The organism is Klebsiella sp. JN_Kp126 (assembly GCF_033843325.1).
Taxonomy (GTDB): domain Bacteria; phylum Pseudomonadota; class Gammaproteobacteria; order Enterobacterales; family Enterobacteriaceae; genus Klebsiella; species Klebsiella michiganensis.
The window spans coordinates 113,563-155,032 of sequence record NZ_JAWXQV010000045.1; the positions used below are offsets into that span (position 1 = coordinate 113,563).

General features: G+C 58.8%; 37 protein-coding genes (1 of these 37 cut by a window edge). 17 read left to right on the forward strand and 20 right to left on the reverse strand.

Annotation, left to right across the window (positions count from 1 at the left end; all coding sequences use genetic code 11):
* The 3 genes from pntA to SIK97_RS05685 form a co-directional block, all read left to right on the forward strand.
* Positions 1–955: the 3' portion of a Re/Si-specific NAD(P)(+) transhydrogenase subunit alpha gene (gene pntA, locus SIK97_RS05675; protein ID WP_004851372.1), read on the forward strand. It extends 575 nt beyond the left edge of the window; the window shows 955 of its 1,530 coding nt (coding positions 576–1,530); its start codon lies beyond the left edge, outside the window; the stop codon is at positions 953–955.
* A gap of 10 nt (positions 956–965) precedes the next feature.
* Positions 966–2,354, forward strand: a complete 1,389-nt coding sequence (gene pntB, locus SIK97_RS05680; RefSeq protein WP_014229565.1) for a Re/Si-specific NAD(P)(+) transhydrogenase subunit beta — start codon at positions 966–968, stop codon at positions 2,352–2,354.
* Between the two features lie 144 nt (positions 2,355–2,498).
* A complete protein-coding gene (locus SIK97_RS05685; protein ID WP_004102581.1) occupies positions 2,499–2,687 on the forward strand; it encodes a YdiH family protein in 189 nt (62 codons plus the stop codon).
* Positions 2,688–2,815: 128 nt separating this feature from the next.
* Here the strand turns inward: SIK97_RS05685 and uspE are convergent, their stop codons facing one another.
* From uspE to SIK97_RS05715, 6 genes are all read right to left on the reverse strand, one after another.
* Positions 2,816–3,766: a universal stress protein UspE gene (gene uspE / locus SIK97_RS05690; RefSeq protein WP_004851366.1), complete on the reverse strand. Its 951-nt coding sequence runs from the start codon at positions 3,764–3,766 to the stop codon at positions 2,816–2,818.
* Positions 3,767–3,903: 137 nt separating this feature from the next.
* A complete protein-coding gene (gene fnr / locus SIK97_RS05695; RefSeq protein WP_004851364.1) occupies positions 3,904–4,656 on the reverse strand; it encodes a fumarate/nitrate reduction transcriptional regulator Fnr in 753 nt (250 codons plus the stop codon).
* A gap of 194 nt (positions 4,657–4,850) precedes the next feature.
* Positions 4,851–5,366 carry a methylated-DNA--[protein]-cysteine S-methyltransferase gene (gene ogt, locus SIK97_RS05700; RefSeq protein ID WP_014229564.1) on the reverse strand — a complete coding sequence of 172 codons (516 nt, stop codon included), beginning with the start codon at positions 5,364–5,366 and terminating at the stop codon, positions 4,851–4,853.
* A 454-nt stretch (positions 5,367–5,820) separates the two neighbouring features.
* Entirely contained in the window at positions 5,821–7,347 is a 1,527-nt protein-coding gene (gene abgT / locus SIK97_RS05705) for a p-aminobenzoyl-glutamate transporter (protein ID WP_032748952.1), read from the reverse strand.
* Positions 7,348–7,459: 112 nt separating this feature from the next.
* Positions 7,460–8,905, reverse strand: coding sequence for a M20 family metallopeptidase (locus SIK97_RS05710; RefSeq protein WP_032748956.1), 1,446 nt, complete (start codon positions 8,903–8,905; stop codon positions 7,460–7,462).
* Entirely contained in the window at positions 8,905–10,215 is a 1,311-nt protein-coding gene (locus SIK97_RS05715) for a M20 family metallo-hydrolase (RefSeq protein ID WP_057173414.1), read from the reverse strand. Before SIK97_RS05715 ends, SIK97_RS05710 begins: the two co-directional genes overlap by 1 nt.
* Positions 10,216–10,381: 166 nt before the next feature.
* On the opposite strand from SIK97_RS05715, the gene SIK97_RS05720 reads away from it, so the two are divergent.
* Both SIK97_RS05720 and smrA read left to right on the forward strand, forming a co-directional pair.
* Positions 10,382–11,290, forward strand: a complete 909-nt coding sequence (locus tag SIK97_RS05720; protein ID WP_014229560.1) for a LysR family transcriptional regulator — start codon at positions 10,382–10,384, stop codon at positions 11,288–11,290.
* Between the two features lie 82 nt (positions 11,291–11,372).
* Positions 11,373–11,936: a DNA endonuclease SmrA gene (smrA, locus tag SIK97_RS05725; RefSeq protein ID WP_004851345.1), complete on the forward strand. Its 564-nt coding sequence runs from the start codon at positions 11,373–11,375 to the stop codon at positions 11,934–11,936.
* Here smrA and SIK97_RS05730 read toward each other — a convergent pair.
* Positions 11,933–12,739, reverse strand: a complete 807-nt coding sequence (locus SIK97_RS05730; RefSeq protein WP_004851343.1) for an IclR family transcriptional regulator C-terminal domain-containing protein — start codon at positions 12,737–12,739, stop codon at positions 11,933–11,935. The genes smrA and SIK97_RS05730 overlap by 4 nt on opposite strands.
* Before the next feature lie 167 nt (positions 12,740–12,906).
* Here SIK97_RS05730 and SIK97_RS05735 point away from each other — a divergent pair, with 167 nt between their 5' ends.
* Genes SIK97_RS05735 through pcaC form a run of 6 tightly spaced genes read left to right on the forward strand, consistent with a single transcriptional unit; the run spans position 12,907 to position 17,965 of the window.
* Positions 12,907–13,593: a 3-oxoacid CoA-transferase subunit A gene (locus tag SIK97_RS05735; RefSeq protein ID WP_032748962.1), complete on the forward strand. Its 687-nt coding sequence runs from the start codon at positions 12,907–12,909 to the stop codon at positions 13,591–13,593.
* A 10-nt stretch (positions 13,594–13,603) separates the two neighbouring features.
* Positions 13,604–14,260: a 3-oxoacid CoA-transferase subunit B gene (locus SIK97_RS05740; RefSeq protein ID WP_032748963.1), complete on the forward strand. Its 657-nt coding sequence runs from the start codon at positions 13,604–13,606 to the stop codon at positions 14,258–14,260.
* Between the two features lie 10 nt (positions 14,261–14,270).
* A complete protein-coding gene (gene pcaF, locus SIK97_RS05745; protein WP_004851337.1) occupies positions 14,271–15,473 on the forward strand; it encodes a 3-oxoadipyl-CoA thiolase in 1,203 nt (400 codons plus the stop codon).
* A 9-nt stretch (positions 15,474–15,482) separates the two neighbouring features.
* Positions 15,483–16,835, forward strand: a complete 1,353-nt coding sequence (locus tag SIK97_RS05750) for a 3-carboxy-cis,cis-muconate cycloisomerase (protein WP_048252281.1) — start codon at positions 15,483–15,485, stop codon at positions 16,833–16,835.
* Positions 16,825–17,592 carry a 3-oxoadipate enol-lactonase gene (gene pcaD / locus SIK97_RS05755; protein WP_047723729.1) on the forward strand — a complete coding sequence of 256 codons (768 nt, stop codon included), beginning with the start codon at positions 16,825–16,827 and terminating at the stop codon, positions 17,590–17,592. The genes SIK97_RS05750 and pcaD overlap by 11 nt, the downstream gene beginning before the upstream one ends.
* Positions 17,582–17,965: a 4-carboxymuconolactone decarboxylase gene (gene pcaC / locus SIK97_RS05760; protein WP_047723730.1), complete on the forward strand. Its 384-nt coding sequence runs from the start codon at positions 17,582–17,584 to the stop codon at positions 17,963–17,965. The genes pcaD and pcaC overlap by 11 nt, the downstream gene beginning before the upstream one ends.
* Positions 17,966–18,045: 80 nt before the next feature.
* Here the strand turns inward: pcaC and fumA are convergent, their stop codons facing one another.
* Together fumA and SIK97_RS05770 are read right to left on the reverse strand one after the other, a co-directional pair.
* Positions 18,046–19,701, reverse strand: a complete 1,656-nt coding sequence (gene fumA, locus SIK97_RS05765; RefSeq protein ID WP_032748969.1) for a class I fumarate hydratase FumA — start codon at positions 19,699–19,701, stop codon at positions 18,046–18,048.
* 52 nt (positions 19,702–19,753) lie between these two features.
* Positions 19,754–21,259, reverse strand: a complete 1,506-nt coding sequence (locus tag SIK97_RS05770) for an anion permease (RefSeq protein WP_004851326.1) — start codon at positions 21,257–21,259, stop codon at positions 19,754–19,756.
* 627 nt (positions 21,260–21,886) lie between these two features.
* Here SIK97_RS05770 and SIK97_RS05775 point away from each other — a divergent pair.
* Together SIK97_RS05775 and SIK97_RS05780 are read left to right on the forward strand one after the other, a co-directional pair.
* A complete protein-coding gene (locus tag SIK97_RS05775) occupies positions 21,887–24,664 on the forward strand; it encodes a flavocytochrome c (protein WP_025105802.1) in 2,778 nt (925 codons plus the stop codon).
* 67 nt (positions 24,665–24,731) lie between these two features.
* Positions 24,732–25,682 (forward strand): FAD:protein FMN transferase, encoded by a 951-nt coding sequence (locus SIK97_RS05780; RefSeq protein ID WP_014838638.1) that lies wholly within the window; start codon positions 24,732–24,734, stop codon positions 25,680–25,682.
* Here the strand turns inward: SIK97_RS05780 and dcuR are convergent.
* The 3 genes from dcuR to SIK97_RS05795 all read right to left on the reverse strand — a co-directional run bounded on the left by dcuR (position 25,663) and on the right by SIK97_RS05795 (position 28,996).
* Positions 25,663–26,382 carry a two-component system response regulator DcuR gene (dcuR, locus tag SIK97_RS05785; protein WP_004851320.1) on the reverse strand — a complete coding sequence of 240 codons (720 nt, stop codon included), beginning with the start codon at positions 26,380–26,382 and terminating at the stop codon, positions 25,663–25,665. The genes SIK97_RS05780 and dcuR overlap by 20 nt on opposite strands.
* Positions 26,379–27,992 (reverse strand): sensor histidine kinase, encoded by a 1,614-nt coding sequence (locus SIK97_RS05790; protein ID WP_032750118.1) that lies wholly within the window; start codon positions 27,990–27,992, stop codon positions 26,379–26,381. Before SIK97_RS05790 ends, dcuR begins: the two co-directional genes overlap by 4 nt.
* An 80-nt stretch (positions 27,993–28,072) precedes the next feature.
* Complete coding sequence (locus SIK97_RS05795; protein WP_057173485.1) at positions 28,073–28,996, reverse strand: LysR family transcriptional regulator; 924 nt, start codon at positions 28,994–28,996, stop codon at positions 28,073–28,075.
* A 107-nt stretch (positions 28,997–29,103) separates the two neighbouring features.
* Here SIK97_RS05795 and SIK97_RS05800 point away from each other — a divergent pair, with 107 nt between their 5' ends.
* From SIK97_RS05800 to SIK97_RS05815, 4 genes are all read left to right on the forward strand, one after another.
* Complete coding sequence (locus tag SIK97_RS05800; protein ID WP_049071517.1) at positions 29,104–29,844, forward strand: SDR family oxidoreductase; 741 nt, start codon at positions 29,104–29,106, stop codon at positions 29,842–29,844.
* Between the two features lie 231 nt (positions 29,845–30,075).
* Positions 30,076–30,981, forward strand: coding sequence for an N-acetylmuramic acid 6-phosphate etherase (locus SIK97_RS05805; protein WP_032748975.1), 906 nt, complete (start codon positions 30,076–30,078; stop codon positions 30,979–30,981).
* 299 nt (positions 30,982–31,280) lie between these two features.
* Positions 31,281–32,936, forward strand: coding sequence for a malate dehydrogenase (quinone) (gene mqo, locus SIK97_RS05810; protein ID WP_057173486.1), 1,656 nt, complete (start codon positions 31,281–31,283; stop codon positions 32,934–32,936).
* Between the two features lie 215 nt (positions 32,937–33,151).
* Positions 33,152–34,078: a LysR substrate-binding domain-containing protein gene (locus SIK97_RS05815; protein ID WP_014838635.1), complete on the forward strand. Its 927-nt coding sequence runs from the start codon at positions 33,152–33,154 to the stop codon at positions 34,076–34,078.
* Here SIK97_RS05815 and mdcH read toward each other — a convergent pair.
* The 8 genes from mdcH to mdcA form a co-directional block, all read right to left on the reverse strand.
* Positions 34,068–34,970, reverse strand: coding sequence for a malonate decarboxylase subunit epsilon (mdcH, locus tag SIK97_RS05820; RefSeq protein WP_032748979.1), 903 nt, complete (start codon positions 34,968–34,970; stop codon positions 34,068–34,070). The genes SIK97_RS05815 and mdcH overlap by 11 nt on opposite strands.
* Entirely contained in the window at positions 34,967–35,587 is a 621-nt protein-coding gene (locus SIK97_RS05825) for a malonate decarboxylase holo-ACP synthase (protein ID WP_032748980.1), read from the reverse strand. Before SIK97_RS05825 ends, mdcH begins: the two co-directional genes overlap by 4 nt.
* 2 nt (positions 35,588–35,589) lie before the next feature.
* Positions 35,590–36,549, reverse strand: a complete 960-nt coding sequence (locus SIK97_RS05830; RefSeq protein WP_004851304.1) for an AEC family transporter — start codon at positions 36,547–36,549, stop codon at positions 35,590–35,592.
* Positions 36,550–36,678: 129 nt separating this feature from the next.
* Positions 36,679–37,479 (reverse strand): biotin-independent malonate decarboxylase subunit gamma, encoded by an 801-nt coding sequence (mdcE, locus tag SIK97_RS05835; protein ID WP_032748982.1) that lies wholly within the window; start codon positions 37,477–37,479, stop codon positions 36,679–36,681.
* The gene (locus SIK97_RS05840; RefSeq protein ID WP_032748983.1) at positions 37,479–38,312 is read right to left on the reverse strand and encodes a biotin-independent malonate decarboxylase subunit beta; all 834 of its coding nucleotides are present in this window, start codon (positions 38,310–38,312) and stop codon (positions 37,479–37,481) included. Before SIK97_RS05840 ends, mdcE begins: the two co-directional genes overlap by 1 nt.
* Positions 38,305–38,604, reverse strand: a complete 300-nt coding sequence (gene mdcC / locus SIK97_RS05845; RefSeq protein WP_004102520.1) for a malonate decarboxylase acyl carrier protein — start codon at positions 38,602–38,604, stop codon at positions 38,305–38,307. The genes SIK97_RS05840 and mdcC overlap by 8 nt, the downstream gene beginning before the upstream one ends.
* Positions 38,605–38,621: 17 nt before the next feature.
* Positions 38,622–39,464: a triphosphoribosyl-dephospho-CoA synthase gene (locus SIK97_RS05850; RefSeq protein WP_014838630.1), complete on the reverse strand. Its 843-nt coding sequence runs from the start codon at positions 39,462–39,464 to the stop codon at positions 38,622–38,624.
* Entirely contained in the window at positions 39,464–41,119 is a 1,656-nt protein-coding gene (mdcA, locus tag SIK97_RS05855) for a malonate decarboxylase subunit alpha (protein ID WP_004851289.1), read from the reverse strand. The genes SIK97_RS05850 and mdcA overlap by 1 nt, the downstream gene beginning before the upstream one ends.
* Between the last annotated feature and the right edge of the window lie 351 nt (positions 41,120–41,470).

The window sequence follows — 41,470 nt, forward strand, 5'->3', positions numbered from 1 at the left end:
CGCGTTTGATACCCGTCCGGAAGTGAAAGAACAGGTGCAGAGTATGGGCGCCGAGTTCCTTGAGCTGGATTTTAAAGAGGAAGCGGGCAGCGGCGACGGCTATGCCAAAGTCATGTCTGAAGCCTTTATCAAAGCCGAGATGGCGCTCTTTGCCGCGCAGGCCAAAGATGTCGACATCATCGTTACCACCGCGCTGATTCCGGGTAAACCGGCGCCGAAGCTGATTACCCGCGAGATGGTTGACTCCATGAAGTCCGGCAGCGTGGTGGTTGACCTGGCGTCGCAAAACGGCGGCAACTGTGAATACACCGTGCCGGGCCAGGTGGTTACCACCGCCAACGGCGTGAAGATTATCGGTTATACCGATCTCCCTGGTCGTCTGCCGACGCAGTCCTCACAGCTGTATGGCACCAACCTGGTTAACCTGCTTAAGCTGCTGTGCAAAGAGAAAGACGGCAATGTCGTTATCGATTTTGATGATGTCGTTATCCGCGGCGTTACCGTGGTTCGCGAGGGTGAAATCACCTGGCCCGCTCCACCCATTCAGGTATCTGCTCAGCCGCAGGCGGCAGCGAAAAAGGTTGAAGCGCCAAAAGCAGAGGCGAAACCGAGCTCGCCGCTGCGCAAGTATGCGCTGATGGCGCTGGCGATTATTCTGTTTGGCTGGCTGGCAAGCGTGGCGCCGAAAGAGTTCCTCGGCCACTTTACCGTTTTCGCGCTCTCCTGCGTGGTCGGTTACTACGTCGTATGGAACGTCTCCCATGCGCTGCATACGCCGCTGATGTCGGTCACTAACGCGATTTCTGGCATTATCGTGGTAGGGGCATTGTTACAGATAGGCCACGGCGGCTGGGTCAGCTTCCTGAGCTTTATCGCGGTGCTGATCGCCAGCATTAATATTTTTGGTGGTTTCACCGTCACTCAGCGCATGCTGAAAATGTTCCGCAAAGGATAAGGGGTAACAAATGTCTGGTGGATTAGTTACAGCTGCATACATTGTTGCCGCGATTCTGTTTATTTTTAGCCTGGCGGGGCTTTCCAAACACGAAACCTCCCAGCAGGGGAACTACTACGGCATTGCCGGGATGGCGATTGCTCTGGTGGCGACCATTCTGGGGCCGGATAGCAGCAACGTCGCGTGGATCCTGCTGGCGATGGTTATCGGCGGCGCGATCGGTATTCGTCTGGCGAAGAAAGTTGAAATGACCGAGATGCCGGAGCTGGTGGCGATTCTGCACAGCTTCGTGGGCCTGGCGGCGGTACTGGTTGGCTTTAACAGCTATCTGCAGCATGAAACCGGTATGGAACAGATTCTGGTCAATATTCATTTGACCGAAGTGTTCCTCGGTATCTTCATCGGCGCGGTGACCTTTACGGGTTCCGTTGTGGCGTTTGGCAAGCTGTGCGGCAAGATGTCTTCTAAGCCGCTGATGCTGCCGAACCGTCATAAGCTAAACCTGGCGGCGCTGGTCGTTTCTTTCCTGCTGCTGATCGTTTTCGTGCGTACCGACAGCATCGGCATGCAGGTACTGTGCCTGCTGGTGATGACCGTGATTGCCCTGGCGTTTGGCTGGCACCTGGTGGCCTCCATCGGCGGCGCGGATATGCCGGTCGTGGTATCAATGCTGAACTCCTACTCCGGCTGGGCGGCAGCGGCGGCGGGCTTTATGCTCAGCAACGACCTGCTGATCGTAACCGGTGCGCTGGTAGGTTCTTCCGGTGCAATTCTGTCCTACATCATGTGTAAGGCGATGAACCGTTCGTTCTTCAGCGTGATTGCTGGCGGTTTTGGTTCTGACGGCACGGCGTCCACAGGTGATGAAGAAGTGGGCGAGCACCGTGAAATCAGCGCCGAAGAAACCGCTGAGATGCTGAAAGGTTCTCAGTCGGTCATCATCACCCCGGGCTACGGCATGGCGGTTGCGCAGGCCCAGTATCCGGTCGCGGAAATCACTGAAAGACTGCGCGCGCGCGGAATCAAAGTGCGTTTCGGTATTCATCCGGTTGCCGGGCGTCTGCCGGGCCATATGAACGTCCTGCTGGCGGAAGCTAAAGTCCCGTATGACATCGTGCTGGAAATGGATGAGATCAACGATGATTTCTCCGATACCGACACCGTACTGGTCATCGGCGCTAACGACACGGTGAACCCGGCCGCGCAGGACGATCCGGGCAGCCCGATCGCCGGTATGCCGGTGCTGGAAGTGTGGAAAGCGCAGAACGTCATTGTATTTAAACGTTCAATGAACACCGGCTACGCTGGCGTACAAAACCCGCTGTTCTTTAAAGAGAACACCCACATGCTGTTTGGCGATGCCAAAGCCAGCGTCGATGCGATTCTGAAAGCGTTGTAAGGCCTGGTCGTTTAAAACCAGTGCTTCTTAAGCCGTCTCTTCTGAGACGGCTTTTTTATATAGGCAACGAAGGGGTTATTTGCTCATAAAATAATCAGGCGAAGGTGTTACAATAGGCTGTTTTTCACCCAAACTGAGGATATTATGGATACCGAGTTAACCCCCACGCAACTGGCCATCGAATTTCTGCGCCGTGACCCCGCTGCTTTAACCCCCGCGCAGTATCTGAAAAAGCTGAAATTGCTGGAACTTGAGTTCGCCGATTTAATGGCGCTTTCGTCCATGGAGCTTAAAGAAGAGATCGATCACGCCTGGCGCTTAGGTATCCACTAACGTTTTCGTTACCCACAAAGCTGTTGAAATCGGGGCCAAATGGCCCTTTATTTTTGTTAATGGGATGCAAAAAAATCCCCCGCGCTGGCGGGGGATGACGTCTTATTACCACGAATGAAGTCAACGGACTAATCGTCTTCTTCGTCGTCCAGCTCAACCGGCGTCTGGTACTGGTCCGGCTTCAGCGCCAGCAGGTCGCAGCGCAGGTGGTCAATAACCTGTTCAGCGGTATTGCCGAGGAAGGCTGCCGAGAGTCCGGTTCGACCAATCGTACCCAGTACCACGATCCCCGCCTGAAGATGCTCTGACAGGTCGGGAATGACCTCCTCAGGTAACCCTTTTTCAACGTGGGTGCGGCCTTCATCGATGCCGAATTTTTGCCGCAGCGCTTTCATGGCCAGCAGATGCTGACCGCGAATGGCGTCGTTATAGACGCTGGGGTCAAAATCAGGGAGCTCAATCGCGATATTGATGGGCGTGACGGGATAGGCGCCCACCAGGTGAACCTCTGTATGGTTAACCTGTTCCGCCAGCTCAATGGTTTCTCTGACCAGTTTTTCATTGAGCGCGTTGTGGTAGTTCTCTTCACTGGCGAGATTGACCGCCACCAGCGCTTTACCGCCTTCCGGCCACGGCTGATCTTTGACCATCCAGACCGGGCATGGGCATTTACGCAGCAGGTGCCAGTCCGTTGGGGTGAAAATCACCGCTTCCAGCTTGTCGTGCTGGTGCGCCATCTTCAGCACTAAATCATGCTTGTCGCTGATGATTTCCTGAATAATGGCTTCGAAGGGACGATTGTGCCACACCACTTTAATATCAATGGGCACGCCGGACTCTATATAGAATTTTGCCTGCTCGCGGATCCAGGCGGTACGCTGCCCGATGACGCCCTGGCGCATGGCCGTGCGTTCGTCGGGGGAGAGCAGGGTGGTCATTTCATAAGAAAAATCATAGATCGGCAAAAAGGCTTTGATGCGGCCACCAATCCGTTGGTGCAGATACACCGCGCGCCGCAATGCAGGCTGGTCGTCCTGATTGGGGTCGATTACTACCAGCATGTTCTGATACTTCGCCATACAGGGTCTCCTTACAACTGTAACTACAGTCTGTATTAAAAAGATAACCTATATGGATGAAATGAAACAGGGGATGAGCCTGGCCAGATCAACAAATTAGAAAAAAATTCGCGATCCGGCCGGATACGGGAGGACTATCAGGCGACATTGCGGGCCTGGCCAGCAAGCTGCGCCAGCAGGTCGCTGTTTTCGATGGTGATATATTTGCCTTTAACCGCCAGCATACCGCTTTTCTGGAAACGTCCCAGCAGGCGGCTGATGGTTTCTACCGTCAGGCCCAGATAGTTGCCGATATCGCCACGGGTCATGGTGAGGCGGAACTCACGCGGTGAGAAGCCGCGCTGCGCGAAACGGCGGGACAGATTGTAGATAAAGGCCGCCAGGCGCTCCTCTGCGTTCTTTTTAGAAAGCAGCAGGATCATATCCTGATCGCCTTTGATCTCGCCGCTCATCAGACGCATCATCTGCTGACGCAGGTTCGGCATCTTACCGGAGAGGTCGTCCAGCGTTTCAAACGGAATCTCGCAGACCATTGAGGTTTCCAGCGCCTGGGCAAAGCTCGGGTGGTGGGCGGTGCCGATAGCGTCAAAGCCGACCAAATCGCCGGCCAGATGAAAACCGGTGATCTGCTCATCGCCCTGTTCGGTGATGGTGTAGCTTTTAATGGTGCCAGAACGAATTGCATACAGCGATTTCAGCTCATCACCGGCTTTGAACAAGGTCTGTCCTTTCTGGATAGGCTTTTTCCGCTCGATGATGTTATCAAGCTGGTCAAGCTCATGCTCGTTCAGAGTAAAAGGGATGCAAAGCTGGCTAATGCTGCAATCCTGGCAATGGATTGCACAACCGCCAGACTGAATGCGTCGTATAATTCGCTTTTCCGGGATCATAAGTCTGCTCAGGCTTTAATTGATATTGGTCAATTTTAACATCTTTTTGGTGAGCAGGTAAGTCTCGAACCCCTGAAACACGTAATATTAAAAGGGTAAATCAGTTACCCATTTTATCTCATTGATTATGAATAAGTTATCTGGCGATATTGGATTGTAAAATTACCGGAAGATTCCAGAAAAGGCACTTACGGTCAAAGGAGCAGATAGCCTTCGTGACGCAATAGCCACTCTTTTCGCTGCACGCCGCCGGCGTAACCCGTCATGGTGCCGTTACGCCCGATCACCCGGTGGCAGGGCACCACAATACTGACAGGATTTGAACCGTTGGCGGCACCCACGGCGCGCGCCGCGCCCGGACGTCCCAGCGCCTCCGCGAGCTGACCGTAGTGCATGACCTGGCCGCAGGGGATGGTGCGCAGCGTTTGCCAGACTTCCCGCTGAAACGGCGTCCCGCCGGTGGCGGTAGGTAAGGTGTCGATAACGGCGAGATCGCCCGCGAAGTAATCGCTAAGCTTACGGCTCAGGTTACCGGGATTACGCGAATCAACGCGTTGGTAGCCTTCACGGCGATAATGCACATCCAGCAGTTGTTCCATGCGGTCGCGGTGCTGATCCCACTCAACGGCCCGCAGGTTAAACTGCTCATCGCAAATCACCCACAGCGGCCCCAGCGGGGTGTCAATTTTATCTTGCAACAGCGTGAGCATCGGTCCTCCTTCAGCGAGGTTATTTTGGCAGGGCATCACCATAGCACGACGCGATGCGGGCAAACCATACTCCGAAAAGGTCAACAAACAGGGTCAGCATGGACTATTAATTATGAGGTGAGGAAAGCGATGTTTATTTTTACATTCACTCGCAGACGCGTTGGCAAGGCGATTTTGCTACCTTTATCCGGCGGCGAATTCACCGGCAACCATCCGGCGCGGCAGATAAACAGACAGGCTTTCCTAGAGTCCATGATTTCCCGGCGTTTCTGCGCGGGTTTTTACCAACAAAGGTGGTGATATGCAATATATGATGACTGGCGTTGTAATTGTGATTATCAGCGGCTTAGTAATTCATCTGATCGCTTTGGCGATTGAAGGACTGTATAAAGTCATCAGTAACCGCACGACCTGGCGTTAACGTTTTTGTGGCCTTCCCTGGCCTGTCGCGACGTTAAGGTAATCGCGGATAAATACCCGGTCCGATGGGCAGCCCCACGAGGTACCAGCCAACCAGCAGCAGTAGCCAGACGGCAAGGAATATTAATGGATAAGGCAAGACCAGCGAGTAGTAGGTTCCAAGCTTAGCGTCGGGCCGGTAGCGCTGTAAGAAGCCGAGAAATAGCGGCACAAACGGCGATACCGGCGCCAGCGGCAGCACCGATGAGTCGGCGATGCGAAACAGAATCTGCGCGAATGCCGGGTGAAAGCCCAGCAGCATAAACATTGGCACGAAAATCGGCGCCAGAATCGACCAGATTGCCGAACCGCTGGCGATAAACATACACAAAAAGGCGGATAGCAGCGCCAGGCCGACAAACGCCGGTACGCCGTTCATTCCCGCGCTCTCTAGCAGATCCGTCAAGCCGACGGCCATAAATTTCCCCATATTGCTCCAGTTGAACATGGCGACGAACTGGGCCAGCGGGAAGACCATCACGATAAAACCTGCCATCTCTTTCATCGGCTCAATCATCAGCTGAGGCAGATCGGCCTGGCGGCGAATTTTGCCGGTGGCGATGCCGTAGGCCAGTGAAACGACGAAGAAGAAAAAGATAATGAGCGGGACGATCCCTTTTATAAACGGCGAAGGCATCACGGTATGCTTGATGGGATCGCGCAGGATACCGTTTTCCGGCACGACCATCAGCGCGATCGCCGCCACGAATAACAGCGCGGCCACGCCGGCCACGCGCAGGCCGAAGCGCTGTTCCGCCGTCAACGTCTGCAGCGTTTCATCGCTGTTGCCTTGCCATTGCCCTAACCGCGGTTCCACCAGTTTATCGGTAATCAATCCGCCAACCAGCGTGAGAACGATCACTGAGGTTGCCATAAAATACCAGTTATCAATCACGCTGACGTGGAGCGAGGCGTCAAGGGTTTTTGCCGCTTCGGTGCTGATGCCAGAGAGCAGGACATCGGTGGTGACGATGAGCAGATTGGCCGTGAAGCCGCAGCCGACGCCGGCGATGGCCGCCAGCAGCCCGGCAACCGGGTGGCGGCCGACGGCGAGGAACATCAGGGCGCCCAGCGGCGGCATAATCACCAGCGCGGCATCGGAAGAGATGTGGCTAAAGAAGGCGATAAACAGCACCATATAGCTGGCGTAACGGGCGCTAACGTGGGATGACATTTTCACCATCAGCGAAGGCAGCAGGCCCACTCGTTCCGCAAAACCGGCCCCCAGCACCAGAGCCAGAATGGCCCCCAGCGGCGCGAAACCGCTAAAGTTTTTAATGACGTTCGGCAAAAACCAGTGCAATCCTTCAACGCTAAGCAAATTTTTCACCACCACTCGCGAGCCGTCGGTGGGGTTCTGTACCCCGACGTTCAGCGCCGACAGGATGGCGGTGGCGGCCATTAACGCCACAATCAGATAGATAAACAGTAAAAACGGATGCGGGACCTTGTTACCTATTTTTTCAACCCAGCCATAAAGCTTACCGGTGGGGGAAGGCGACGGTATGGATGACATACTCATGGGCGTTCCTCAGTTGTCGTTGTTGTGTTGGTTGTCTCTTTACCCCTGGGCGTGTCAGCCGTTGTTTTTTTGGCGATTACCGCGTTGCCGTACTCCATCCACGGGGCTTTTATTATTTTAAAATCGACGGCTTGACCTCCTGTGGAATGGGGCACCGGTAGGGCCTTTCGGCTAAGACCTGCGCCAGTTCCTGCTGGCTGGCGGTCAGTAACGCCCTGTCGCTGAACAGACGAATGGCCGTCGCGCCCAGCACTTTCCCCGCCAGCAGCATCCCTTTGTGGGCGATGGAGGTTCTGCCCTGGCTCACCAGTTGCCAGGAGTGCAGCGGCGTCCCGACGGCAAAACAGGGGCTGAAGCACTGGGCCACGGGGGCCTTCCAGCTCACGTCGCCGACGTCGGTAGAGCCCGCAAGGATGTTGTCCGTTGCCGCCCACGGCGCCACTTCATCGATCAGGCGCGTTTCGCGGTGGCGGCGGGCGAACGCTTTCCCGTCCTCGCCGCCGGTGTCGGCAATGTTTTTCAGGCTGTTATTGATATCGTTCGCGCTCAAGGTTGCGCGAATTTCGGCGGCGAATGCGCGCTCTTCCGCGCTCCAGGGCGGCGTGCCGTAATGGCAAACCGCCTGATACATCGCCGCTTCCAGCGTGCGGTTGGGCAGATAGCTGGAACAGGCTTTTTCGAAGCGACAGCTGACGCGGGTCTCGGTCATCAACGCCGCGCCCTGGGCGATTTTCTCGATCCGGGCGAAGATTTGCTGCGCGTCGGCCATTTCCGGCGCGCGAATGAGATACAGCACCTCCGCCTGCGCCTGGACAACGTTGGGCGAGACGCCGCCGGTATCGGTGATGGCGTAGTGCACCCGCGCCTTTTCGATAATATGTTCGTTAAGGAAGTTGCTGCCGGTGGTCATCAGCGTCACGGCATCCAGCGCGCTGCGGCCCAAATGCGGCGAGTTTGCCGCGTGCGCCGCGGTGCCGGTAAACCGCCACGCCGCCTGAATGTTGGCAAGGGTGCGGGTGCTGAACATCCCGGCCCAGGCTTCCGGATGCCAGGTCAGGGCGGCATCGATGTCATCGAATAACCCCTCGCGGACCATGAAGGTTTTCCCCGAGCCGCCTTCCTCGCCGGGGCAGCCATAGAAGCGAAGCGTGCCGGCGCCGCCCTGTTGCTGCAGCCAGTTCCTGGCGGCGAGCGCGGCGGCGAACGCCGCCGTACCAAGCAGATTATGCCCGCACCCGTGGCCGTTTTCTCCCGGCGTCGAAGACGCGGGTTCCGCGCAGTGGGCCTGCTGGCTGAGCCCCGCCAGGGCGTCAAATTCGCCGAGGAGGGCAATCACCGGTTGGCCTGCGCCGAAGCTGGCGATAAAGGCGTTGGGGATCCCGCCGGCATTGCGGGTCAATTGAAAGCCTTCCGCTTCCAGCGCATCGGCCAAACGCGCAGCGGACCAGAACTCCTGAAAGCGGGTTTCCGGATGGTCCCAGATATCATCGGCAATGGCGCAAAAATCGTTGCGCCGCCCCTCAATAACGTCATCGACAAATTGATAAACGTGTTCCATTACACACCTCGCTGCCAGGGAAAGTTCAGGGCGACGCGTGCTAACGTTTCGACGGCCAGGGTCATCACGTTCTCGTCGAAATCGAATTTTTCATTGTGGTGACCGGCGCTCAGTTCCGTGCCGAATATCATGTATGAGGCGAGACCGCCGCGCTCCTGGACCCGGGCCATCATCAGGGTGGCATCCTCGGAACCCGCCGGGGCAGCGATACGATCGACAGCCTGTTTAACGCCGGGGACCTGGGCCGTCTGCTGGCGCAGATAGTCCACCCACGCCGGCGACGGGGCGCTGGAGGTGGCCGCGCCCATCAGCTGCAGCTGGTAACTGGCTTCATACATCGTCGCCGCACCGGCGATCGCCTGTTTAGCCCGCTCAAAGACGTACTGGTTAATGGCATCGGTTTCGCCACGGGTTTCGACTTTTAATAGCGCGGAGGAGGGAACCACGTTACGCCCGGTACCGGCCTGCATGACGCCGACGTTAACCCTTGATGCCCCGGCGCTGTGCGGCGCGATGGCGTGCAGGGCAAGGGCGGCCTGGGCCGCCGCCAGTAGCGCGTTACGGCCATCTTCCGGTTTACCACCAGCGTGGGCGGCGACGCCGCTGAACTGCACATCGAATTTGGTGGTGGCCATAAAGTTATCACCGCCGCAGACGACGGTGCCGGCAGGGACGCCGGTACCGATGTGAATGGCGGTAAAGTAATCCACCTCATCAAGTACGCCCGCCGCGACCATGGCGCGCGCGCCGCGGGTACCTTCTTCCGCCGGCTGGAAAATCAGCACCATCGTCCCGTTGAGCTGCGCGGCATACTCCTTCAGCACGTGCGCCAGACCCAGCCCGATTGCGGTGTGACCGTCGTGGCCGCAGGCATGCATCATGCCGTCGTTGCAGGAGGCAAAACGATCGCGATGCGGACGGTGACTATCGTCATGCTGCTCGTTGAGATCGAGCGCATCCATGTCGACGCGAAACGCCAGCGTCGGCCCCGGCCGCCCGGTATCGAGGGTCGCCACCACTCCGGCGAAACCGCCTTCAAACGCCGGTAGCCAGCGTTCAGGCGCACCCTGCGCGCGGGCGCGCTGGAACGCCTGTGCCAGGGTCTCTTCATCAGGCAGGCCCATACGGCTATCGGCATCGATAACGTCGCGCCCCAGCGCCAGCTGATAACCCAGACCGTCTAATACTTCCGCCACTTTGCTGGCGGTGTGGAACTCCAGCCAGCCGGATTCCGCATGCAGGTGAAAATCGCGACGCCATTCGGTCATTTTTGGCGCCAGCTGGTTGATGAAATCATAAAGTTGCGGCATAACCTTTCCCGTTATAAGCAAAAACTGTGATGGTGTTCACGAAGTGATAGTCTTTACTTATCACTCATCACTTTCATGCACTCTCATCCTTAACCTGCCACAGCGCGATCGATTACAGTAGATGTCATTTTCTTCTGTCTGATAAACAATGGTTATCACTCACAACATGTCATTTCAGATTAAATTTCACCACATTCGCGCCTTCGTTGAGGTCGCGCGCGAAGGAAGTATTCGCGGCGCCAGCCGGGCGTTGGCGATTTCGCAGCCGGCGTTGACCAAAGCGATTAAAGAGCTGGAAGAGGGACTCTCCGCGCAGCTGTTTGTGCGCCGTAGCCAGGGGGTGGCGCTGACCGAAAATGGCGAAAGCTTTTATCAACATGCGAGCCTGATCCTGGAAGAGCTGCGGGTGGCGCAGGATGAATTGCTGCAACGTCAGGGCGAGCAGGCCGGGCAGATTAATATCGGCCTTGGCGCCAGCGTAGCGCGTTCGCTGATGCCTTCGGTTATTTGCCGCTTTCATCAGCAGCATCCGCTGGTGAAGGTGCGGATTATGGAAGGACAGCTGCTGGCGATGATTAATGAACTGCGTCAGGGTGAGCTGGATTTCACCATCAATACTTACTATCCCGGCCCCTACGATCATGAATTCAGCTTTGAGAAGCTATTTGAGAAACCCTTCGCGGTATTCGCCCGCGCCGGTCACCCGGCGGCACACGTCACTTCACTTACCGAACTGCTCGATCACCACTGGACGATGCCGACGCCGCGCGGCAGCTACTTCAAACAGCTGCAGGAGATGTTTAACCAGGCCGGACTGGCGCCAAAGGTGGATATCGTTTGTGAGACCTTCTCTTCGTGCATTAGCCTGGTGGTGAAAAGCGATTTTCTCAGCATTCTGCCGGTCGAACTTGGCAACGACCCGATGATGGCGGATAAGCTGGTGATGATCCCCATTCGAGAAGCGTTACCCAAAGCCACCTATTTTCTGATTCAGCGCCGCGATACGCGGCAAACGCCCTTAACCGCGTCATTAATCACGCTGTTTCGTCGTCAGAGCCGACAACTATTTCCATAATCGCGCAGAGGTGGCTAAACGCGTTGAGGAGGCGCCGCGAGACGGCTATAGTAACCACCCGGTAGTAGCTGGAGGAGCGCGCATGAACCTTGACGACAAATCCCTATTTCTTGGCGCCATGGAGGACGTTCAGCCTCTGAAACATAATCACGACGTTCACTGGCACCCCGCGCGCAATACTCGCGCCGCGCAGCGGATTGATCCCCTGCAGCTGGATAACTTTCTGACCACCGGCTATCTCGATATTGTGCCGCTGGCAACCGCCCTTGAGTTTAAGCGGGAAGGTCTGCAAAGCGGCGTACTGGAGAAGCTCCGGCGCGGCAAATACGGCCAGCAGGCAAGCCTCAATCTGCTGCGCCAGCCGGTGGAGAAGTGCCGACAGAATCTGTTTGCTTTTGTGGTCCAGGCGCAAAAAGAGGGGCTGCGTAATGTGCTGATCGTGCATGGCAAAGGGCGCGACGATAACGCGCACGCCAATATTATTCGCAGCTACCTGGCGCGCTGGCTGGTGGAACTCCCGGAAGTCCAGGCGTTCTGCGCGGCGTTACCGCACCACGGCGGCAGCGGCGCCTGCTACGTGGCCCTGCGGAAATCGGCGGAGGCAAAGCAGGAAAACTGGGAGCGCCACGCCAAGCATAGCCGCTAGCGCATCAACAGCGTCAGTTCCCGGGCTGCTTTCTGTAGCTCGGGTAACACCCGCTCCAGCATCTCGTGCGTGGAGACCTGCCCGGCGTGTACGCCGACGTTCAGCGCCGCCTGAATCTGCCCCTGAGGGTTAAAGAGCGGCACCGCCAGCGAGCGCAGCCCCATCTCGAGCTCCTGATCGTTAAGCGCGTAGCCCTGCTGGTGCACGCGCTTAAGTTCGGTACGCAGCTTTGCAACCGAATCAACGGTTTGCGGGGTATAGCGAATCATCGTGACCCGGCCCAGCATATCGTTCAGCTTCTCCTCCGGCTGATAGCTCAGCAGCACGCGTCCCATGGAGGTCGCCCAGGCGGGCAGGCGGCTGCCGATGTCGAGATCGATGGTCATAATGCGCGAACTCGACGCGCGAGCGATATAAAGAATGTCGTCGCCGTCGAGAGTGGCGATGGAGCATGACTCATTGAGCATTTCGCTTAAATGCTTCAGCACCGGCTGCGCCGAACGCGCCAGCGGCGTGGAGGCAAGCCAGGCGTGGCCCAGCGCCAGAATTTTCGGTCGCAGCTGGAAATTTTTACCATCTTCGGCGTAAACAAAGCCCAGTTTGCTCAGCGTATACAGGCAGCGGCGCACCGCCGCGCGCGGAATACCGGTCTTTTGGCTGATCTGCGAAATTGAGAGCAGCGGGCGCTGCGGAGTAAACGCCTGGATCACCTCCAGCCCGCGCGCCAGCGAAGCCATAAAGTTCGGATCGCCCTTAAACGGATCGCTATCGCCCGTCAGTAAATCATCTGGATGCTTCTCCATTTTCTTCTCCGTATTTGCCGTCGATCACATTCTTTCGCTAAACATACACGATGTTCGATTATCGCACCATATTTCGATTATCGCCCTTGACCAGCATCGTTAAGCGGGTCACATTTTGTGCGAACAACGAATAAAAGTGCGATTACCGCACATACAGGAGCGACCTGATGATTGATAAAAGCGTGTCGACGCTACGTGATGCCATCGCCGGGATCCACGACGGGGCGACCATAATGATTGGCGGTTTTGGCCCTGCCGGGCAGCCGACGTACCTGATAGATGCTCTGATAGAACAGGGGGCCCGTGATTTAACCATTATCAATAACAATGCGGGCAACGGCGAAGTCGGCCTGGCGGCGCTGCTGAAGGCCGGTCGGGTGCGAAAAATGATCTGTTCGTTCCCACGTCAGGTTGATTCGCAGATTTTCGATGACCTTTATCGCCGCGGCAAAATTGAGCTGGAGCTGGTACCGCAGGGCAACCTCGCGGCGCGGATCCAGGCGGCAGGCGCTGGCCTCGGCGCGGTGTTTACCCCCACCGGCTACGGTACGCCGCTGGCGGAGGGGAAAGAGACCCGCGAAATCGACGGGCGTCATTACGTGCTCGAATACCCCATCAGGGCCGACTTCGCGTTGATCAAAGCCCACCAGGGCGACCGCTGGGGAAACCTGGTTTATCGCAAAGCGGCGCGCAATTTTGGCCCGATTATGGCGACCGCCGCGAAAACCACCATTGTAGAAGTTTCGCAGCTGGTGCCCTTGGGCGATCTCGACCCGGAAAGCATCATTACCCCGGGCATTTTTATTCAGCGCGTCTTCTCCCTGGAAAACCTGATTGCCGCTAAAAGCGCCTGAGGACCCCGTTATGCAAAAACTGACTCGCGATGAGATGGCCCAGCGCGTGGCTCGCGATATACCTGAAGGCGCTTATGTCAATCTGGGGATCGGCTTGCCTACCCGCATTGCTAACTATCTTCCCGCTGATAAAGAAATCTTTCTGCACAGCGAAAATGGCCTGCTGGGGATGGGGCCGAAACCGCTGCCGGGGGAAGAGGACCCGGAGCTGATTAACGCCGGAAAAGAGTATGTGACTTTGCTTGAGGGGGGCTGCTATTTCCATCACGGCGACTCCTTCGCCATGATGCGCGGCGGTCATCTCGATATCTGCGTACTCGGCGCTTACCAGGTTTCCGCCAGCGGCGATCTGGCGAACTGGAGTACCGGCGCGCCCGACGCCATTCCTGCCGTCGGCGGAGCGATGGATCTGGCCATTGGCGCTCGTCAGGTCTTCGTGATGATGGATCACCTGACCCGCGACGGGGAGTGCAAGCTGGTAGAGCACTGCACCTATCCGCTGACCGGCGTCGGCTGCGTCAGCCGTATCTACACCGACCTGGCGGTCATCGATATCAGCGAAAGCGGCCCGGTGGTGCGGGAAATCTTTAACGGCCTCTCTTTTGAGGAACTGCAGCGCATCACGCCGGTGGCGCTGACTTTTGCACAACTGGCGGAAAGCGCGTAAGGAACCTATGATGAATCAGGCATTTATCTGTGATGCGGTGCGGACGCCGTTCGGCCGCTTTGGCGGTACCCTGGCCACCCTGCGCGCCGACGATCTGGCGGCGCTGCCGCTGAAAGCGCTGCTGGAGCGCAACCCGGGACTCGATCCGGCGCGTATTGACGATGTGATTTACGGCTGCGCTAACCAGGCGGGGGAAGATAACCGCAACGTCGCGCGCATGGCGCTGCTGCTGGCCGGTCTGCCGGAAAGCGTACCGGGCAGTACCGTAAACCGCCTGTGCGGTTCCAGCCTTGATGCGATCGGTATCGCAGCGCGCGCGATTAAAAGCGGCGAAACTCAGCTGATGATCGCCGGCGGCGTGGAGAGCATGTCGCGCGCGCCGTTTGTGATGGGCAAGGCCGAAAGCGCCTTTAGCCGCACGATGCGGATGGAAGATACCACCATCGGCTGGCGCTTCATTAACCCGCAGATGAAAGCGCTGTACGGCGTGGATTCGATGCCGGAAACGGCGGAAAACGTGGCGGACGATTTCGCCATTTCGCGGGAGGACCAGGATGCATTTGCGCTGCGTAGCCAGCTGCGTACGGCGGCGGCGCAGGAGGCCGGACGCTTTGCCGACGAGCTGATTGCCGTCTCGGTGCCGCAGCGTAAGGGCGAACCGCTACTCTTTAGCCGCGATGAGCACCCGCGCAGCACCACGGCGGAGGCGCTGGCCAGGCTGCGCGGCGTGGTGCGCGCCGACGGTACGGTGACGGCAGGTAACGCTTCCGGAGTCAACGACGGCGCCTGCGCGCTGCTGCTTGCCAGCGAGCAGGCGCTGGCCGCCAATGATTTACAGCCGCTCGCCCGCGTGGTGGGCGTCGCGACGGCAGGGGTGGCGCCGCGTATTATGGGATTTGGCCCGGCGCCGGCGGTACGTAAGGTGCTGGCGCAAACCGGGCTAACGCTTGGGCAGATGGACGTCATTGAACTGAATGAGGCCTTTGCCGCTCAGGCGCTGGCGGTCACGCGCGATCTGGGTCTGCCCGACGATGCGGCGCACGTCAACCCTAACGGCGGCGCGATAGCCCTCGGACATCCGCTTGGCGCCTCCGGCGGCCGTCTGGCAATGACCGCGGCGTACCAGCTGCGCCGTACCGGCGGGCGCTATGCGCTGTGCACCATGTGTATCGGCGTCGGTCAGGGGATCGCGCTGATTATAGAACGCGTTTAAGGAGCCATAATGAGTTTGTTGACCCCGATGATGCGCACCAGTCCGCTGACCGCCTGGTTCAGCGATGCGCAGCGGGTACAGGGGATGCTGGATTTTGAAGCCGCGCTGGCTCGCGCTCAGGTCGAATGCGGCCTCGTGCCGCAGGCGGCGCTTAATCCCATTATTGAGAGTTGCCGGTACGAAAACATCGACTTCTCCGCGCTGGGGCAGGCCGCCGCCAGCGCCGGGAATCTGGCGATCCCGCTGGTCAAACAGCTGACCGCGCGGGTTAAACAACGGGATGACGCGGCGGCGCGCTACGTACACTGGGGGGCGACCAGCCAGGATGCTATCGACACCGGCTTTATCCTGCAACTGCGCGGCGCGCTGGCGGAAACGGACTCCCTGCTGCAGCAACTGCTCGACGCGTTAGCCCATCAGGCGGCGCGCTATCAGGATACGGTGATGCCCGGGCGTACCTGGATGCAGCATGCGCTGCCGGTCACCTTCGGTCTGAAACTGGCCGGGACGCTGGATGCGCTGCTGCGCTGGCAGGTGCGTCTGCGAGAGATGCGCTCAAGGGTGCTGGCGCTGCAGTTTGGCGGCGCGGCGGGCACCCTCGATTCCCTTAAAACGCAGGCGCCGCGGATCGCCGGCGCGCTGGCGAAAACCCTCGACCTGCAGCTTCCGGACGCGCCGTGGCACAGCCAGCGCGACCGGCTGCTGGAGGTGGGGGCATGGTACGCGGGCGTCTGCGGCACGCTGGGTAAATTCGCCAATGATTTTTCTCTGCTGATGCAAACCGAGGTTGCAGAGGTGGGTGAACCGGTCGCCGAAGGACGCGGCGGATCGTCTACCATGCCGCACAAACGCAATCCCATCTCCTGCGCCGCTATTTTGACCGCCGCCCAGCGTACGCCCGGACTGGTGGCAACGCTCTATGCCGGGCAGATCCAGCAGCACGAGCGGGCGCTGGGCGGCTGGCAGGCGGAGTGGGAAACGCTGCCGGAGCTGATAACCCTCGTCGGCGGCGCGCTGGCGCAGAGCGAAGCGCTGGTCCGCGACATGCAGGTCTTCCCGCATAAGATGCGCGCCGACCTCGATATCACCCATGGCCTGATTATGGCCGAGGCCGTCACCCTGGCGCTGGCGGAGTTTGTCGGCAAAGCCGAGGCTCATCACCGGGTTGAGGCGCTGTGTCGCCAGGCGCTGGATGCGTCACGTTCGCTGTTAAGCGTGCTGGAAACCGATCCGCTGGTGAGCGAGCATCTCTCCGCCAGCCGCTTAACCCAACTGCTGGACCCGACAACGGCGACCGGCAGCTCAGCACTCTTCGTGCGCCAGGTTGTGGCGCGCTATAAGGAGCAACGTTATGAATGTTGATTATCAGATAGATGGGCCGCAAGACGCGCCGGTCATCGTTCTCTCTAACTCGCTGGGCACTACCCGGGCGATGTGGCAGCCGCAGCTTGAGGCGTTAACGCAGCATTTTCGCGTGCTGCGCTACGATACCCACGGCCATGGCGCCACCCGTAAAAACGGTAAAGTGACGCTGGCGCAGCTCGGCGAAGATGTGATTGCGCTGCTCGATCATCTTAATATCGCTAAAGCCTGGTTCTGCGGGATTTCAATGGGCGGCCTGACCGGCCTGTGGCTGGGGCGCTTTGCCCCTGAACGTTTTCACGGGCTGGTCGTTGCCAACACCGCTGCGCGTATTGGCGACCAGGCCGGCTGGCTGTCGCGTGCCCGCACGGTGCGTCAGGAAGGGATGGAAGTAGTCGCCGCAGGCGCCGCGGACCGCTGGTTTACCCACGCATTTCGCCAGAAGACGCCGGAAGTGGTGGAAGCATTGTGTCACCAGCTGACCCATATCGATGCTGAAGGCTATGCGGCCTGCTGCGAAGCGCTGGCCGCCGCCGATCTGCGTGGAGAGGTCGCGCAGATCGCGATTCCGGTGCTGATCGTCGCCGGAGAAAGTGACCCTGTCACAACGGTGGCGGACGCCAACTTCCTGCATCAGCAGATCCCGGTCTCTGAAGTCGTCGTGCTGGCGGCTTCGCATTTATCGAATATCGAAGCGCCGCAGGCGTTCAGCTCGGCGCTGCTGGGTTTTGTTCAGGGGGAAAAGCATGGACGATAAACAGCGGTATCAGCGGGGAATGGAGGTCCGGCGGAAGGTGCTCGGCGATGCTCACGTCGATAAGACGCTGGAAAAGCTGACGCCGCTGAATGAAGCGTTCCAGGATTTTATTACCCGCTACGCCTGGGGAGAGACCTGGACCCGGCCGGGGCTCGATCATCATACCCGCAGCATGATCACTATCGCCATGCTGATTGCGCTGAACCGCGAAGCAGAGCTGAAAATGCATCTGCGCGCGGCGTTTAATAACGGCGTCACCCGCGATGAGCTGAAAGAGCTGATTATGCACTCCGCGCTCTACTGCGGTCTGCCCGCCGCCAACGCCACGATGCATCTGGCGCAGCAGGTATTTGAAGAGATGGATGCCGTATAGCCGCCAGGCAGGTTTGTCGCTCATCTCAGGCCGTCATGCGACGGCCTTCGACGGTTACCCGCCGCCAGGGGCGGGTAATATCATCCTCTTTGCTGCGAACAGCCTGCGCACTGCTTATTCTGGATCTGCTGGAAGAAGTCATTGCCTTTGTCATCCACCAGAATAAACGCCGGGAAGTTTTCCACTTCGATTTTCCAGATGGCTTCCATCCCCAGTTCAGGATAGGCCACGCACTCCAGGCTCTTGATGCTCTGCTGCGCCAGCACCGCCGCCGGACCGCCGATGCTGCCGAGGTAAAAACCGCCGTGCTTGTGACAGGCATCGGTGACCTGCTGGCTGCGGTTGCCTTTGGCCAGCATCACCATGCTTGCGCCGTGGGATTGCAGCAGGTCGACGTAAGAGTCCATGCGGCCTGCGGTGGTGGGGCCAAGGGAGCCGGACGCATAGCCTTCCGGGGTTTTCGCCGGGCCGGCGTAGTAGATCGGGTGATCTTTGACGTACTGCGGCAGTTCCTCACCGTTATCGATAAGCTCTTTCAGCTTCGCGTGGGCGATATCGCGGGCCACAATAATGGTGCCGTTGAGCGTCAGACGCGTCGAGACCGGATGGGCGGAAAGCTGGGCCAGAATCTCGCTCATCGGCTGATTAAGATCGATGCTGACGACCTTGCCTTCGCCCTGCTGGCGCAGATGTTCGGGAATATACTGACCCGGGTTGCTCTCCAGTTTCTCAATCCAGATACCGTGGCGGTTGATTTTGGCTTTGATATTGCGATCAGCCGAACAGGAGACGCCCATGCCCACCGGGCAGGAGGCGCCGTGGCGCGGCAGGCGGATGACGCGGATATCGTGGGCGAAGTATTTGCCGCCGAACTGCGCGCCGAGACCGAGGTTTTGCGCCTCCACCAGCAGTTCCTGCTCCAGCTGAATATCGCGGAAGGCCTGGCCGTGTTCGTTGCCTTCGGTCGGCAGTTCGTCGTAATAGTGGGTAGAGGCCAGCTTCACCGTTTTTAGCGTCGCTTCTGCCGAGGTACCGCCAATCACAAAGGCGATATGGTACGGCGGGCAGGCGGCGGTACCGAGCGTGCGCATCTTCTCAACGAGATAGTTTTTCAGCTTCGCCGGAGTGATTAACGCTTTGGTTTCCTGATACAGATAGGTTTTGTTGGCCGAGCCGCCCCCTTTGGCCATACAGAGGAATTTATATTCATCGCCGTCGACGCTGTAGAGGTCGATTTGCGCAGGCAGGTTAGTCCCGGTATTGACCTCTTTGTACATATCCAGCGCGGCGTTCTGCGAATAGCGCAGGTTATCCTCGGTATAGGTGTTATAGACGCCGCGGGCGAGGGCCGCTTCATCACCGCCGCCGGTCCACACGCGCTGGCCTTTCTTACCCATAATAATCGCCGTGCCGGTATCCTGGCAGGTGGGCAGCACGCCTTTAGCCGCGATTTCAGAGTTGCGCAGGAACTGCAGCGCCACGTACTTATCGTTATCGCTGGCTTCAGGGTCGAGAAGGATCTGCGCGACCTGTTTTTGGTGGGAAACGCGCAGCATAAACGCCGCATCGTGGAGGGCCTGCTGTGCCAGAAGGGTGAGGGCCTGAGGGTCTACTTTGAGGATCTCCTGGCCTTCAAATTCGGCCACGGACACGTGCTCTTTGCTCAGCAGATAGTATTCAGTCTTATCTTTTGCTAGCGGAAAGGCTTCCTGATAGACAAATGGTTTAGTCGACATTGCTTTGCTCCCTAAGAGTAAAACCGCCGGGGTTCGGCCCGACGGTTATGAATCAGAACATCATGGACATCCACGGATAGCCAATCAGCAGCAGGGCGGCCAGGAAGATGGCGCCGAAAATGGTGCCGAGACGCCAGTAGTCTTTGGTCGGCAGATAGCCGCTGCCGTAGTAGATTGGGCTGGGGCCGGTACCGTAGGGGGTGATAATCCCCATCACGCCGAGCGAGGTCACCATCAGCAGTACGAACACCTGCATATTCATCCCCGGAATGGTGGAGGCGATAGTCAGCATGGCCGGCAGCAGCGCGGTGGTGTGCGCGGTGGTGCTGGCGAACAGATAGTGCAGCAGATAGAACGCCAGCAGCAGGACGACGGTTGCGACGCCCGGGGAGATGCCGCTCATCAGCGCGCCGCCTTCTTTACCCAGCCAGGCGATAAAACCGGTGGAGGAGAGGCCGTCGGCCAGCGCCACCAGGGTCGCGAACCAGGCAAAGGTATTCCACGCCGCTTTGTTGCTGGTGATATCGTTCCACGAAAGTACGCCGGTCCACAGCATCAGCACGATAACCAGCAGGGCAGCCAGCGCCGGTTCAATCCATTCGGCGGCGAAGATCCACATCATCAGCGCAAAGCAGACGAAGACCAGCAGCAGAATTTCATTGCGCGACAGGCGGCCAAGTTTTTCCAGCTCGCGGGCGGCCCACAGCGGCACTTCATCGTTGACTTTCACTTCCGGCGGGTAGAACCAGTAGGCCAGCAGCGGCATTGCCAGAATCAGCAGGATACCCAGCGGCAGGAAGGCGATAAACCAGGTGCCCCAGGAGATATTAATGCCGACGATGCTTTTCACCAGCGCCAGCGCCAGCAGGTTCGGCGCCAGTGCGGAGAGAAACATCGAGCTGGTGATACAGGCGGCGGTAATGGCCACCCACATCAGGTAGGAGCCGATACGGCGCGCGCTCGGGTCGTTGGGCTTAGAGCCGTACAGCGGCGGCAGGTTAGCGATAATCGGGTAGATAGTCCCCCCGCTGCGCGCGGTGTTGGAGGGGGTAAACGGCGCCAGCAGCAGGTCGGCGAAGGTAATGGCGTAGCCCAGCGTCAGGCTGCGGCGGCCGAGATACTTCACCAGGATCAGCGCCAGACGGCGGCCAAACTGGGTCTTATCGTAGCCGGCGGCAAACATAAAGGCGCCGAAGATAAGCCAGACGGTGGAGTTACCGAAACCGCTCACCGCCCATTTAAAGGAGGCGCCGGCAAGCTTGAACCCTGGCGCGGCCAGCTGTTCAGGGCTGAACAGCAGCCACTGGCTGCACAGCGCAATCACCACCACGCCGGTAATACCGATGACCGCGCCGGGCAGCGGTTCGAAGATCAGACCGACGATCACGCCGACAAAAATGGCAAAGTAGTGCCAGGCGTAAGGGGGAAGGCCGTCGGGCACCGGGACGAATAAGAGTAAGACGGCAACGATAATGGGCATCGCCATCATCAGCAGACGTTTATAAGCAGCATTTGTTGCTGCACCGGCAGGCGGTATGGTTGTCTTTTTCTCTTTCATAATGAGTATCTGCAAGTAGTTAAAAATAGGGTTTGGTCATCGCTTAACCGTTCGATTTCTTTAGTTGCAAAAGTTTCTTTAATTATTAATTGTCGATTTTGGTTATTGCGCTGACCGTTATTTAAAGCTCTTCGTTGGGCGTTAAATTAAAATATTGGGTTATTTATATATTGCGCTTTCATGCGCCGTTGCAATTGATTTAGATCAAAAAAAGCGGGTTGTTAGCCACTTTTTTATTATTACGGATAACCCTGTTTAGTGAGGTGTTTATTTGTCTGAAATTTGGCTTAATGTTAAATCACGAATGATTCCATGAACTGATGATTTATTTATATTGTTGAATTTTATCATTTTATTTTGGTGTCTTCCTGGCGATGCATGTTAAAAATGGTTTCAGATTTGTTATTGGTTATATCCATTATGTGAACGAATTATATTTAATTAATAATACAAAGGAGGTATCGGTGTTATTGTTGGTATTAAATAGTTTTTTAACTAACGTAATTATTTTGGTAACTAAAAAAAGCGCTATATTATTGGCATGACTTAAGGGATTACCAAATACAAACAAAAACAATTCCGTCACCCAATTCTCAATTTTCAATATTTAAAATCTGGAGCGTCATTATGACCAGTCATCCACGAATTTTGCGTCCTTTTACTTTACCGAACGGTACTGAGCTTAAAAACCGCCTGTTAATGGCGCCGATGACCACCTGCACCGGTTATTTTGACGGTACCGTGACCAGCGAACTGGTTGAGTACTACCGCGCTCGCGCAGGCAGTATCGGCACCATTATCGTTGAATGCTGCTTTATTGATGACTACGGTCTGGCGTTCCCCGGCGCCATCGGTATCGATAATGATGAAAAAGTGGCTGGCCTGGCGAAAATTGCCGCCGCTATCAAGGCGGAAGGGTCAAAAGCGATTCTGCAGATCTACCACGGCGGCCGGATGGTCGACCCGCAGCTTATCGGCGGACGCCAGCCGGTGGCCCCGAGCGCGATTGCCGCGCCGCGCGATGGCGCAGCAACCCCCCGCGCGCTGAGCGGCGCTGAAGTCGAGGGCATGATCGCGAAGTTTGGCGAAGGCGTACGCCGCGCCATTCAGGCCGGTTTCGACGGCGTCGAAATTCACGGCGCGAACACCTATCTCATCCAGCAGTTTTATTCGCCAAACTCTAACCAGCGCGACGATGAATGGGGCGGCAGCCGCGATAATCGCGCGAAATTCCCGCTGGCGGTACTGGACATCACCCACAAAATGGCCCGCCAGTACGCCGACGATGCCTTTATTATCGGCTACCGGTTCTCCCCGGAAGAGATGGAAGTCCCCGGTATCCGTTTTGCTGACACCATGTATCTGCTGGAAAAGCTGGCCGCCCGCGGCGTCGACTATCTCCACTTCTCGGTTGGCGCCACGCTGCGCCCCTCGATTGTCGATACCACCGATCCCACGCCGCTGATTGAAAAATATTGCGCCATGCGCTCTGAAACCCTGGCTCAGGTGCCGGTGATGGGCGTGGGCGGGGTAGTGAACGCGGCCGATGCCGAGCAGGGTCTGGATCACGGCTACGACCTGATGGCGGTGGGCCGCGCCTGTATCGCGTATCCTGACTGGACGGCGCGCATTGCCGCTGGCGAAGATCTGGAGCTGTTTATTGACAGCACCCAGCGCGAAGCGCTGAACATCCCGGAACCGCTGTGGCGCTTCTCGCTGGTGGAGGCGATGATCCGCGATATGAGCATGGGCGACGCCAAATTCAAACCGGGGATGTTCGTCGAAACCGTTCAGGACGACGCTAACGAGCTGGTGATCAACGTCAGCCTGGAAAACGACCGCATTGCCGATATCGCACTGGCGGCAAGCCCGGTACAGACCGTCGAGTTCACCACCAGCTTTGAAGAGATCCGCGAGCGGATCCTCAGCGCCAACACCCCGCACGTGGATGCGATTTCCGGCGCAACCAGCCAGAGCGAAGCGGTGAAAAAGGCGGTTTCCAAAGCGATGCTGAAGTCCAGTAAAGCGCTGGCCGCCGAAGAGGGCGCGGGCGATGCGGCGCCGAAAAGCTACGATGTGGTGGTGGTCGGCAGCGGCGGAGCCGGTCTGGCGGCCGCGATTCAGGCACACGATGAAGGTGCGAGCGTTCTGATCGTTGAAAAAATGCCGACCATCGGCGGTAACACCATTAAAGCTTCTGCCGGGATGAACGCCGCAGAGACCCGCTTCCAGCGCGTGAAAGGTATTGAAGACAGCAAAGAGCTGTTTTACCAGGAAACGCTGAAAGGCGGTAAGAACAAAAACGACCCGCAGCTGCTGCGCCGCTTCGTGGAGAATGCGCCGGAGGCCATTGAGTGGCTGGCGCGTCGCGGTATTATGCTTAACGATATCACCACTACCGGCGGGATGAGCATCGACCGCACCCACCGTCCGCGCGACGGGTCGGCGGTCGGCGGCTACCTGATCAGCGGCCTGGTGCGTAACATCACCAAACGCGGTATCGATGTCCTGCTGGATACGTCGGTGGAAGAGATCCTGATGACCGACGATGAGGTGAGCGGCGTGCGCCTGCTCACCGATGAAAACGAATCCGTAGTGGTACAGACGAAGAGCATCGTGGTGGCTACCGGCGGCTTCAGCGCCAACAGCGCGATGGTGGTGAAATACCGCCCGGATCTGGCGGGCTTTGTGACTACCAACCATAAAGGGGCGACCGGCGGCGGTATCGCGCTGCTTGAACGCATCGGCGCGGGCACCGTGGATATGGGTGAAATTCAGATTCACCCGACCGTCGAGCAGCAAACCTCGTACCTGATTTCCGAGTCGATTCGCGGCGGCGGGGCGATACTGGTGAACCCGCAGGGCAACCGCTTCTTCAACGAAATGGAGACCCGCGATAAGGTTTCCGCCGCGATTATCGCGCTGCCTGAGCACTTCGCCTATATCGTCTTTGACGAGCACGTCCGGGCGAAAAACAAAGCCGCCGATGAGTACATCGCTAAAGGTTTCGTCACCAGCGCCAGCTCGCCGCGTCAGCTGGCGGAGAAACTGGGGATGGATTACCATGCTTTTCTCAATACGCTGGAACGCTACAACGGCTTTGTTGAAAAACAGCATGACGATGACTTTGGTCGTACCACCGCGCTGCGTGCGCCGATCAATGAAGGCCCTTACCATGCGATTCGTATCGCCCCGGGGGTTCACCACACGATGGGCGGCGTGACCATTAACACCGATACCGCGGTGCTGAATGCCGGTCATCAGGTGATTGCGGGCGCGTTTGCCGCGGGCGAAGTGGTTGGCGGCATTCACGGCGGTAACCGTATCGGCGGTAACGCGGTGGCCGATATCATTATCTTCGGGACCCTCGCGGGCCATCAGGCGGCGAAACGCGCCAGAGGTTAAACGTCAGCGACACCCGCCGGGCTGGCAAATAGACGGCCCGGCTTCTTATCTCTCTGAGGAGTGCGATATGTCCGACAACCGCGTCTACAGCTACTCCGCCGTACTGATGGGTTCGCCCATTCTCCTCAAGCTCTACGTTCATGATGAACCGCTCGCCTCCCGCGTCTTTCAGCTGATTAAAGGCTATGAAGATCTTTTCACCGTTAACCGCGCGCACTCCCAGGTGATGGATATCAACCATGCCGCCGGGCGCCATCCGGTGACGGTGAGCCGCCCGGTGTATGCGCTGATTAAATGCGCCAAAGCCGCCAGCATGGTGCGGGATAGCGCGTTTAACCTGGCGATCGGCCCGCTGGTGAAGCTGTGGCGCGTTGGTTTTCAGGGCCAGAGCGTGCCCGCCCCGCAGGATATTGCCGCTCGCCTGACGTTAACGCGTGCGCAGGATGTGATCCTCGATGACGCCGCCAGCAGCGTCTACCTTGCGCGGACGGGAATGGAGATCGATCTTGGCGCCATCGCGAAAGGCTATATCGCCGACCGGGTGCGCGACTATTTGCGGCAGCAGGGCGTGAACGCCGCGCTGATTAATCTCGGCGGCAATGTCCATACCCTGGGCGAATGGTCAATCGGGCTGAAAAAACCGTACTCAGCGGCGGATGCGCTGATTGGCAGCATTGCGGTGGCGGGGCAATCGGTGGTGACCTCGGGCATTTACGAACGCTACTTCGAGCAGGACGGCAAACGCTGGCACCATATTCTCGACCCGCGCAGCGGCTACCCGCTGGATAACGAGCTGGAGAGCGTAACGATTATTTCCGCCGACTCGCTGGACGGTGATATCTGGACCACCCTGATCTACGGTCTTGGCGTAGAGAAAGGCTGCGCGGCGCTGCGCCAGCGCGAGGATATCGAAGCGATTTTCGTCACTAAAAATCGCGACGTTATCCTCTCTTCACAGCGTCGTTTCCGCTTTCAGCTGCTGGATGACGGCTACCGGCTTACTGGCTGTACTGCTTAAGCAGGCCGTACTGTTCCGCTATCAGGTGGTAGCGGTACACCGGACGTCCCGTGGCGCCGTAGTGGATACTGGTGTACAAAATATTAATTTGCGCCAGCCAAATCAGGTATTTGCGGCACGAAACCCGGGATATATTTACCGCTGCCGCCAGCTCGTCGGTGGAGAACTCCACGTCCGGATGGGCATCAATCCACTGACAGAGGGTGCGCAGCGTCTGGGGCGTCAGGCCTTTCGGCAACTTGCGGGCGTCAGCGGCTTCCGGTACACCGCCGTGCAGCAGCCGGTCGACATCCGCTTGTTCATAATAGGGTTGACCGGTCATCAGCTTACGCTTTTCGCGCCAGGCGGTGAGCGCCTCTTCAAACCGTGGAAACTGGAAGGGTTTGATCAGATAGTCCACCACGCCGTAGCGCATCGAGGCCTGAACCGTCGCGGCATCCGCGGCGGAAGTAATCATAATCACGTCGATGGCCCGTCCGGACGCGCGAATGGCGGGCAGCAGATCCAGACCGCTGTCCTGCTGCATATAGACATCCAGCAGCACCAGGTCTATCTCCAGATCCTTGTCGTTAATCATCTCCCTGGCTTTACTCAACGTAGACGCCGTGCCGCTGCAGCGGAAGCCGCTGACCCGTCCCACGTACAGGCGGTTCAGTTCGGCAACCATGGCATCATCGTCAACAATTAATACATTTATCACGCACTTTTCCTTTTACTGTCCCACGGGAGATGAACAAAAAATTGAGTAAATACGCCGGGTTCGGATTCCACGGCCAGCGATCCGCCCAGTTCGCGAAGCTGCTGGCTGGCGAGAAACAGCCCGACGCCGCGGTTTTCGCCTTTGGTGGAGAAGCCTTTATTAAAAATATCATCGATAAACGCTTCCGGGATACCGGGACCATCATCGCTGACTTCGCCGCTTAACCAGCCGTTCTGGTAATGCAGCAGCAGGCCGACTTCGCCTTCGGCCTGGCCGCTCATGGCATCCAGCGCGTTCTCGATTAAATTACCCAGAACCGTAACCAGTACGGTGACCTGTTTTTCATTCGGGCAGTCCGGCACCAGGCTCTCATCGGCGAGAGTGAGGGTAAAACCCCGCTCCTTAGCGCGCTGAATTTTACCGATCAAAAAGCCTGCCACTACCGGTGATTTAATCCGGTGCTGGATTTCGCCGATATCCGCCTGATAGGTGTGGGCGGTCTGCAGCACGTACTCTTCCAGCTTATCGTAGCTTTTCATATTCAACAGGCCGAGGATCACGTGCAGCTTATTCATAAATTCATGCGAGGTGGTACGCAGGGCGTCCACATAGTTTACCATCCCGTCAAGCCGCTGCAGCAGCTGGCTGACTTCGGTTTTGTCACGGAAGGTGCTGATGGCGCCGACCACGTCATCCTCGTCGCGGACGGGGACCGTGTTGCTGATCAGCAGCAGACCGTTACAGCCCAGCTCCCGATCGTAAATCGGCTCGCCGGTTTGCAGCACTTCCTGCAAATCCGCCAGCAGCGGCGTTTGCGCGATATCGTTCCCGGGGCCGTTAAACAGAATGTCGCGCGCGGCGGGGTTAATCAGCGTCACCTTGCCGTCCGTATCCACCGCCACGACGCCCTCTTTTAATGAGTGCAGCATCGCCTGGCGCTGCTGGAACTGCGTTGAGATCTCCTGCGGCTCAAGGCCCAGCAGGACGCGCTTCAGGCCGCGAACCAGGCTCCATGTACCGACGGCGCACACGAGCGCGCTGAACAGCACGGTCAGAATCACATCCCAGCGGCTGGCGGCGATCTGCGTATCGACTTTGCTCAGCGAAATGCCAATCGCCACCACGCCGATTTGCCGGCGGCTATCGTCAAACACCGGGGTGAAGACGCGCAGCGCCGGAGCCAGCACGCCGTGGTTGACGGCAACGTTCTCTTTGCCCGCCAGCGTGGGCCGGATGTCATCGCCGATAAAAGGTTTGCCGATAATCTGGCTATTGGGATGCGAGTAGCGAATGCCGTCCATATTGGTGACGACGGCAAACAGCAGGCCATTGCGCCGGGTGACGGCCAGCGCCAGCGGCTGAATAATGCCGCTGTCCGGCGGCAGCGTCAGGCCGCGCTTGACTTCCGGGGTGTCGGCCAGCGTCCGCGCCACCGCCAGCGCCGTATCTTTCACGCCGTCGCGGGTGGCGCCGCTAATCTGCATAAACCACAGGGCATAGACCAGAATCAGTACTGAACCGATGACGCTGCCGATCATTAAGGTCACGGCGGTGCTCAGCTTCATGCTCATTGCGCGTTTACGCGCGGGCTGCTGCGCGAATTCATTCATACCGACCCCAGGAGAAAACGGATAGAGGCGTATTATCGCTGAATGCGCGGTTTACATAAAGCCGCGTAATAAAAGCAAAATCAGCCAGACGGCAATTCTGGCGGAGGCGATTTGCCGCCGACGGCCAGCAGATAGTCAATAAACGCCCGCAGCGGCGATGCCATCTGCTTACGGCTGGGGTAGTAAACGTAAAACCCGGGAAATGCCGGGGTCCACTCTTTCAATAGCTGGACTAGCTGGCCTGTCTCCAGCCAGGGATCGACCTGATGGGCAAACTGATAGGCAATACCGGTACCCTTGAGGGCTAACGGCGTGAGCATGGCCGGTTCATCGACGACGATCGGCCCTTTGACCGCAATCTCGTAGCGTTCGCCGTCGCGCTGAAACTCCCAACGATAAACGCTGCCGTCGCTGGGCCTGCGATAAGTCAGACAGGGGTGCTGCAGCAAATCCTGCGGCTTTCGCGGCTGCGGCGCTTGCGCCAGATAGTGCGGAGAGGCGACGACTTTCATTTCAAGGTCGCCGCTCAGCCTGACGGCAACCATATCCTGATGGAGCTTTTCACCGAGACGAATTCCGGCGTCAAAACCGGAAGAAACGATATCGACTAAAGCATCGTCGGTAACAATATCCAGCTCAATGTTGGGATAGCGTTGCATAAATCCGCCCAGCAGCGGCGCCAGATAATGAATCGCGGCGATGCGCGACACATTGAGGCGCAGGCGGCCCGCGGGCGCGCTGGCCGTCCGGGCATCGGTAACCGCGTCTTCCAGCGCCGCCAGCGCAGGAGCCAGCCGCTGCATCATGCGCTGGCCGGCCTCGCTCGGCGCGACGCTGCGCGTTGTCCGGTGCAATAAACGTACGCCGATGCGCTCCTCGAGACGACGGATGGTTGCGCTTAAGGTGGAGGTCGTGACGCCGAGATGCGCCGCCGCCCGGGTAAAACTGCCTTGCTCAACCACCATCGCGAAGGCTTTTAATTCAGCAAAATCACTTCCGCGCATTATGGCTATTACCCCAAACAGTCTTGTTGATAATACTGGTATTATCAAACAGTTCTCCGCTGGTTACCATCCTGATAAATGTGATTACGCAGAGAGGGGCAATGACCATGGCGAGATTTAGCGCAAAAAGAGTTCTTATCACCGGTGCGACAAGCGGAATCGGGCTTGCCGGGGCAAAGCGCATCGATAGCGAAGGCGGTTGGGTGATCGCCACCGGGCGCGATCCCAGACGGCTGGCGTCTCTTCGCCGGCAGCTCTCGGATCGGGCGCGGGTCATTGACAATGATGCCAGCGATCCGCTGACCGGCGCGGCGCTGGCCGAGGCGATTGATTCATCCGGCGGGCTTGATGGCCTCTGGCTCAACGCCGGATACGCAGCGGTTGGGGAGCTGTCGCAGGTGGATGCCGCGGCCTTTGATCGCATGATGGCGACCAACGTGCGCGGGCCGGTTCTCCAGATGGCGGCGCTCGCCGGAAAGCTTAATGCGGGAGCCTCGGTGGTGGTGACGGCGTCCACTTCCGCTTATGAAGGGGCCGCGGCGGCAAGCCTCTATTCGGCGACTAAAGGCGCGCTGATTTCGTTAACCCGCTGCTGGGCCGCGGCGTTAGGGGAACGAAATATCCGCGTTAACGCGCTGGTTCCCGGCCCGATTGACACCCCATTTCGCCATTTTATGCGCGACGAGGTGCGCCGCGAATTTGAAGCCTCGGTGGTGAGCCGCCTGGCGCTTCACCGCCAGGGGACGGCGGCTGAAGCGGCTGATGTGGCGCTGTTTCTGCTTTCCGACGCGGCGTCCTTCGTGAGCGGTAGCCAGTATGTCGTGGATGGCGGGCTGACGTTGCGCTAATAGCGCATTGGCCTCGCCTCGCAACCTCGGCGCGCCGAACGCGCCGCTGGTTGGATAACGACCAATCGGCAGCTGAATGGCTTCAGGGGGATGAAAACTGTGACTCCGGTGGCGGTAAAGCGCGTCGCTTAAGCTTTACACTGCCATTAATAGCCATGGTCAATGAAAGGGTTTGCCTCAGGCCTGCGCTTTCGTCCCGGAAGGTTCTTTCGCGTTTAAATGGAGGTTTTTATGAGCAGTAAGCCAACCGCTTCAATGATGGAACGACGCCACCCTGAAACCACCCATATTGATAGTCTTGCCACCCTCGATATGCTGACGCTGCTGCATAAGGATGATAAGCGGATTGCCGATGCCGTTGAGGCCTGTTTGCCGGCGATCGCGCACCTGATGGATAACGCGACGGCGACGCTCAGCCGGGGAGGGCGGCTGGTGATTGTGGGGGCCGGGGCATCGGGTCAAGCCGCCGCGCAGGCGGTGAATGAATTTACCCCGGAGGGAAAACATTCGCTTGTCGCCCTTATCGCCGGAGGAGCGACCGCCGCGCGGCAGGAGATGGAAACCGCCGCGAGTCATTACGATCTTGGAGCTTTCGAACTTGAGGCTCTGCGATTCAGCAACCAGGATATGCTGCTGGCGCTGACGGTTAGCGGCAAAACGCCGTGGGTCTGGGGCGCGATGCGCCACGCCTGGTCGCTGGGGGCGCCGATTGCGGTTGTGACGCAGCAGCCCACCAGTGAAGCCGCGCAGCTGGCGGATATCATTATCGCCCCGCAAACCGGGCCGGAAGCGGTGGCGGGTTTCGGGAATCCGAAAGCGCGCATTGCGCAGCGGCAGATCCTGACGATGCTGACCACCGGGCTGGCGATTCGCGAAGGACGGGTCTATGAAAACCTGCGCGTCGATCTGCAGGCCAATACGCCGCACGAGGCCGAGCGGCAGATAGCGATCGTGATGGCGGCGACGGGGTGCTCGCGCAGCGAGGCCAAAGCCGCGCTGGCCAGCTGCAATCAGCACTGCCGGACGGCAATACTCATGCTCCTCAGCGGGCTGGATGCCTGGCAGGCGCGCGAGCTGCTGGCAGAGCATAACGATCATCTGCGGATTGCGCTACGCGCGGCGCAGACGGTTGCCTGAACTTAACCCGACGGCGCGTATTTCCACAATACGCGCCGGATGACGCAAAATAATCTGGTCATACACAGCATCGTTATTCCATACTCTTCATCCGCTTACCGGGTTTAATTCCCCTTCTGAAAATGGCGATCGCAAGGCGTATTTATTGCTGCTGGAGAGGTATTTACTTTTTTAAGTTAAAAAACCAGGTTAACAATAATTAGCTATGTGTGCGAATGTGTAAATGATATTTTAAAATAAAGTAAAAGTGCGTTAATATGCACGCTCTTATTACACTTGTGCTATGTGATATTTCTATTATGCCTGCAATTAAAAATACGATTATATCTATGACCGCATTAGCGATGTTCGTCAGCTCGGCGACCTTCGCAAATGACGATACCTCGAAAAAAACTGATTTCCTGCTGATTGGCGGCGGTATTATGAGCGCGTCGCTGGGGACCTGGCTGCAGGAATTACAGCCGGACTGGAAACAGGTGATGGTTGAGAAGCTGGATGGCGTCGCGCTGGAGTCCTCTAACGGCTGGAACAACGCCGGTACCGGGCACTCCGCGAATATGGAGCTGAACTATACGCCGGAACGCCCGGACGGCACCATCGACGTCAGCAAAGCGCTGGATATTAACGAACAGTTTATGATCTCCCGCCAGTTCTGGACGGCGCAGGTCAAACGCGGCATTTTGCACGATCCGCACTCTTTTATTAACTCCACGCCGCACATGAGTTTCGTCTGGGGAGATAACGTTGATTATCTGCAAAAACGCTACGCCGCGCTGCAGCAAACGACCTTATTCCAGGGGATGAAATTCTCCACCGATCACGCGCAAATAAAACAGTGGGCGCCGCTGGTGATGGAAGGGCGCGATCCGCAGCAGCGCGTTGCGGCAACCTGGACTCCGGTGGGTACCGACGTTAACTATGGGGAAATAACCCGCCAGCTGATCGGTAGCCTGAAGAAAAATAATAACTTCACGCTGCAGACCTCTTCAGAAGTCACCGATTTTAAACGCAATACCGATAATTCCTGGCACGTGACGATTAAAAACGTTAATAGCGGTGAAGAGCAGGCGATCGATGCGAAATACGTATTTATCGGCGCCGGCGGCGGCGCGCTGAAATTACTGCAAAAAACCGGTATTCCGGAAGCGGATAACTATGCGGGTTTCCCGGTAGGCGGCTCTTTCCTGATGACCGAAAACCCGGCGGTGACCAATGCGCACCAGCAAAAAGTTTACGGTCAGGCCTCTGTAGGCGCACCGCCGATGTCGGTCCCGCATCTTGATGCCCGTTTCCTCGACGGCAAGCGCGTGGTGCTGTTTGGGCCATTCGCCACCTTCTCGACGAAATTCCTGAAAAACGGTTCGTTCTTCGACCTGCTGAGCACCACCACCACCGATAACGTCCTGCCGATGACCCACGTAGGTCTGGACAACTTCGATCTGGTGAAATACCTCATCAGCCAGGTGATGCTGAGCGACGACGACCGTTTTGCGGCGCTGAAAGAGTATTACCCTGGCGCGCGTAAAGAGGACTGGAAGCTGATCCAGGCCGGTCAGCGCGTGCAGATCATCAAAAAAGATGCGGAGAAGGGCGGCGTACTGAAGCTGGGTACCGAAGTGGTGGTTGACCAGCAGAAAACTATCTCCGCGCTGCTGGGCGCTTCGCCGGGGGCTTCTACCGCCGCGCCGATTACCCTGAACGTTCTTAAGCAGATGTTCCCTGAGCAGTTTCATTCAGCGGAATGGCAGCGCCGTATTCACGATATCGTCCCGAGCTACGGCCAGAAGCTGAACGGTAACGTCGCGCTGACCCAGCAGGTTTGGGATGATACCGCGGCGGCGCTGCAGTTGACCAAACCGCCGGTGATTGAAATGAACGCCACCGCGCCGGTGATGACCGCCAAACCGGCGGAGCCGAAGGCGGAAACGTCGCCGCAGCACGATATGGCGCTGTAAGCCCACGTCGTTGACATTGCCCGGTGGCGGCTGACGCCTCACCGGGCCTACTGGCCTCTCTTCGCTGCCCCGGCGAAAACGTGACATTGATCTAATCTCTCCCCCCGCGCTGATATCCCCCTTCCGGCTAATCCTTCATTCATTAATTGTGGTTATACTGTCTTGAAATCACGAAAGAAAATGCTAATGAAGACCGAAACGCGGAGCCCAGGGCAATGAAAGACGACATTAATCAGGACATCACCTTCCGCAAGCTGTCGGTATTTATGATGTTTATGGCTAAGGGCAATATCGCCAGAACCGCTGAGGCCATGCAGCTGAGCGGCGTCAGCGTTCACCGGGCGCTGCATACGCTGGAAGAGGGCGTTGGCTGCCCGCTGTTTATTCATAAAGGGCGCAACCTGCTGCCGCTCCCGGCGGCGTGGACGCTGCTGGAGTACTGCCAGGACGTCATGAGCCTGATGACCCGCGGCCTGGAAGCGACGCGTAAAGTAGCCGGCGTCGGGCAGGGCCGGCTGCGCATCGGCACGCTTTACTCCCTGACCCTTGAAACCGTGCCGCGCATTATTATGGGCATGAAGCTGCGTCGGCCGGAGCTGGAGCTGGATCTCACCATGGGCTCCAATCAGATGCTGCTGGATATGCTGGAAGATGACGCGCTTGATGCGATCCTGATCGCCACCAACGAAGGTGAATTCAATAATTCGGCTTTTGATGTGGTCCCGCTGTTTGAGGACGATATCTTCCTCGCCGCCCCGGCGACGGAACAGCTGGAAACCACCGCTCCCGCCGAGCTGCGCGATTACGCCAGGCGCAAGTTTGTTTCGCTGGCGGAAGGGTTTGCCACCTATGCCGGATTTCAGGACGCCTTCCAGGTGGCCGGATTCGAGCCTGAAATCGTCACCCGGGTTAACGATATCTTTTCGATGATTAGCCTGGTGCAGGCGGGCGTAGGCTTTGCGCTGCTGCCGGGACGAATGAAAAAGGTGTATGAAAACGACGTACAGCTGCTGAAGCTGGCGGAGCCGTATCAGATGCGCCAGCTGATCTCCATTGTCTACTCACACCATCGCGAGCGCGACGCCGACCTGCTGGCGCTGGCGGCAGAAGGGCGGATGTACGCCCGCAGCCTCAGCCGTTAAGCCGGTTCGCCAGGTGACGGGCAACGTCGATACCGCTGCGCTCCAGCGCAATACACTCCCCCTGCCAGCCCGCCTGGCGGGTGAGACAGGTCAGCACGCCGCCGGGCGGCATCTCGATCGCCAGCCGCGCGTCCCGTTCGTCAGCGGCGATCATCGCTTCCTGCCAGCGCACGGTTCGCGCCATATTCCGCGCCAAATCGTCGGCAATGCTTAACGGGTCCCATAAAACGCGCGCCGTGGAGCCGCTTAGATAGGCGCAGCGCGGGCGCTGCAGCGTGACGTCAGTGAACGCCTTTGCCAGCTTAGCCGCCGGTTCATCCAGCAGCGCGCAGTGGGAAGGGACGCTGACCGCCAGCCGCTGTGCTTTACCGGCGCCAGCCGCCAGCGCCAGCCGGGCCACGCGGGCCATCTCGTCGTCGCTCCCGGCAATGACAATCTGCGTTTCCGCGTTCAGGTTGGCAATATAGAGGTCGCTGTCGGCAATCAGCTTTTCCACGCGGTCGAGCGTCAGGCCCATAATCGCCGTCAGCCCGTAGCCGTGAGGATAAGCCTGCTCCATTAAATCGCCGCGCAGCGCCACCAGCCGCAGGGCGTTGGTGAAATCCAGCGCGCCGGCCATCACCGCCGCCGGGAAAGCCCCTATCGACAGGCCGCTGACCATGTCCGGATTTACTCCCTGACGCTGCAGCTCCCGCGCCCAGGCTGTGCCTGCGATCAGCAGGCACAGCTGCACCGCACGGGTATGTTTTAACGCGGCGGCGGTATCTAAATGGTCTACTTCATCGCCGAGCACGGTTCGCGCTTCAGCGAGGATATTCTGGCGGTCGGGAAGCGCGGCGAGCATATCCGGCCGCTGGTTTCCCTGACCGGGAAAGGTAAAGAGAATTTTCATGCTTCCTCCCTGTTCCACGGCGCAGCGGTCAGGCGCGCGCCGCGGGACGTTTTCAGCAGGACGCGGCCATCGCGCAGCCACTCATTTAGCGCGAAAGCCCCTGCAGGCGTTTCGACCTGGGTATCCGCCCGGCAGGGCAGCTGCGCGACGCGGGACTGCCAGGCGAGCAGCGCTTCGCGAGCGATCGGCTGCGGCGCGCGGATCAGCAGATCGAGATCGCTGGCGGCGTGAAGTACCGGAATCTCGGTGGCCAGCGCGTAGCCGGTGCTGCCGGTAATGCCCCAGCGCCACGGCCAGGGGTGTAAGGTCAGTGATATCGCCGCCTGTACCGGCGGCTGGGAGACAAACGGCGAGCGCAGGAGCTGTTGGCGATCGGCGAGGGTTTCCGGGCTGACGGTACGGACGATATTTTCCCTCTGTACCCAGCCTGCGGCCCGCTGATCGCGCTTCATCCCCCGTACGCCCACCGGAATGCGGGCGTTAGCATCAACGTCGCGTCGTACCACCACCGGCAGGCTAATACGCCAGTACTGTGCGACCCAGGACTCCTCAATCGCCTCCAGCGCGGCGGCATTATTCAACCAGACTAAATCATGAGGACGCGGCGTTGATGACATCGTTAGATTCCTGACGTTAAGGTGATAAACAGCGGCAGCGACAGAATACACAGAACCGAGCTTAACAGCAGCACCGCTTCCGCATCCGGCGACTGCACGCCAAAGCGGTTGCCGAAGACCACGCCAAAGAAACCGGCCGCCAGCGCAATCATCAGAATGGCGGTAATGGCGATAGAGCCGTGCAGCCCCAGCAGCATCACCAGACCCCAGGCGATAAACGGCTGCACCAGCAGTTTGACAATAGTGGAAGTGGCAATCAGCGCATTGAGCTGCAGCTTACGCGCCGACAGAATCACCCCGGTCAGGAACAGCGCGGCGGCGGTCGCCGCCAGGCCCAGCGGTTTGATAGAGGCGAGCAGCAGATCCGGCATTTTGATACCGATGGCTGAAAGCACGACCCCCAGCAGCGGACCCCAGACAATCGGTTTTTTCACCGAACGCCACATCAGAACCGGCAGCATTGCCAGCGTCGAGCCGCTGTTCTCTCCGGCGGCGAGCGCTTTTTCACGTTCCAGAATCAGCAGGCAGAACGGCGTCATCAGTACCGATCCGCAGGCGATGGAAACGGCGACGGAGAGGGAGGTGGAGGCGCCTTCGCCGAGCACGCTGCCCAGAATCGGCAGGCCAAGCGCGGCGTAGTTAGGCAGCGCGACGGTCAGGGTCAGCACGGCGGCATCCTGCGGCGAGCGCTTGAAGACGCGGGTCGCGAGGAAGTAGATGGCCGCATAGGTAATCCACATCGCCCCGGTCAGCACCAGCACCAGCGGCGATTGCGCGACAATACCGCTCCACGGCGTTTGCACCGTGGCGCTGAACAGCGTGGCGGGCAGGGCGAAGTCCATCACGAAGATGTTGAGTAAAGAGACGTTTTTGTTATCGACCATTTTGGCCTTGCCGGCCCAGAAGCCCAGCAGCATGATGACAAAAATCGGCGCGAGGGCATGAATAATCACATAAGTCATAAATCACCTGTAAATGAAAATAGAGTACTGGCGCGATTGTTATAATTTCTAAAAGCGGTTTATTTCCGGGGCGCGCGATGGCGCCCCGGGCGGCCGCTTCCGGCAGGTTTTCTTCTACTTAGGGACTGACTACCAGCTGGCGCGCATGCGATCGCGCACCTGTTGGGAACTACGGCGGTTCTCCGCGCCAAGGCGGCACTTCAGCGAGACATCCCGGCGGGCGTCAGCGATGGCGTCGCGCAGGGTGTCGGTGACCAGCGTCAGATCGCGGGCGTCCGGCGCGTCAGGATTGCTGATATCCAGCAGGGCGGAGAGCAGGCCGAGCGTTGCGTAGTTGCTGACGTCATAGGCCATCGGAGGGATGGTTGCCGCCAGTTTCTCCAGCGCCTCAACGGTGCGCAGGGTGATCCGCGCGGCGGACTCTTTACCCATCGCATGCACCAGTACCCCGGCGTCGTTAAAGGCGATCAGACGATTGGCCTGGTAGCCATGGGCGAGAAACGCCCCGGACATCGCTTTGCCGACGATCAGGCCAATCACCGGATGTCCGGCAAGCCGCGCCTTGGCGTAGGCGCCCGCGGCGCCCGCCAGCGCCTGATGAATACCGAACGCTTCTTCGCGACGGCCATAGGCCTGGCTGGGGACATCGATAACCGCGATAATCGGGCGCTTCACCGCGTTATCGGCATCGGCGTCGATGGTTTCGTTGACCACTTTGGCCAGCGTCCAGCCTTCGAGCAGGCCGACTTCACCCTGAGCGGCGCGTGGATAATGGTTATTAGCATCCGGCACCACGGCGATAAAACGGGCGGTTTCACCGTTAAAATCGGCATCGGCAACCTGCACCGAGGGGCACAGACCGGTCATTAGCGGGGCGTTCGGCGCCAGCTGGTTTAGCCACAGCGCGGCGCGGTTTGTGAACTGGCTCATTATTTCTCCTCCCGGGCGAATAGCTGTTTGATCTGAGCGGTATCCGCCTGCAGGCGGGTATCGAAATGGGTCAAACGGGTCAGGAAATCTTCATATTTGTCGCTGCGATGCTGCGCGGGCACGCCTTTGGCAATGGCTTCGTTCATTGCGCTTTTCACCGCGTTGATGCCATCGCCCACCAGGGCATCCACCAGACCGCTGGCGTAGCGAATTTCGCCGCCGGTCATGCTCCAGATAAACGGACGGTCGCGGGAGTCGTACTCTTCAATCCCCGCTTCCTGTTCAATAACCTGCGGTCCGTTGAGGCCCAGACGCGCTTCACGGGTGACTATCAGGTAGCTGCACAGCGCCGCGGCGATGGACATCCCGCCGAAGCAGCCGACGGTACCGGCGACAATGCCGATTACCGGGGTGTAGCGGCGCAGGTCGACAATCGCGGCATGAATATCGGCGATGGCGGCAAGGCCCAGATTGGCTTCCTGCAGGCGCACGCCGCCGGTTTCCAGGCACAGCACCGCCTGGGTAGGAATGCCGTTGCGGTTATCTTCCGCCGCCAGCTCAAGGGCGGCGGCCATTTTCGCGCCGGAGACTTCGCCCATGCTGCCGCCCTGGAAGGTACCTTCGATGGCAATGACTACCGCCGGCTGGCCGTTAATGGTGCCTTTTGCGACGACCATACCGTCGTCGGACTGCGGGACGATGCCCTGCGCGCCGAGCCACGGGGACATAATGCCGTCAAAGGGATCCAGCAGTTCGCGATATCTGCCGTCATCCAGCAGGATGCGGGCGCGTTCACGGGCGCGGAGTTCAATAAAGCTGCGATCGTTACGCATGAGCCACCTCCTCAAAAACCTGTTCAATACGGATCCGCGCGACGCCGGGCGTGGCGCCGAAATCGTGGATGATCAGCTGTCCGCCGGGCAGGCCGTTAATCAGGCTCAGTCGTTCGAACAGCGCGTTCCAGCGCGCCTGGCTGTTGTCCACGGAGGTGGTGATTTCGACGTTGAGCGTATCGCTCTGTCCGGCGGTATAGAGCACTTCCATATCGCCGGAGCCGACAACGCCTGCCAGCGCTTTGCCGCTGAGGGCGCGGTTGGCAGGGAATGACAATTTAATCTGTTCCATAACATCCTCTGAATGCGTTAAGCGGAAACCCGGTCGAGAAACAGGGTGGCGGCAAGAAGATCCGCCGCGCCACCCGGCGAGGCGTTCTGCGCCAGCATCTGCACGTCGAGACGCGCCAGCGCGGCGCGCCCCCTGGCTGTCGCACATCCTCCTGCCGCCAGCACCTCGCCTGCGCCTTGCCGCATCGCCTCAAGGCCCGCCATTCCGGCGCGGGAGAGCACGCAGGTATCGCTAAGCGAGGTCATAATCGCCATCAGCGCGTCAAGCCGGGCCTGATCCTCGCTGGCTCCCGCGGCCCGACTGCGCAATAGCTGCGGCAGCGCCAGGGTGGTGATGTGCGGAAAAGCGCGCTGCGCTTCTTCCCGCGCGCCGGGAACCTGCCAGCGGCGGCTGGCGCGCAGACCTTTACTGAAGGTCTTTGGCGCGCAGGCGTCCGGCAGACGGGCCAGGGCGGCGGCGGTTTCCGTAATTCTCTGTGCCTGACCCTCCCCCCCGAGCATCGCCGTCGCGCTGACCAGCAGGCCCAGCGCCCAGATAGCGCCGCGATGGGTATTGACCCCGGCGGTCGCCTGCATCATCCGCGCTTCGCCTTCGCGGCCAAGCCGACCAACGGTTTCGCGCAGGGCAACGTCGGCCGGACGCCGCCAGCTCTGCTGAGCCAGCGCGTGAAACGTCGGCTGCAGGCTGTGGGCCGAACGCTCCATCAGGGCCAGGTTCAGGTCCTGATGCGCGCCGTTGCCGCGGCTATCCACCAGGCCCGGCTTGGGGCTGAGTCGCGCTTCGTCAACCAGGCAGGCGCTGGCGGTCTGGGCCAGCCAGCGGGCCCGGGTTTCAGCAACGTGGGGAGAGAGTTTTTTCATTACCAGCTCCGGAATTTTGCCGGTGGGTTGTACAGACCGTCGGACCACTCCACCAGATCGGCTACGCTGCCGGCGGCGAGCAGAGAGCGGGTGGCGTCGCTGCGGCGGATACCGATATCTTCCGGATAGACGACTTTGCCGCTTTGGCGCAGTGCGGCCACGCGTTTGGCGTCAACGCCGAGCCCGATATCGGTGATCCCGGCCACGGCCGCCACCATTGCCCGGCGCTCTTCCAGGCTTTCCGCCCGATAGAGATAGGCGATGCCTTCTTCGGTCAGCACGTGGGTGACGTCATCGCCGTAAATCATCACCGGCGCCAGCGGCATTCCGGAGGTTTTGGCGACCTCAACGGCGTCGAGTTTTTCCACGAAGGTCGGTTTCACGCCCGCCTGGAAGGTTTCCACCATCTGAACGACCAGCTTTTTACCGCGCTGCATCGGATCCGGTTCGGTGATCATGTTGAGCCATGCCGGCGTAGCGTGGCGGCGACCGTGCGGGTCGTGGCCCATATTCGGCGCGCCGCCGAAGCCGGAGAGGCGGCCGCGGGTCACCGTCGAGGAGTTGGCGTAGCCGTCAACCTGTAAGGTCGAGCCGATAAACATATCTACCGCATACTGTCCCGCCAGCTGGCAGAACGCGCGGTTGGAGCGCATGGAGCCGTCGGCGCCGGTGAAGAAGATATCCGGACGCGCGCGAATGTACTCTTCCATTCCCAGCTCGCCGCCGAAGCAGTGCACGCTCTCGACCCAACCGCTTTCAATTGCCGGAATAAGGGTGGGGTGCGGGTTCAGCGTCCAGTGTTTACAGATTTTGCCCTTCAGGCCGAGCTGTTCGCCGTAGGTCGGCAGCAGCAGTTCGATGGCGGCGGTGTTAAAGCCGATCCCGTGGTTCAGGGATTGCACCTGATGCTCGGCGTAGATGCCTTTAATCGCCATCATCGCCATCAGGATATGTTCCTGCTTAATCAGACGCGGATCGCGGGTAAACAGCGGCTCGATAAAGAACGGTTTATCCGCGACGACCACGTAGTCAATCCACGAACCGGGGATATCCACGCGCGGCAGATCGCACTCGTCATCGACCAGTTCGTTAACCTGTGCAATAACGATGCCGTCATGGAACGCGGCGGCTTCCACCAGCGCCGGGGTATCTTCGGTGCTCGGCCCGGTGTACAGGTTGCCCTTGCGGTCGGCTTTGTAACCGGCGATCAGCGCGACGTTTGGCGACAGGTCGACGTACAGGCGAGAGTAAAGCTCGATGTAGGTGTGGATAGCGCCGATTTCCAGCAGGCCATCTTCCAGCAGCTGCGAAATACGCAGGCTTTGGGTACCGGAGAAGGAGAAATCAAGCTTGCGGGCGATACCTTTTTCGAAGAGGTCCAGGTGCTCGCTGCGCCCGACGCTCGGCATAATCATATGCAGGTCGTGAATTTTTTGCGGGTTAACTTCCGCCAGCATCCGCGAGAGGAAATCAGCCTGTTTCTGGTTGTTGCCTTCCAGCACCACCCGGTCGCCGGGGGCCAGCAGCTGCTCAAGAACGGCGACCAGCTGGTCGGTGGGGATCACTTTGCCCGAGACCTTCGCCTCGGTCAGTCGCCGCTGTTTTTCCGTACGGCGACGGTTCCAGACGCGTCCCGTCGTTTGTTCGGCACTCATTATTAACCTCCTGATTCGACGAATCGTTTTGATTGTCCTGGTGTGGAAGTAAGTGTGCGTCGCGAGGTGGCGGGCATCAATTAAGGCCGATGGCGAATCGTTAGCGTAAGAGTAATGATTGACGGGGCAGAGATGTGATGACGATCAATAATGATTGCGAATGATTGGTCTACGAGCAGGGGACGTACCGGGTTGAGGCATTGGCACGGCTTCCCGGCTCGCACTGCGTTTAGCCGGGCTACGGGTTAAGGGCGTCTGCGGGCCGGTAGCCCGGACAGATGCGCCGCATCGCCTCCGGGAAGTTCAGCGGCTCCGCGCTCTGCTCCCGGGGGCGGCGCAAAGCGCCTGCCC

What these genes read in the sequence shown, in the direction of transcription:
- mdcH (WP_032748979.1), bottom strand. Translation starts at nt 34,970, where the DNA reads ATGAAAATTCTCTTTACCTTTCCCGGTCAGGGAAACCAGCGGCCGGAT.
- mdcE (WP_032748982.1), bottom strand. Translation starts at nt 37,479, where the DNA reads ATGAGCCAGTTCACAAACCGCGCCGCGCTGTGGCTAAACCAGCTGGCG.
- abgT (WP_032748952.1), bottom strand. Translation starts at nt 7,347, where the DNA reads ATGAGTATGTCATCCATACCGTCGCCTTCCCCCACCGGTAAGCTTTAT.
- SIK97_RS05730 (WP_004851343.1), bottom strand. Translation starts at nt 12,739, where the DNA reads ATGGAGAAGCATCCAGATGATTTACTGACGGGCGATAGCGATCCGTTT.
- mqo (WP_057173486.1), top strand. Translation starts at nt 31,281, where the DNA reads ATGCCTGCAATTAAAAATACGATTATATCTATGACCGCATTAGCGATG.
- SIK97_RS05780 (WP_014838638.1), top strand. Translation starts at nt 24,732, where the DNA reads ATGTCCGACAACCGCGTCTACAGCTACTCCGCCGTACTGATGGGTTCG.
- mdcC (WP_004102520.1), bottom strand. Translation starts at nt 38,604, where the DNA reads ATGGAACAGATTAAATTGTCATTCCCTGCCAACCGCGCCCTCAGCGGC.
- SIK97_RS05830 (WP_004851304.1), bottom strand. Translation starts at nt 36,549, where the DNA reads ATGACTTATGTGATTATTCATGCCCTCGCGCCGATTTTTGTCATCATG.
- SIK97_RS05795 (WP_057173485.1), bottom strand. Translation starts at nt 28,996, where the DNA reads ATGCGCGGAAGTGATTTTGCTGAATTAAAAGCCTTCGCGATGGTGGTT.
- SIK97_RS05710 (WP_032748956.1), bottom strand. Translation starts at nt 8,905, where the DNA reads ATGGAACACGTTTATCAATTTGTCGATGACGTTATTGAGGGGCGGCGC.
- SIK97_RS05805 (WP_032748975.1), top strand. Translation starts at nt 30,076, where the DNA reads ATGAGCAGTAAGCCAACCGCTTCAATGATGGAACGACGCCACCCTGAA.
- pntB (WP_014229565.1), top strand. Translation starts at nt 966, where the DNA reads ATGTCTGGTGGATTAGTTACAGCTGCATACATTGTTGCCGCGATTCTG.
- ogt (WP_014229564.1), bottom strand. Translation starts at nt 5,366, where the DNA reads ATGCTCACGCTGTTGCAAGATAAAATTGACACCCCGCTGGGGCCGCTG.
- fnr (WP_004851364.1), bottom strand. Translation starts at nt 4,656, where the DNA reads ATGATCCCGGAAAAGCGAATTATACGACGCATTCAGTCTGGCGGTTGT.
- fumA (WP_032748969.1), bottom strand. Translation starts at nt 19,701, where the DNA reads ATGTCGACTAAACCATTTGTCTATCAGGAAGCCTTTCCGCTAGCAAAA.
- SIK97_RS05720 (WP_014229560.1), top strand. Translation starts at nt 10,382, where the DNA reads ATGTCATTTCAGATTAAATTTCACCACATTCGCGCCTTCGTTGAGGTC.
- SIK97_RS05840 (WP_032748983.1), bottom strand. Translation starts at nt 38,312, where the DNA reads ATGCGTAACGATCGCAGCTTTATTGAACTCCGCGCCCGTGAACGCGCC.
- pcaC (WP_047723730.1), top strand. Translation starts at nt 17,582, where the DNA reads ATGGACGATAAACAGCGGTATCAGCGGGGAATGGAGGTCCGGCGGAAG.
- pcaD (WP_047723729.1), top strand. Translation starts at nt 16,825, where the DNA reads ATGAATGTTGATTATCAGATAGATGGGCCGCAAGACGCGCCGGTCATC.
- uspE (WP_004851366.1), bottom strand. Translation starts at nt 3,766, where the DNA reads ATGGCGAAGTATCAGAACATGCTGGTAGTAATCGACCCCAATCAGGAC.
- SIK97_RS05735 (WP_032748962.1), top strand. Translation starts at nt 12,907, where the DNA reads ATGATTGATAAAAGCGTGTCGACGCTACGTGATGCCATCGCCGGGATC.
- SIK97_RS05775 (WP_025105802.1), top strand. Translation starts at nt 21,887, where the DNA reads ATGACCAGTCATCCACGAATTTTGCGTCCTTTTACTTTACCGAACGGT.
- SIK97_RS05770 (WP_004851326.1), bottom strand. Translation starts at nt 21,259, where the DNA reads ATGAAAGAGAAAAAGACAACCATACCGCCTGCCGGTGCAGCAACAAAT.
- SIK97_RS05800 (WP_049071517.1), top strand. Translation starts at nt 29,104, where the DNA reads ATGGCGAGATTTAGCGCAAAAAGAGTTCTTATCACCGGTGCGACAAGC.
- SIK97_RS05815 (WP_014838635.1), top strand. Translation starts at nt 33,152, where the DNA reads ATGAAAGACGACATTAATCAGGACATCACCTTCCGCAAGCTGTCGGTA.
- SIK97_RS05715 (WP_057173414.1), bottom strand. Translation starts at nt 10,215, where the DNA reads ATGCCGCAACTTTATGATTTCATCAACCAGCTGGCGCCAAAAATGACC.
- SIK97_RS05740 (WP_032748963.1), top strand. Translation starts at nt 13,604, where the DNA reads ATGCAAAAACTGACTCGCGATGAGATGGCCCAGCGCGTGGCTCGCGAT.
- SIK97_RS05850 (WP_014838630.1), bottom strand. Translation starts at nt 39,464, where the DNA reads ATGAAAAAACTCTCTCCCCACGTTGCTGAAACCCGGGCCCGCTGGCTG.
- SIK97_RS05790 (WP_032750118.1), bottom strand. Translation starts at nt 27,992, where the DNA reads ATGAATGAATTCGCGCAGCAGCCCGCGCGTAAACGCGCAATGAGCATG.
- SIK97_RS05750 (WP_048252281.1), top strand. Translation starts at nt 15,483, where the DNA reads ATGAGTTTGTTGACCCCGATGATGCGCACCAGTCCGCTGACCGCCTGG.
- SIK97_RS05685 (WP_004102581.1), top strand. Translation starts at nt 2,499, where the DNA reads ATGGATACCGAGTTAACCCCCACGCAACTGGCCATCGAATTTCTGCGC.
- mdcA (WP_004851289.1), bottom strand. Translation starts at nt 41,119, where the DNA reads ATGAGTGCCGAACAAACGACGGGACGCGTCTGGAACCGTCGCCGTACG.
- SIK97_RS05825 (WP_032748980.1), bottom strand. Translation starts at nt 35,587, where the DNA reads ATGTCATCAACGCCGCGTCCTCATGATTTAGTCTGGTTGAATAATGCC.
- pcaF (WP_004851337.1), top strand. Translation starts at nt 14,271, where the DNA reads ATGAATCAGGCATTTATCTGTGATGCGGTGCGGACGCCGTTCGGCCGC.
- smrA (WP_004851345.1), top strand. Translation starts at nt 11,373, where the DNA reads ATGAACCTTGACGACAAATCCCTATTTCTTGGCGCCATGGAGGACGTT.